Annotated in this window: 55 protein-coding genes (1 of these 55 running past the window's edge); 9 read left to right on the top strand and 46 right to left on the bottom strand. The window is 32.2% G+C overall.

The features are described from left to right. Positions 1-1,429: the 3' portion of a CocE/NonD family hydrolase gene (locus OF897_RS06650; RefSeq protein ID WP_267264908.1), read on the top strand. Its footprint begins 428 nt before the window's first position; only the last 1,429 of its 1,857 coding nucleotides appear in the window; its start codon lies beyond the left edge, outside the window; it ends in the stop codon at positions 1,427-1,429. Between the two features lie 75 nt (positions 1,430-1,504). Here the strand turns inward: OF897_RS06650 and OF897_RS06645 are convergent, their stop codons facing one another. From OF897_RS06645 to speB, 3 genes are all read right to left on the bottom strand, one after another. Further along, entirely contained in the window at positions 1,505-2,116 is a 612-nt protein-coding gene (locus OF897_RS06645; RefSeq protein WP_267264907.1) for an alpha-ketoglutarate-dependent dioxygenase AlkB family protein, read from the bottom strand. 156 nt (positions 2,117-2,272) lie between these two features. Next, positions 2,273-3,127, bottom strand: coding sequence for a bifunctional helix-turn-helix domain-containing protein/methylated-DNA--[protein]-cysteine S-methyltransferase (locus OF897_RS06640; protein ID WP_267264906.1), 855 nt, complete (start codon positions 3,125-3,127; stop codon positions 2,273-2,275). A 270-nt stretch (positions 3,128-3,397) separates the two neighbouring features. Further along, on the bottom strand, positions 3,398-4,249 hold the full coding sequence (gene speB / locus OF897_RS06635) for an agmatinase (RefSeq protein ID WP_267264905.1): 852 nt from the start codon (positions 4,247-4,249) through the stop codon (positions 3,398-3,400). Between the two features lie 167 nt (positions 4,250-4,416). Here speB and OF897_RS06630 point away from each other — a divergent pair, with 167 nt between their 5' ends. Continuing rightward, the gene (locus tag OF897_RS06630; protein ID WP_267264904.1) at positions 4,417-5,079 is read left to right on the top strand and encodes an HAD family hydrolase; all 663 of its coding nucleotides are present in this window, start codon (positions 4,417-4,419) and stop codon (positions 5,077-5,079) included. Positions 5,080-5,135: 56 nt separating this feature from the next. On the opposite strand, the gene OF897_RS06625 is transcribed toward OF897_RS06630, so the two are convergent. The 5 genes from OF897_RS06625 to OF897_RS06605 all read right to left on the bottom strand — a co-directional run bounded on the left by OF897_RS06625 (position 5,136) and on the right by OF897_RS06605 (position 9,176). Continuing rightward, a complete protein-coding gene (locus OF897_RS06625; RefSeq protein ID WP_267264903.1) occupies positions 5,136-5,699 on the bottom strand; it encodes a hypothetical protein in 564 nt (187 codons plus the stop codon). Positions 5,700-5,803: 104 nt separating this feature from the next. Next, a complete protein-coding gene (locus OF897_RS06620; RefSeq protein WP_267264902.1) occupies positions 5,804-7,195 on the bottom strand; it encodes a type III PLP-dependent enzyme domain-containing protein in 1,392 nt (463 codons plus the stop codon). Positions 7,196-7,346: 151 nt separating this feature from the next. Beyond that, positions 7,347-7,973 (bottom strand): thiamine diphosphokinase, encoded by a 627-nt coding sequence (locus OF897_RS06615; protein ID WP_267264901.1) that lies wholly within the window; start codon positions 7,971-7,973, stop codon positions 7,347-7,349. Further along, positions 7,973-8,605 (bottom strand): tetratricopeptide repeat protein, encoded by a 633-nt coding sequence (locus tag OF897_RS06610; protein WP_267264900.1) that lies wholly within the window; start codon positions 8,603-8,605, stop codon positions 7,973-7,975. Before OF897_RS06610 ends, OF897_RS06615 begins: the two co-directional genes overlap by 1 nt. Before the next feature lies 1 nt (position 8,606). Then, a complete protein-coding gene (locus OF897_RS06605) occupies positions 8,607-9,176 on the bottom strand; it encodes a cob(I)yrinic acid a,c-diamide adenosyltransferase (RefSeq protein ID WP_267264899.1) in 570 nt (189 codons plus the stop codon). Positions 9,177-9,384: 208 nt separating this feature from the next. Here OF897_RS06605 and OF897_RS06600 point away from each other — a divergent pair, with 208 nt between their 5' ends. Continuing rightward, positions 9,385-10,113 carry a hypothetical protein gene (locus OF897_RS06600; RefSeq protein ID WP_267264898.1) on the top strand — a complete coding sequence of 243 codons (729 nt, stop codon included), beginning with the start codon at positions 9,385-9,387 and terminating at the stop codon, positions 10,111-10,113. Between the two features lie 102 nt (positions 10,114-10,215). Here OF897_RS06600 and hemB read toward each other — a convergent pair whose 3' ends face one another. Beyond that, on the bottom strand, positions 10,216-11,205 hold the full coding sequence (hemB, locus tag OF897_RS06595) for a porphobilinogen synthase (RefSeq protein WP_267264897.1): 990 nt from the start codon (positions 11,203-11,205) through the stop codon (positions 10,216-10,218). A gap of 119 nt (positions 11,206-11,324) precedes the next feature. Here hemB and OF897_RS06590 point away from each other — a divergent pair, with 119 nt between their 5' ends. The 3 genes from OF897_RS06590 to OF897_RS06580 all read left to right on the top strand — a co-directional run bounded on the left by OF897_RS06590 (position 11,325) and on the right by OF897_RS06580 (position 14,003). Beyond that, complete coding sequence (locus OF897_RS06590; protein WP_267264896.1) at positions 11,325-11,675, top strand: T9SS type A sorting domain-containing protein; 351 nt, start codon at positions 11,325-11,327, stop codon at positions 11,673-11,675. Positions 11,676-11,776: 101 nt separating this feature from the next. Further along, positions 11,777-12,688, top strand: a complete 912-nt coding sequence (locus OF897_RS06585; protein ID WP_267264895.1) for an ABC transporter ATP-binding protein — start codon at positions 11,777-11,779, stop codon at positions 12,686-12,688. Positions 12,689-12,692: 4 nt separating this feature from the next. Continuing rightward, positions 12,693-14,003 carry an ABC transporter permease gene (locus OF897_RS06580; protein WP_267264894.1) on the top strand — a complete coding sequence of 437 codons (1,311 nt, stop codon included), beginning with the start codon at positions 12,693-12,695 and terminating at the stop codon, positions 14,001-14,003. A gap of 609 nt (positions 14,004-14,612) precedes the next feature. On the opposite strand, the gene OF897_RS06575 is transcribed toward OF897_RS06580, so the two are convergent. From OF897_RS06575 to OF897_RS06535, 9 genes are all read right to left on the bottom strand, one after another. Further along, the gene (locus tag OF897_RS06575) at positions 14,613-15,257 is read right to left on the bottom strand and encodes a porin family protein (RefSeq protein WP_267264893.1); all 645 of its coding nucleotides are present in this window, start codon (positions 15,255-15,257) and stop codon (positions 14,613-14,615) included. An 18-nt stretch (positions 15,258-15,275) separates the two neighbouring features. Next, complete coding sequence (gene sucD, locus OF897_RS06570; protein ID WP_267264892.1) at positions 15,276-16,148, bottom strand: succinate--CoA ligase subunit alpha; 873 nt, start codon at positions 16,146-16,148, stop codon at positions 15,276-15,278. A 92-nt stretch (positions 16,149-16,240) separates the two neighbouring features. Further along, entirely contained in the window at positions 16,241-17,143 is a 903-nt protein-coding gene (locus tag OF897_RS06565; RefSeq protein WP_267264891.1) for a UDP-3-O-(3-hydroxymyristoyl)glucosamine N-acyltransferase, read from the bottom strand. A gap of 278 nt (positions 17,144-17,421) precedes the next feature. Further along, positions 17,422-17,988 (bottom strand): elongation factor P, encoded by a 567-nt coding sequence (efp, locus tag OF897_RS06560; protein ID WP_267264890.1) that lies wholly within the window; start codon positions 17,986-17,988, stop codon positions 17,422-17,424. A gap of 21 nt (positions 17,989-18,009) precedes the next feature. After that, a complete protein-coding gene (locus OF897_RS06555) occupies positions 18,010-18,357 on the bottom strand; it encodes a hypothetical protein (protein ID WP_267264889.1) in 348 nt (115 codons plus the stop codon). Positions 18,358-18,372: 15 nt separating this feature from the next. Further along, entirely contained in the window at positions 18,373-19,161 is a 789-nt protein-coding gene (gene lpxA, locus OF897_RS06550) for an acyl-ACP--UDP-N-acetylglucosamine O-acyltransferase (RefSeq protein WP_267264888.1), read from the bottom strand. Further along, positions 19,162-20,559, bottom strand: a complete 1,398-nt coding sequence (locus OF897_RS06545; RefSeq protein ID WP_267264887.1) for a bifunctional UDP-3-O-[3-hydroxymyristoyl] N-acetylglucosamine deacetylase/3-hydroxyacyl-ACP dehydratase — start codon at positions 20,557-20,559, stop codon at positions 19,162-19,164. Further along, a complete protein-coding gene (gene lpxD / locus OF897_RS06540) occupies positions 20,552-21,583 on the bottom strand; it encodes a UDP-3-O-(3-hydroxymyristoyl)glucosamine N-acyltransferase (RefSeq protein WP_267264886.1) in 1,032 nt (343 codons plus the stop codon). Before lpxD ends, OF897_RS06545 begins: the two co-directional genes overlap by 8 nt. An 88-nt stretch (positions 21,584-21,671) precedes the next feature. Next, positions 21,672-22,877 (bottom strand): HD domain-containing protein, encoded by a 1,206-nt coding sequence (locus tag OF897_RS06535; protein ID WP_267264885.1) that lies wholly within the window; start codon positions 22,875-22,877, stop codon positions 21,672-21,674. A gap of 257 nt (positions 22,878-23,134) precedes the next feature. Here OF897_RS06535 and porX point away from each other — a divergent pair, with 257 nt between their 5' ends. After that, complete coding sequence (gene porX, locus OF897_RS06530) at positions 23,135-24,679, top strand: T9SS response regulator signal transducer PorX (protein ID WP_267264884.1); 1,545 nt, start codon at positions 23,135-23,137, stop codon at positions 24,677-24,679. Positions 24,680-24,759: 80 nt separating this feature from the next. Further along, entirely contained in the window at positions 24,760-25,524 is a 765-nt protein-coding gene (locus OF897_RS06525) for an exodeoxyribonuclease III (protein ID WP_267264883.1), read from the top strand. Between the two features lie 60 nt (positions 25,525-25,584). On the opposite strand, the gene OF897_RS06520 is transcribed toward OF897_RS06525, so the two are convergent. The 21 genes from OF897_RS06520 to OF897_RS06420 all read right to left on the bottom strand — a co-directional run bounded on the left by OF897_RS06520 (position 25,585) and on the right by OF897_RS06420 (position 50,167). After that, entirely contained in the window at positions 25,585-25,956 is a 372-nt protein-coding gene (locus OF897_RS06520; protein ID WP_267264882.1) for a septal ring lytic transglycosylase RlpA family protein, read from the bottom strand. Between the two features lie 514 nt (positions 25,957-26,470). Next, a complete protein-coding gene (rimO, locus tag OF897_RS06515) occupies positions 26,471-27,772 on the bottom strand; it encodes a 30S ribosomal protein S12 methylthiotransferase RimO (protein ID WP_267264881.1) in 1,302 nt (433 codons plus the stop codon). A 129-nt stretch (positions 27,773-27,901) separates the two neighbouring features. Continuing rightward, positions 27,902-29,290 (bottom strand): exopolysaccharide biosynthesis polyprenyl glycosylphosphotransferase, encoded by a 1,389-nt coding sequence (locus OF897_RS06510; RefSeq protein ID WP_267264880.1) that lies wholly within the window; start codon positions 29,288-29,290, stop codon positions 27,902-27,904. 84 nt (positions 29,291-29,374) lie between these two features. Further along, positions 29,375-29,920, bottom strand: a complete 546-nt coding sequence (rfbC, locus tag OF897_RS06505) for a dTDP-4-dehydrorhamnose 3,5-epimerase (protein ID WP_267264879.1) — start codon at positions 29,918-29,920, stop codon at positions 29,375-29,377. 76 nt (positions 29,921-29,996) lie between these two features. Next, entirely contained in the window at positions 29,997-31,094 is a 1,098-nt protein-coding gene (locus tag OF897_RS06500; protein ID WP_267264878.1) for a glycosyltransferase, read from the bottom strand. A 64-nt stretch (positions 31,095-31,158) separates the two neighbouring features. Next, entirely contained in the window at positions 31,159-32,400 is a 1,242-nt protein-coding gene (locus OF897_RS06495; protein WP_267264877.1) for a GH39 family glycosyl hydrolase, read from the bottom strand. Positions 32,401-32,475: 75 nt separating this feature from the next. Beyond that, the gene (locus tag OF897_RS06490; RefSeq protein WP_267264876.1) at positions 32,476-33,219 is read right to left on the bottom strand and encodes a glycosyltransferase family 2 protein; all 744 of its coding nucleotides are present in this window, start codon (positions 33,217-33,219) and stop codon (positions 32,476-32,478) included. Next, the gene (locus tag OF897_RS06485) at positions 33,219-34,370 is read right to left on the bottom strand and encodes a glycosyltransferase family 4 protein (protein WP_267264875.1); all 1,152 of its coding nucleotides are present in this window, start codon (positions 34,368-34,370) and stop codon (positions 33,219-33,221) included. The genes OF897_RS06490 and OF897_RS06485 overlap by 1 nt, the downstream gene beginning before the upstream one ends. A gap of 18 nt (positions 34,371-34,388) precedes the next feature. Continuing rightward, positions 34,389-35,609, bottom strand: coding sequence for an EpsG family protein (locus OF897_RS06480; protein WP_267264874.1), 1,221 nt, complete (start codon positions 35,607-35,609; stop codon positions 34,389-34,391). A 112-nt stretch (positions 35,610-35,721) separates the two neighbouring features. Next, the gene (locus tag OF897_RS06475) at positions 35,722-36,636 is read right to left on the bottom strand and encodes a glycosyltransferase family 2 protein (RefSeq protein ID WP_267264873.1); all 915 of its coding nucleotides are present in this window, start codon (positions 36,634-36,636) and stop codon (positions 35,722-35,724) included. After that, complete coding sequence (locus OF897_RS06470) at positions 36,633-37,769, bottom strand: NAD-dependent epimerase/dehydratase family protein (RefSeq protein WP_267264872.1); 1,137 nt, start codon at positions 37,767-37,769, stop codon at positions 36,633-36,635. The genes OF897_RS06475 and OF897_RS06470 overlap by 4 nt, the downstream gene beginning before the upstream one ends. Beyond that, positions 37,766-38,365 (bottom strand): acyltransferase, encoded by a 600-nt coding sequence (locus OF897_RS06465; protein WP_267264871.1) that lies wholly within the window; start codon positions 38,363-38,365, stop codon positions 37,766-37,768. Before OF897_RS06465 ends, OF897_RS06470 begins: the two co-directional genes overlap by 4 nt. Positions 38,366-38,377: 12 nt before the next feature. Then, positions 38,378-39,304: a class I SAM-dependent methyltransferase gene (locus OF897_RS06460; protein WP_267264870.1), complete on the bottom strand. Its 927-nt coding sequence runs from the start codon at positions 39,302-39,304 to the stop codon at positions 38,378-38,380. Further along, the gene (locus tag OF897_RS06455; protein WP_267264869.1) at positions 39,301-40,815 is read right to left on the bottom strand and encodes an oligosaccharide flippase family protein; all 1,515 of its coding nucleotides are present in this window, start codon (positions 40,813-40,815) and stop codon (positions 39,301-39,303) included. Before OF897_RS06455 ends, OF897_RS06460 begins: the two co-directional genes overlap by 4 nt. A 66-nt stretch (positions 40,816-40,881) precedes the next feature. After that, a complete protein-coding gene (locus OF897_RS06450) occupies positions 40,882-43,230 on the bottom strand; it encodes a GumC family protein (RefSeq protein ID WP_267264868.1) in 2,349 nt (782 codons plus the stop codon). Between the two features lie 231 nt (positions 43,231-43,461). Then, a complete protein-coding gene (locus OF897_RS06445) occupies positions 43,462-44,100 on the bottom strand; it encodes a DUF3575 domain-containing protein (protein WP_267264867.1) in 639 nt (212 codons plus the stop codon). Between the two features lie 18 nt (positions 44,101-44,118). Beyond that, on the bottom strand, positions 44,119-44,685 hold the full coding sequence (locus OF897_RS06440; protein WP_267264866.1) for a sugar transferase: 567 nt from the start codon (positions 44,683-44,685) through the stop codon (positions 44,119-44,121). 200 nt (positions 44,686-44,885) lie between these two features. Continuing rightward, positions 44,886-45,959: a GDP-mannose 4,6-dehydratase gene (gmd, locus tag OF897_RS06435; protein ID WP_267264865.1), complete on the bottom strand. Its 1,074-nt coding sequence runs from the start codon at positions 45,957-45,959 to the stop codon at positions 44,886-44,888. Positions 45,960-46,010: 51 nt separating this feature from the next. Then, positions 46,011-46,967, bottom strand: a complete 957-nt coding sequence (locus tag OF897_RS06430; RefSeq protein ID WP_407648285.1) for a GDP-L-fucose synthase family protein — start codon at positions 46,965-46,967, stop codon at positions 46,011-46,013. A 14-nt stretch (positions 46,968-46,981) separates the two neighbouring features. Then, positions 46,982-47,974 (bottom strand): mannose-1-phosphate guanylyltransferase, encoded by a 993-nt coding sequence (locus tag OF897_RS06425; RefSeq protein ID WP_267264864.1) that lies wholly within the window; start codon positions 47,972-47,974, stop codon positions 46,982-46,984. A gap of 561 nt (positions 47,975-48,535) precedes the next feature. Beyond that, positions 48,536-50,167, bottom strand: coding sequence for a hypothetical protein (locus OF897_RS06420; RefSeq protein WP_267264863.1), 1,632 nt, complete (start codon positions 50,165-50,167; stop codon positions 48,536-48,538). A gap of 664 nt (positions 50,168-50,831) precedes the next feature. Between OF897_RS06420 and OF897_RS06415 the strand changes: the two genes are divergently transcribed. Next, positions 50,832-51,221 (top strand): helix-turn-helix domain-containing protein, encoded by a 390-nt coding sequence (locus OF897_RS06415; protein ID WP_267264862.1) that lies wholly within the window; start codon positions 50,832-50,834, stop codon positions 51,219-51,221. Between the two features lie 68 nt (positions 51,222-51,289). On the opposite strand, the gene OF897_RS06410 is transcribed toward OF897_RS06415, so the two are convergent. The 7 genes from OF897_RS06410 to OF897_RS06380 all read right to left on the bottom strand — a co-directional run. Then, positions 51,290-52,423: an aminotransferase class I/II-fold pyridoxal phosphate-dependent enzyme gene (locus tag OF897_RS06410; protein WP_267264861.1), complete on the bottom strand. Its 1,134-nt coding sequence runs from the start codon at positions 52,421-52,423 to the stop codon at positions 51,290-51,292. Positions 52,424-52,475: 52 nt separating this feature from the next. Then, positions 52,476-53,027 (bottom strand): sugar transferase, encoded by a 552-nt coding sequence (locus OF897_RS06405; RefSeq protein WP_267264860.1) that lies wholly within the window; start codon positions 53,025-53,027, stop codon positions 52,476-52,478. A 45-nt stretch (positions 53,028-53,072) separates the two neighbouring features. Beyond that, positions 53,073-53,981, bottom strand: a complete 909-nt coding sequence (locus OF897_RS06400) for an NAD-dependent epimerase/dehydratase family protein (RefSeq protein WP_267264859.1) — start codon at positions 53,979-53,981, stop codon at positions 53,073-53,075. Between the two features lie 26 nt (positions 53,982-54,007). Then, a complete protein-coding gene (locus OF897_RS06395) occupies positions 54,008-55,219 on the bottom strand; it encodes a glycosyltransferase family 4 protein (RefSeq protein WP_267264858.1) in 1,212 nt (403 codons plus the stop codon). A 4-nt stretch (positions 55,220-55,223) separates the two neighbouring features. Continuing rightward, positions 55,224-56,363, bottom strand: coding sequence for a non-hydrolyzing UDP-N-acetylglucosamine 2-epimerase (gene wecB, locus OF897_RS06390; RefSeq protein WP_267264857.1), 1,140 nt, complete (start codon positions 56,361-56,363; stop codon positions 55,224-55,226). A 29-nt stretch (positions 56,364-56,392) separates the two neighbouring features. Beyond that, positions 56,393-57,259, bottom strand: coding sequence for a glucose-1-phosphate thymidylyltransferase RfbA (rfbA, locus tag OF897_RS06385; RefSeq protein WP_267264856.1), 867 nt, complete (start codon positions 57,257-57,259; stop codon positions 56,393-56,395). 9 nt (positions 57,260-57,268) lie between these two features. Further along, positions 57,269-57,671: GDP-mannose 4,6-dehydratase (locus OF897_RS06380; protein ID WP_267264855.1), on the bottom strand; the 403-nt coding region annotated here is incomplete at its 5' end.

Genomic DNA, 57,671 nt, shown 5'->3' with positions numbered 1-57,671 from the left:
AAACATCAAAGACAACAACGGAAAAGTTGGTCAATACGGAACTTCTTATCCCGGTTTTTATACGGCTGTAGGAACTTTGGCGCAACATCCTGCTTTGGTAGCTTCATCTCCACAAGCTCCGATTTCAGATTTCTGGAATGACGATTTCCTGCATAATGGAAGATTTATGTTGGGTTATTTTAAAACCTTCCCTGTATTCGGAGTTCAAAAAACAAAACCTGAAAATAAAGCATGGTATTCTGATTCTATGATTAAAGCAACTTCTGAAGACGGTTTAAAATTCTACCGAGACATGGGAACTTTGAAAGATGGTTACGAAAAATATTACAAAGATAATTTCTTCATGACCGAAATTATGAATCACCCCAATTATGATGAATTCTGGCAAAAAAGAGGTCTTTTACCACATCTTAAAAATATCAATCATGCAATAATGACAGTTGGAGGTTGGTTTGATGCAGAAGATTTATCCGGACCGCTAAATATTTATAAAACCATCGAAAAGACTAGTCCAAAAGCTAAGAACACAATAGTAATGGGACCTTTTTCTCATGGAGGTTGGGGACGTGAAGAAGGAAAGCATTTTCATAATCAAATCTATTTTGGAGACAGCATCGCAACGTATTACCAAAAAAATATTGAAACGAAATTTTTCAATCATTATTTAAAAGGAAATACCAAACAAGACGCAGGTTTACCGGAAGCTTTAATGTATGACACCGGAGCAAAAAAATGGCGTGAATTTGCAACCTATCCACCAAAAGAAGCAAAGAAAGTCAACTTTTATTTAGCCAACGGAACTTTAAAAAATTCTGCCGGACAAGGTTTTTCAGAATATTACAGTGATCCCAATAATCCTGTTTTAAGTTCTGATAATCTGAAAGATTTTAACGGATTTACGCCAAGAAATTATATGTCGGAAGATCAAAGATTCGCTGTTGGAAGACCTGATGTATTAACTTTCACAACTGAGGTTTTAACAGAAGACATGACTTTTTCGGGAGAAATTTTAGCAAAATTAAATATTGCCTCGACTTCTACCGATGCAGATTTTGCCGTTAAATTAATTGATGTTTATCCCGAAGATTTTAAACCAACCGAAAAGAAAGACGGCGTGATTTACGGAAATTACCATCAAATGGTAAGAAGCGAAATTATGCCTGCAAGATTCAGAAATTCGAGAGAAAAAGGAGAAGCTTTGGTTGCCAATCAGAAAACTGCTGTAAATTTCAGGTTGCAGGATGTAGTTCATACTTTTAAGAAAGGACACAAAATTCAGATTCAGATTTCTTCTACTTGGTTTCCTTTGTTTGCCATTAATCCGCAGAAGTTTATGGAAAATCCTAATTTTGCTACAAAGGAAGATTATACTAAAGCGTTTATCAAAGTTTTTGAAGACTCGGCGATTGAGGTTGAGGTTTTGGAATAAGTTAGAAGTTAGAAGTTAGAAGTTAGAACAAAATTAAGTTTGTAAAGAATAGCAGTGTAATTTACACTGCTATTTTTATTCCTCAATTGTTCTGAAAGTCAGATTTACTCTTGGAGTTTTTACTTTTGTGGTTGGTGGAAGTCTGTGAAGCCAGTTTTCCTGAGTTGTTCCTTTCATCACGAGTAAACTTCCGTTTTCCAGTGAAATATCAATTCTTTCTTTAGAAACTTTATGTTTGAAAGAGAATTTTCTTTCCGCTCCGAAAGTTAGAGAGGCAATTGCACCATGTTTTCTCAAATCTTTTTCTCCATCGCTGTGATATGCCATTCCTTCGCTTCCGTCGTGGTACAAATTGAGAAGACATGAATTATAGGTTTCGCCGGAAACTTCTTCACATTTTTGTTTTAACTGTAATAATTCAGGAGTCCAGAGTTTTGCATATTTTGTGCGATTAGAATAAGTGTATTCAAATTCTCTCTCACCAAACCACGCTACTTTTCTTTTGGTATAAATTAGCTTTCCGAAAATGACCGCCTCGTCATTTTCCCAAGGAATTTGGTTGAATAAATATTGATAATATTTTTCACATTCAGCATCAGAAAAAATCTTCCCGTAATATTCTGTGATTCCGTCTTTGGGAAGAATATTAATGGGAAAATCTTGTGGGCTATCAAATAAACTATTCATTGGTTTAAATATTTAATTCTGAACCATTAAGATTCTATTAAGGAATTAAGAATATTAAGTTGAGCTTCGCTTTAAGCAGCTTATTTACTAAAAATCTATTTGATTTTTTCTTAATTAAACTTAACCTCTTAAAAACAAATCTTAATGGTTCAAATTTTAGATAGAATTATCAGAATAAATTTTCGCACTTTCCCAGCCGATAATCATCTGTTTTCTGTCACTTCCCCACATATAACCACCAATTTTCCCTGAAGATTGTATCACACGGTGACAAGGAATGAGAAAAGCAACGGGATTACTTCCAATTGCTGTTCCCACTGCTCTTGAAGCTTTCGGATTTCCTATTTCATTTGCTAAATTTCCGTACGTGGACAGTTTTCCTAATGGAATTTTCAATAAACTTTCCCAGACTTTCAACTGAAAATCTGTTCCTTTTAAGTGAAGTTTAATCGTATTAAGTTTCGACCAGTCTTTATTAAAAATGGACAAAGCATTTTGTTGAAGTTCATCTTTCTTTTCAATAAAAAATGCATTGGGAAATCTACTATGTAAATCTCTCAATGCATGTTCTAAATTTTCCTCGAAAGCAATATAGCAAATCCCTTTTTCGGTAGATGCTGTGATAATTTTTCCAAAAGGGCTTTCGGAGAAACTGTAATTTATTCTCAGATTTTTTCCGCCGTTTTTATATTCTGCAGGAGACATTCCTTCAATATTCACAAACAAATCATGCAATCTGCTTGTACTTGAAAGTCCGGTTTCTAAAGCTGCATCAAACAAGCTTGCTTTTTTTTCTTTTAATAAACTTTTTGCATGTTCAAGACTGATGAACTGCAAAAATTTCTTCGGACTTGTTCCTGCCCAATCGGTAAATATCTTCTGAAAATGAGCCGGACTCAAATTTACTTTTTCAGCAACCTCATCCAAATTTGGCTGAAGCTTAAAATTGCTCTGAATATATTCTATCGCTTTGGCAATTCTCTGATAATCTATTTGATCTTGTCTGGACATTTCATTTTATTTTACCTCACAAATGTCAGAAGAAAAACTGAAAGAAAAAATCCGTTTCTTGCGGAATTTTGGAAACTCTGAGAACCATATATTTTTTTTAACACATAAGTCACATTAGTTTTTAGCTTACAACTTTGAAAATATTTAGAACACAGGAGAGAAAATCAAAGATTTTTAAAGCTTATGTGCTCTAAAATATACGCAGACAAATTAACTCTCTGTGACTTATGTGTTTAGTCTTTTACTATTAAATCAGTTTGCAAAGAATTTTTAATCTTTGTTGATATGATAATACGCCAACATTTTGTAATATAATTTTGCTGCTAAAAATGCACTTGGTTTTGAATACGCAGAATCCATCAATTCAACAATATCAAAAGCGACAACATTACATTTTTCGAAAACTTTTCTCAACAATTCCAAAGTTGGATACCATTGCAAACCTCCTGGTTCAGGAGTTCCGGTAGATGGAGCGATTGAAGGATCAAAAGCATCCAAATCGATGGTGATGTAAACGTTTCCTGAAACTTTTTCTAAAACATCATTTACCCAATTTTCGTTATTGGCAATTTCGTGAGCAAAAAACACTCTTCCTTCCGGTAAATATTCCACTTCTTCAACATCCATAGAACGAATTCCCACCTGTACCAAATTATGCTTCTGATTGGCTTCAAAAACCGCACAAGCATGATTAGAAGTAGAACCGTGAAAATCAGGACGCAAATCTGTGTGAGCGTCTAACTGAAGAACCGTCAAATTTTCAAATTTTTCTCCAACCGCACGAATCGAACCGATAGAAACAGAATGCTCTCCACCAAAAAGTGTGAATAATTTATCTGTTGCCAACAATTCTTTTGTTTTCTGATAAACCGCTTCCGTCATAGCTTCAGGAGTTGAATTTTCAGAAACTTCTCCAGCTAAGTAAACTCCTTCAAGATAAGGCTCTGTACCTGTTTCAATGTCGTACAATTCCATATTTTCAGAAGCATCTAAAAACAATTCCGGACCTTTGTCGGCACCTTTTCCCCAAGTTGAAGTTCCATCGTAAGGAACCGTTACCAAAACTACTTTTGAATTTTCTAATGAAGCATTTTCTTCAGGAATTCCTGCGTATGTTTTCATAATATGATTTAAAATTAAATGTTTTTAAAGATTGAAATATTTGCGGCAAAGATAAGAAGAAGATATTGTAAGTATTTAAAGTTATAAGTAACAAATTATGAGATTTAAAAATTAAAATCATTTACCCTTTAAATATTAAAACATTAATTTTGCACAAAATAAAATTTATGTCCTTAAAAGCTGTGCTGTTCGATATGGATGGCGTGATTGTAGATACAGAACCACTGCACAGGAAAGCTTATTTCAAAACATTTAATCAACTTGAAATTGAGGTTTCTGAAGAACTTTACACGTCTTTTACAGGAGCTTCCACAAAAAAAGTTTGTGAAACTTTAATTAGCCAATTTAATCTTTCTCACACGCACGAGGATATTACAGCTATTAAAAGAACCCATTTCAAAGATTATTTTTACAATGATGAAGAATTTGATTTAATTCCGGGAGTAAGAAAATTAATTGAGCATTATTATGAAAATGGAATCAAATTAATTGTTGCATCTTCAGCAAGTATGACGACTATTAATATGGTTTTTGAGAAATTCGGTTTAGAAAAATATTTCAGTGGAAAAATTAGTGGTGCAGATTTAAAGGAATCAAAACCTCATCCGGAAATTTTCCAGCTTGCCGCAAAAATGGCAAATGAACCTATTGAAAACTGTATGGTTATCGAAGATTCTACTAATGGAATTTTAGCAGCACACAAAGCGAGTATTTTTTGTGCAGCTTACAAGAGTTTCCATTCTCACAATCAAGATTACAGTTTGGCAAATATTGTTATAACAGATTATTCTGAGATAGAAAAAGATAAAATTTCACAATATTTTAAATAAGCAAAACTCTCCTAATTGGAGAGTTTTAATTTTATCTTATTTTTTAATAAATATTTTTAACCTCTACAGTCTTGATATTCTATATTTTGAGTTGAAATTGCTACAGATATAATTGCTAGTAGTACAACAGTTAGAAAAATTCTTGATATATTTTTCAGTTGCTGGGTTTTCTTTTGAAACCTAAAATTGATCCATAGTATTGTCGCTGAATAAATACCAAGAAAAGTAATCAAAGGATTATATCTCATATAAAGATTATTTTGAGGAAGATCTGACCAGCCGCTTACTTTTGCCTCCAACACAATCGGGTCTTCAATAATTTGATATACTAAAAAAATTGAATTTATTAGAAGAAATACAAATATTACTTTGTAAAACTGCAAATGTTTTTTAAAACTTTCAAAAGATTCTAAGAAGATTGCATAGGAAATAAGAATGCAAATAATAAGAACTTCACAAAGTTCAATAGAAACAAAATTCGGAAGCTTACTGCTTGAACAATATCCTTCATACGAATAAAAAGATCTCATTCCAAAAAATGATATAATACCTACACTTAAATACCCTAAAATAAAAATAAGTATGATGAAGATTATTCCTATCGTTTTTCTCAATTTCATTTTTTTCAAACAAATATAAAAATACTTGCAAATTTTAAATGTAAAAAGCTCTCAAATATTTGAGAGCTTTTGTTATAAGTTTTGGCTAAATTCAATTGAATAAGTTAGTAACCTAAAATCTTCAAAATATCTTCCGGTTCCTGTCTTTCTCTGAAAATTTCATATTGAAATTCTCCATTTTCATCTTTCTGAATCAAAATATGTCTCGGTTGAGGCATTAAACAGTGATGAACTCCGCCATAACCTCCAATTGTTTCCTGATACGCTCCAGTGTGGAAAAAACCGATGTATAAAGGTTTCGTATCGCTGAAAACAGGTAAATAAATTGCGTTGGTATGTTGCTCAGAATTGTAATAATCATCAGAATCACAAGTCAAACCGCCCAAGAAAACTCTTTCATAAGTATCGTCCCAACGATTCAGCGGAAGCATGATAAAGTGTCTTGAAATCGCCCAAGTATCGGGAAGCGTTGTCATGAAAGATGAATCGATCATATTCCATTTTTCTCTGTCATTCTGACGTTTCTGAGAAATAATTTTATAAATATTCGCTCCACTCTCTCCAACAGTAAAACTTCCAAATTCTGTATAAATATTCGGTTCTTCTACCCCTTCTTCTTCACAGAATTTTTTGATTTGAGAAACAATTTCCTCAACCATGTATTGATAATCGTAATCAAACTGCAAAGATGTTTTGATTGGAAAACCTCCACCGATATTTAGTGAATTTACTTCCGGAGCAATTTTCTTTAAACGTGCATAAACACGAAGACATTTGTATAATTCATTCCAATAATACGCCGTGTCTTTGATTCCTGTATTAATGAAAAAGTGAAGCATTTTCAGTCTTGCATTCGGGTGCTCTGCAATTTTCTGACTGTAATAAGGGATAATATCTTTATACCCGATTCCTAATCTTGAGGTATAGAATTCGAATTTCGGCTCTTCCTCAGAAGCAATTCTGATTCCGATGTCAAAAGTGGTATCGATACTTTCAGTAAGCTTATCCAATTCACGGTAATTATCCAGAATCGGGGTGATGTTTTCAAAACCACTGTTGATCATATCTGAAATTTTTGCCAGATAATCATCGGTTTTAAAACCGTTACAGATTACTTCTATATTTTTATCTACTTTACCTTCATTATAAAGAGACTTTACAATATCCATATCGTAAGCTGAAGACGTTTCAATCGAAATATCGTTCTTCAAAGCTTCTTCAATTACAAATTTGAAATGACTGGATTTTGTACAGTAACAATATCTGTAGTTTTTTTTGTAATCGATTTTCTCAAAAGCTTCCTTAAACCAGCCTTTTGCTTTCTGAATATTTTGAGAAATCTTCGGGAGGTAACTTACCTTAAGAGGCGTTCCAAACTTCTCAACAACATCCATTAAAGGAATATCGTGAAAAGACAAATTGTTCTCAGAAACATTGAATTCTTCCGTTGGAAAATACAATGTCTGATCAATAAGTTCCGAGTATTTTATTTTCATTTTTTAACAAGTGAATTAAGAATGCAAAATTGCTAAAAAAGTTTGATTTTTTAATTTAAATTTTTCTTAAAGTTTGATATAATCGCAGTTTTAAGAATTAGAACTAAATCTTACTTAATTAAATTAACAATACTACATAACAATTACCATTTTACTTCTTTTTTCCTGCAAAAAATAACAAATCACCTTTCAAATACTCAATCGAAACTTCATTTTCTATTGCTAAATTTCTCGTTAACATATCTGTCGTCATATTCGCATCCATATTTTCCAAATTCCACTTCAAACCTCTCGTAGTAATATTTTCAGTGACAGGAAAAGGATAAAGCGAAATAATTTTATCTTTCACACCATTGATTGAAAAACTTTTAGGAATAAAATAATATTCTGAAAATTCATCAAAAAACTGAATAGACATTTGATTTTTAAAGCCAAACGCAACGGTAAGATTTCCTAAAAAATGGTCCTGTTCACCTCCGCTTCCGCCGAATACATCAACATTTTTAAAACCTTTTTCAAAAATAATATCTAAAGCTTTATGAAAATCTGTTCGATTCTGATCCGGAGTGTGAATAAATTTTTCATGATAAATATTTTCATCAAAACCTGAATGAGAATCAAAATCACCGGAAATAAAATCAAGTTTATCCCAATGAAACTGTAGTTCTTTCAAATAATGAAAAGCGCCATCTGTACAGGCAATTAAGCTGTATTTTTCTAATTTTGGAAGTGATTTTGGAGCATCACCGTTGATAAATAGTAAAACTTTGTCTGTCATTATTCTTTCTTCTTTAGCAAATCTCCAACATTCTGATCAGAAGTAATAATCCATTTTCCTACATTTTTGCCGGGTCTTTTTTCTTCTACTTTTTTCACAAAACTTTTTGCGTCAATGATATCTTCGGCATTAGGCTGCAATTCAATACATTTTTTGTAGGTTTCAAGCATTCTGTCGACTTCATTATAAGTAAGACCTTCTCTGTACAAAAGTTTTCTGTAAGACCTTCCGATATAATAATTTACTCCGAAAAACTGTCCGGAATTTGTATCAATTAGATTATAAGCTTTTTCAAAATAAGCGATTGCTTTCCTGTAATCCGGTTGATGACTGTTGAAATTATTAATTCCACCATACCAAAGTGCGGCAGTGAAATCAGGATGAATATTTAAAATTTCTGTGATAACCGTTTCTGCTTCCTCATTTTTCTCTTGACTGATTAACGCTAAAGTCAATTGAGATTTTAAAATCAAATCATTTGGAGTTTCCAGTAAGCCTTTTCTAAAAACTTTTTCAGCTTCAGAAAATTTATTCTTTGAAATCAGTTCATTGCCTTCATCAAGAAGCGCCGCACTGTTCTGAGAAAACGCAAAATTTGAAAATAATATAAGAAACAAAAAGATTTTTTTCATTTTATCTCTCATTCGGATTCCAATATTCTTCCGGTTCGTTATTGATTTTTGAAATGTATCTTGCCAAAACAAAAAGGTAATCTGAAAGTCTGTTTAAATATTTAATTAATTCAGGGCGCACTTCTTCAGATTCATTCAAAAAAACTAAAGAACGCTCTGCTCTTCTGCAAATCGTTCTCGCAGCATGTAAAAAAGTTGCAGATTTTCCACCACCGGGAAGAATGAAGTATTGAAGCGGTTCTAGTTTTTCTTCAAATGCGTCCATCCAATTCTCCAATTCTTCAATTTCCGTTTCAGAAATAATCAGAGGAAGACGAGATTTTCCGTTTGCCAACATCAATTTATCAACAGGTGTTGCTGCCTCAGAACCAACAGTGAATAAATCAAACTGAATTTTTTTAAGCTGTTTTAAAACTTCCTCATCATTGATATGACTTTTTGAAATTCCTATAAAAGAATTTAATTCATCGATATTTCCATAGCTTTCTACTCTTGCACTGGCTTTTGAAACTCTCGTTCCGCCGTATAAAGCGGTTTGACCTTTGTCTCCTGTTTTGGTGTAAATTTTCATGATACTAAATTAATGTTTTTTAGAATTATGTTAACTAATGTTTTTTTTAACTGTGATTTAAACTAAGATTTTTTGAATTAATTTAAAATAATTCATATCGTTGATTTCGTAGATAAAGCAGATTTGTTTTTATTTAAATTTAAAATTTTTATGCTTTAAAATCTCAATAATTTCATAATTTTAAAACACCAATCATAAATAAAGAAATATGGCAACAAATCAACAACTGAGCGAATTATTGGCGCTCGATTTAGGAATAAATCTTGTCAACAGAAGACCTTACGCAAAGGAAGTTTTTAAATGGCAAGATATTGATCTTCTTCCACATTCTTCCGCAGATACTTTATTATGCGAAATCTACGAATGGAACGGTAGGAATTGGAGAACAACCAACAATAACCTAATCGGTTATCTTTTTTCGGGACAACAACTTACCGATGTAAAAAATCAATTGATAAATGTCACCAAACATTCTGCATTGATTCCTGATTTTGAATTTACCAAAGACAGTATGATTGAATATGGTTTGACTTTACCATCTTTATTTAACATCGGAATTAACGGAAATATCAATCAGGCTAAAAACTTCTCAGTACGAGTAAATGGCGTTACAAAATCGAGAATTACTAATATCGATTCTCCCGGAATTGAAATTTTAAAAAGTTATTCAGAATTTACAGATTCACAATCGAAAACGTATCGAAAGAATATTAAATTCAATTATTTAAGCACCTCATTATTCTATGCTGAAAGTGTTGAGATTTTCCTTGAAAAAGAATCTGGAGTTGGCTTAGATGTAAGTTTTCAGACCACAAATGTAGACGTAGAAGCAAAAATTGATACTGATACTAAAAAACATTTTGTCTTAAAATATTCAGGAAATCAGTCACCTTTCGCTGCAAAATTCACAAAAGGGAAAGACTTTGATGTGGAATGATTTTTTTTGAATTATAAGTTAAAAATTATGAATTATGAGTTGATTGAAACCGAAGATTTACTCGAAGTTAACTCATAATTCATAACTTATAATTTAAACTTTCTACTTATTTAAAAGGATCGCAGCTTCTTTTGCGGCGTAGGTGAAAATCATATCTGCTCCTGCTCTTTTGAAACATGTTAAACTTTCAATAATTGCTTTATCATTGTCTAACCAACCGTTTTGAGCTGCAGCTTTCAACATTGCATATTCTCCGCTCACATTATAGACGGCAATCGGTAAATCAATAGCTTCACGAACTTTTGCTACAATATCCAAATACGGAAGTCCCGGTTTTATCATAATAATATCTGCACCTTCTTCCACATCTTTAAAAACTTCATTCAAAGCTTCACGGGAATTATGAAAATCCATCTGATATGTTTTTTTATCTTTTGGAATTTCCATGTCATCTTTTGGAGCGCTGTCTAAAGCACTTCTGAAAGGTCCGTAAAATGAGCTTGCATATTTTGCAGCATAGCTTAAAATTCCGACATCATGAAAGCCACTTTCTTCCAACGCTTCACGAATTGTCAAAACTCTGCCATCCATCATATCACTTGGCGCCACAATGTCAGCTCCAGCTTCCGCATGAGAAACTGCCATTTTTGCCAAAGCATCGTTGGTTGCATCGTTGATGATTTTTCCGTTTTCTATAACTCCGTCGTGACCGTAAATTGAATAAGGATCTAAAGCAACATCGGGCATAATCACCATTTCAGGAATAGCATCTTTGATTGCTTTAATCGTGTTTTGCATTAATCCATCTTTATTCCACGCTTCTTTTCCGGTGTTGTCTTTTAAATGATCTGAAACTTTCATGTAAAGGTTGACCGCTTTTACACCTAATGAAAATAATTCTTTACATTCTTTTACCGTTAAATCGATGCTTCGTCTGAAAATTCCGGGCATTGAAGCGATGGCTTCTTCCTTATTTTCACCTTCCATCACGAAAATCGGCATTACAAAATCATTGACTGAAAGACTGCATTCTCTCACCAAACCTCTCATCGATTCATTCACTCTTAGTCTTCTGTTTCTAGAATATATCATCTTTGGAATACTTTTTGAATAATTTATTGCAAATTTAATATAAGTTATATAAAAAACTATTGCAGAGAATTATATAATTTATTATTTTTGTTAGTAATATTTATGCAAATTTATCGTTGATGAAAAAACTTTTACTTTTATTTATCTTTATTACAGCTTCTATCGGGTTTTCTGATAATTTGAAAGCGCAAATAAAAGAACCAAATTCTACTTTTCAAAAGTCAGATGATGGCGTGCTTACTGCATATCCTAATCCTGCAAAAGACTTTTTGATGGTGAAAGCTAAAGATACTTCGTTAAAAATAAAGAATGTTACGTTCTATTCTATATTAGGAACTCAGGTTGCTACTTATAATGTAAACAGTAACAGTTCTGAAATAAATATTCAAAGATTGAAGCCAGGAAAATATTTAATTAGATATATTCTAAGCGACAATACGCAAAAAGTTACTCAAATAGTAAAACAATAATACTGAAATCCTGATCAACATCAGGATTTTTTCTTTTAGCAGAATTCTCTTTAATTCCGTAACTTTCGGAATATTTTTATACTAACTATAAAAACAATTTAATGCTAAAAGCTGAACATATTACTAAAACCTACAATGCAGGAAAAAAAACAGCATTGGATGATTTTAGCATAAACGTCCCGACAGGAAGTATTTACGGTCTTCTAGGACCAAACGGAGCAGGAAAAACATCATTCATCAGAATTATCAATCAGATTACACAAGCCGATTCGGGAGAAGTTTTAATCAATGGCGAAAAGCTTAATTCTAATCATATTAAAGACATCGGTTATATGCCGGAAGAACGTGGTCTTTATAAAAATATGAGTGTGGGTGACCAAATTCTTTATTTTGGGGAACTGAAAGGGATGAAAAAAAGTGACGCTTTAAATGAAGCAAAAAAGTGGTTTGACAAACTGAATATCGATCAATGGTGGAAGAAAAAACTGTCTGAACTTTCCAAAGGAATGGCTCAGAAAATACAGTTCGTTGTAACCGTTCTTCATAGACCTCAACTTTTGATTTTGGACGAACCGTTTTCAGGTTTTGATCCTGTGAATGCTAATTTAATTAAGGATCAAATCATCGAACTTAAAAATAATGGAACCACAATTATCCTTTCCACTCACAGAATGGAAAGTGTGGAAGAAATGTGTGATTATGTGGCTTTGATTAATAATTCTAAGAAAATTATTGACGGAAAAGTTTTTGATGTTCGTGAGAAATTCAAGAAAAATATTTTTGGAGTTACTTTGTCTGAAGTAAATGACAACCAATTTGATCATTTTAAAGACAAATATGGAATTTTCAATATGACCAATGAAAATAATCTTATTTCTTTTGATCTGAAAAATGAAGCAGACCAAAACAGCATCCTTTTAGATTTGGTTAATGTAGGAAAAGTAAGGTCTTTTGACGAAAGAATTCCGAGCATGAATGAAGTATTTATTAATGCGGTAAGCAATCACTCTTAATCTTATGAACAATATTTTTTTAATTACAAAAAGAGAATTTCTTACTCAGGTTAAGAAAAAATCTTTCATCATACTTACTTTATTGGCTCCGTTAATGATTATTGCTTTCGGAGCAGTGATTGGATTTATGTTTAAAGCCAATGAATCTCACAATGTGATTGAAGTTGTCGACAACAGCGGATTGTTTAAAGGACAATTAAAGTCTGATGAAAAAATCAACTATGTTTTTATTCCTTCAGCTGAAGAAAAAGCTAAAGTTAAAAATTTAAAAGGCAACGAAAACCTTGACGGAATTTTGATTCTTCCAACTTTATCGGGAAACAATCTTGATGATATTGAAAAAAGTACAAGATTGGTTGTAAATACCAAAATTGGTCTTGATACGAAACAGCAAATTATTTCAGACATTACGAATGTCATCAAGAAAGAGAAAATAAAGCAGCTTGGAATTCAGGAAGCACAACTTGAAAATTTAGATAAGAGTTTTACTTTAAAAACCATTAATGTTTCTGAGGATAATAAGGAAGATTCTGATTTGGTATTTGGGGTAAAAAGTGTTCTTAGTATGGTTTTGATGTATGTAACGTTCATGTTTATCTTAATCTATGGCGTTCGAGTAATGCGAAGTGTTTTAGAGGAAAAAAACAACCGAGTTGTTGAAATCATCATTTCATCTGTAAAACCATTTGAGTTGATGATGGGCAAAATTTTGGGTGTAACATTGGTTGCTTTAACTCAATTTATCGTTTGGATTACGATGTCTGTTATTGGTGCATTGGTATTAAATACAGGCTTCGCTTCGCTTCAAAAGACCATTCCTGGTGGAAATGAGGAAATGATGAGTAAGCTCGATATTGCTCAGATTGCCACACAAGCTTCTCATAGTTTATTGGAAATGAATTTCCCGCTGATTATTTTTGTATTCATTGTATTTTTCCTTTTGGGATATATGTTTTACAGCTCGGTTTACGCGGCAATTGGTTCTGCAGTTGATAATGAAACGGAAACTCAACAATTCACTTTATTTGCCATTCTTCCGCTAACTTTAGGAATGTATGGAAGTATTTCTGTGATTAATAATCCTGATGGACCTGTTGGATTCTGGATGTCAATCATTCCGTTTACTTCCCCTGTTGCAATGGTGGCGAGAATTCCGTTTGGAGTCCCGGCTTGGCAAATTGCTTTGTCTATTGGATTACTTTTAGGAACAACAATTTTCATGATTTTCTTAGCTGGAAAAATATACAGAGTAGGAATTTTGATGTATGGAAATAAAGCGACTTTGAAAGAAATCTGGAAGTGGATAAGACACTAATTAATGAAATTCACAAAATTTTATAACGAATAAAATGTTTACGCAAAAAAGTATTTTTATAGCTATAACACTCATCTTCGCAATAATTTCATGCAGTTGTTTAAACATTTTTTTGTATTTCAGAACAATAATTGGATTTAAACCTGTGATATTTCTTTTTGTGTTGGGTTCATCAATCTTTTTGATTTGACTAAGACAATACGAATATTTACTATTGATAATAAGTTGATAAGATTTTTTTACTGCATATTTTTCGGAACTTTTTTAACAACAATTATTCTATCCACAAATTATTTTTTTTCCGAAAACAATACTTTTTCTAAGACTTATAATATTGATGAAACCTCTAATATTTCGAATCCATTCATTATAAATAATCAGAATCTAAGAATAGTTTATATAGAAATCGATCCTAGAAATTATAAAACCTTTATATTTAAAGTTGACAAGAATATTGAAATTTTAGACAAAACGAAGTCGTTACAGCTAAAGTTATGCAAAGGTCTTTTTGGTTTCAATATCGTTAAAGATTATATATTCATTTTATAATAAACAAAACTCCCGAAACTTAGTAGCTTCGGGAGTTTTTATGTTTTGATTTGAAAAAATTTATTCAAAAATATAGCTTAAGCTTAAGCTTATAACCTGCTCAGATTTCTTTTTTGCTGAGTTTGCATCAATCTTAGTCTCATCCAAAATCGGATAAGTATTTGACAATCCAAAATCATATTTCAAAGCTAATTCAAGCTGTCTTTTATAACTATATCCTATTCCTGCACCAATGGCGAAGTTAAAAGATTTTGCTTTACCCAGTTGATCTGTTCTGTAGATTTCACGGGATTCGTTTTTCACTTTTTGATCAATCAAAAAGTTGAATCTCGGACCAATCAATCCAAAGAATTCTGATTCTGCTTCAGAAAAATATCCTTTGAAAGAAACAGGTACACTGATGTAATTGTTAGCATAAACTGCATCATATCCTTTTACACCTTTAGCATCTTTAGATTTACCAGATTCTCCGGCTCCGTAATAAACAACTTCAGGCTGTAAATAGAACTGATCTGCATTTCCTAAAGGAATTAGTGCTAAAACACCACCTTGAAAAGCAAATCTCGCTCCTGAAGGATTGTGAGCATTTTTAACTCTGGAATAGTTTCCACCTGCAGTAAGACCAAATCTTGTGTTGCGTAAATCAATCTGGGCGAATGATAAAACAGAAAAAGCCAGTGCAGATATTAATAAAATTTTTTTCATATCGTATTTGTATTTATATTATCCTAAGATTTTTGCTACAGTAGCACCAATATCAGCAGGAGAATCTACTACAGTGATACCGTTTTCTCTCATGATTTCCATTTTAGCCTGAGCTGTATCTTCATCACCTCCAACGATTGCACCAGCGTGCCCCATTGTTCTTCCTTTAGGAGCAGTTTGACCAGCGATGAAACCTACAACTGGTTTTGTAGAACCACTAGCTTTATACCATCTTGCAGCTTCAGCTTCAAGACCTCCACCGATTTCTCCGATCATTACAACCGCTTCAGTTTCAGGATCGTTGATGAATAATTCTAAAGCTTCTTTAGTTGTAGTACCAATGATTGGATCACCACCAATTCCGATTGCAGTAGAAATTCCGTAACCAGCTCTTACAACTTGGTCAGCTGCTTCATAAGTTAAAGTTCCAGATTTTGAAACGATACCTACTTTACCTGCTTTGAAAACGAAACCTGGCATAATACCAATTTTAGCTTCATCAGAAGTGATGATTCCAGGGCAGTTTGGCCCAATCAATCTGCAGTCTTTGTCAGCGATATAAGATTTTACTTTTACCATATCTGCAACAGGAATACCTTCTGTAATACAAACGATTACTTTGATACCTGCTTCAGCAGCTTCCATGATAGCATCTGCAGCAAATGCAGGTGGTACGAAAATGATACTTACGTTTGCTCCAGCTTTTGCAACAGCATCAGCTACAGTATTGAAAACAGGCTTACCTAAGTGCTCGCTTCCTCCTTTTCCTGGAGTAACACCACCTACTACGTTCGTTCCGTATTCAATCATCTGACCTGCGTGGAAAGTACCTTCGTTACCAGTAAATCCTTGTACAATTACTTTAGAATCTTTGTTTACTAAAATTGACATTTTATTGTTTTTTTAAATTTATTTTCTTAATTTATTAATGCTCACAAATTTACTTATTTTTCTTTAATTTTAAATAAATTCGAGGCATTTGTTTACTCAAGATTTCTCAATTTCACCTCTTTTTTAAGGTAAGTTTTGTAATCTTCGGCAAACATTCCGATGTAGGTTCCTTTTTTAAGATCTCTATTGACTCCGGTTTTACCTAAAATAACTGAGCCGCTTTCAATATGATTTCCTGAAGCGATACCAACCTGTCCCCATAAAGTTACCTCATCACCGATGATACAGCATCCTGCAACACCAACTTGAGATGCAATAAGACATTTTCTTCCAATTACCGTATCATGCCCGATTTGAATTTGATTATCTAAAACTGAACCTTCACCAATGATTGTAGAGTCTGTAACACCTCTGTCAATTGTACAACCGTTTCCGATTTCTACATTATTTTCGATGATGACATTTCCTACAGAAATTAAACGGTCAAAATTTCCATTTAATTTTCTGTAATAAAAAGCGTCACCTCCTAAAACGGTGTTGGATTGAATAATCACATTATCACCAATCACTGTACGATCTCCAATAACAACATTTGGGAAAATAATTGTGTTTTTTCCAATGGTGATATTGTTTCCAAGAACTGCGGAAGGATGTATTTTTGTACCTTCTCCTATTTCCACATCATGAAGTGTTTCTGTGAAATTATAGATTTTGGTAAAATGGGTATTGATTTTATTGAAATCTCTGAAAGGATCGTCAGAAACCAAAAGTGCTTTTCCTTCCGGACATTCTACTTCTTTATCAATGAGGATAATTGTAGCAGCAGAATTTAAAGCTTTTTCGTAATATTTTGGATGATTAACGAAAACGATTTCTCCTGCTTTTACTCTGTGAATTTCGTTGGTACCAAAAACCTGAAAATCTTCGGAACCAAGAAATTTTGCTCCGATGAGGTCTGCAATAGTTTTTAGTTTTTGTGGCTGATGAAACGTCATACTGTTTAAATGATGTTTTGTTTTAAATCAACCTTGTCAGGGTTTAAAACCTTGATAAGGTTTTTGTGATACTTTTTTTATTTTAAATCAGCTTTGTCAAATTTTGAAATGATGACAAGGTTTGTTTTTCTGTCTAAATTGCAGCCCGGCTTGAACGGAGCTCTTTTTGCGAAACGAAGTGTAGCAAAAAAGCGGGAGTGGAAGACGGAAAAAGCTGCCATAAAAAAATGAAAGCTGAAAGTGATTATCTTCCAGCTTCCTAATATTGTTTAGTATTACTACTCTTTTACTCTTTCTAAGTAAGAACCGTCTTCTGTGCTTACTTTGATTTTGTCTCCAGCTTCGATGAATAAAGGAACCATTACTCTTGCACCTGTTTCAACGATTGCGTTTTTCAAAGCATTTGTCGCTGTATTTCCTTTTACACCCGGATCAGCTTCAATAACTTCCAAATAAACAGACTGAGGTAATTCTGCAGAAAGTGGCGTTTCATCAGCATCTTTTAAAATAATAGTAACTTCTTCACCTGCTTTCATTAGGTTTGAGTTTTCAATCATTTCTTTTCCTAAATACAATTGAGAAAAATCTTCGTTATTCATAAAATGAAATCCGTTTTCATCATCATACAAATACTGAAATTTTCTGGTGATTACTTTTACTTCATCGATTTTATGACCTGCAGAAAAAGTATTATCCAAAACTTTTCCGTTGGTTACTGATTTCATTTTTGTTCTTACGAAAGCTGGCCCTTTACCTGGTTTAACGTGCATAAATTCAACAATTTTGAAAATATCGTTGCTGAATTCGATACACATTCCCTTCTTAATATCGTTACTTGTTGCCATTGAATTTTATATATTATTTTTTTATTTTGATTTGTAGACCTGAAGACTCAAAACTTTTCTTCCAAGCATATCCATCGCATCAACTCTCGGTCTGTAAAACGTTCCTGCATCTGTAGGAGTTACAGCACGATTGTTAATTACTGTATTGAAATTGATGGTATTGATTAAAAGTTGGTCTAAATTTTTGTTCATTGCTGATGAACTTTTTAGGTCTGAATTTAAATTTGAGAAAGATTTTTTTGAATAATCCAAAATTGAATTTACATTTTTAACTGCCAAAGAATCTTTAAAATTCAATGAAGCGTCTTTTTTCTGCTGCGCAAAAACAAAAGAAGAAAATACTGTAAAAATCAATACTAAATTTCTCATCTTAATTAAATTTAATTATTCTTTACCTGTTCCGTATCCTTTTACGATACCTCTTGGTGAATTTTGAATAAACTGAAGAATTTCATCTCTTTCTGCCGTTGGAAGCATTTCTTTTTCAATGTGTGAAACTGCCTGAGAAACATTCATTTTCATTTGAAAAATCGCTCTGTAAATTTTCTGAATTTCGAAGATTTTATCATTGCTGAAACCTCTTCTTCTTAAACCTACAGAATTAATTCCCGCATAAGACATCGGCTCTCTTGCTACTTTTACGTAAGGCGGAATATCTTTTCTCACCAAAGTACCTCCGGAAATCATTACGTGTTTCCCGATTTTACCAAACTGATGAACAGCAGACAAACCTCCCATTACCGTATAATCACCAATTTCTACGTGACCCGCAATTCCGCAACCGTTTACAATGATAACGTGATCACCAATTAAACAATCGTGCGCAATATGAGAAGTTGCCATAATCAGACAGTTGGCTCCGATTTTTGTATAACCTAAAGCTTTTGTACCTCTGTTTACCGTTACACATTCTCTGATTGTAGTATCATCACCGATGATGGTTTGTGTATCTTCACCGTCGAATTTTAAATCCTGAGGAATCGCAGAAATTACTGTTCCTGGAAAAATCCTGCAGTTTTTACCGATTCTTGCTCCATCCATGATGGTTACGTTAGAACCAATCCATGTTCCCTCTCCTATTTCTACATCACCTGCAATGGTAGTAAACGGTTCTACAACAACGTTTTTGCTGATTTTTGCACGCTTGTCAACGGCCGCTAATTGATGAATCATTTAATCAATTTTATTTTTTGCAACTTGAGCCATTAGTTCAGCTTCTACAGCGATTGTATCTCCTACATATCCGTAACCCTGCATATGAACAATACCTCTTCTAATAGGTGTAATCAATTCAATTTTAAAAACCAAAGTATCACCCGGAATTACTTTTCTTTTGAATTTCACCTTATCTATTTTAATAAAATAAGTTGAATAATTTTCAGGATCTGGTACACTTGCTAAAACTAAAATCCCACCAGTTTGTGCTAAAGCTTCAACCTGTAAAACTCCCGGCATAACCGGTTCTTTAGGAAAATGCCCTACAAAATATGGTTCGTTGAATGTTACATTTTTTAGTCCTACAACGTGCTTATCGGAAAGTTCAAGTACTTTATCAATTAACAAAAAAGGATAACGATGAGGCATTAATCGCATAATACCATTGATGTCGAAAACCGGCTCTTTTGTTAAGTCGATATCTGGAACATTTTTTTTCTTTTGTAATTTCCACTGACGGTTCAGTTTTTTAGCAAACTGAGTATTTACAAAATGTCCTGGTTTATTAGCAATAATTTTCCCTTTAATTTTAACCCCACATAAAGCCAAATCACCGATCACGTCAAGCAATTTGTGTCTTGCAGCTTCGTTTGGATAGTTTAAAGTTAAATTGTCTAAAATTCCGTTTGGTCTGATGGATACATGATCTTTACCAAAAGCAGTTTTTAGTTTTTCAGTTGTTTCCGGAGTTAAATCTTTATCAACATAAACAATTGCATTTGAAATATCTCCACCTTTGATCAAACCGTGGTCAAGAAGCATTTCTAATTCGTGCAAAAAGCTGAATGTTCTCGCAGAAGAAATTTCTTCTTTAAACTCTGAAATATTTTTTAAAGTAGCATTTTGAGTTCCTAAAACTTTAGTTCCAAAATCTACCATTGTTGTCACTTCGTATGTATCTGAAGGAATGATTGTAATTTCTGAACCAGTTGCAGGATCGCTGTAACTCAAAACTTCTTTTATAACAAGATATTCTCTTACAACAGCTTGTTCTACAACGCCAACACTTTCGATAGCTTCAACAAAAAACTTAGAAGAACCATCTAAAATTGGAGGTTCTGAAGCATCCATTTCCAAAATAGCGTTATCAACATCGCAACCTACCAAAGCAGCCAAAAGATGCTCACAAGTATTGATTTTCACGCCTAATTTCTCCAAAGTAGTTCCCCTTTCTGTAGCAACTACATAGTTTACGTCTGCTTCTACATGAGGACGTCCCTCAAGATCTGTTCTTACGAAAACAAAACCTGTATTTTCTTTTGCAGGTTTAATGGTTAATTTTACTTCTCTACCAGTATGAAGACCTATTCCAGAAAGAGTAACCTCTTCCTGAAGGGTTTTTTGCATATCACTCATTAGTATGATCTTTTGAGTTATTCTCAAGATTATTTATTTTTTTCGCAAGCTCAGGAAGGTTCCTGAAATGCACGTAGCTTCTAAGATAGTCATTATAACTAATTGCAGGTGAACCGTAAACAGTTTCTTTATCATCAACGCTGGAATTCACTCCACTTTGCGCTTGAATTTTCACCTGATTTCCGATTTTTATATGACCTACGATTCCTACCTGACCTCCAATTTGATTCCAGTCACCAACAATTGTAGAACCGGCAATCCCCGTTTGTGAAGCGATTACGTTATTCTGACCAATTTTTACGTTGTGTGCAATTTGGATTAAATTATCGATTTTAGTACCTTTTCCGATCGTTGTAGAACCAATTGTTGCTCTATCGATGCTGCAGTTTGAACCTATTTCCACGTTATCTTCAATGATAACGTTTCCTAACTGAGGAATTTTTTGGAAACCTTCCGCAGTCGGCTGAAAACCAAATCCATCACCGCCAATTACAGTATTTGAATGAATCACACAATTATCACCAATAATGCAGTAATCATAGATTCTTGCACCACTGTCGATTTTACAGTTTTTACCGATTTTTACACCTTTACCAATATAAACCTGCGGATAAATCTGTGTACCTTCACCAATTTTTGCTTTTTCGGAAACATAAGTAAATGCTCCGATATACACTTTTTCTCCAATTACAGCAGTTTCATGGATTGAAGAACCATCTTCAACCCCTTCTTTTCTGCCCTGCATTTCCTGATACAGATTCATTAAAACCTGAAAGGAAAGATAGGCATCTTTTACCGCTATTAGTGTAGGATTATATTTATTTTTATCGATAAGTGTCTCGGTAACAATAAGTACCGAACATTTTGAAGTATCTAAATGATGCGCAAAACGATCTTGAGCAATAAATGACAGATGCCCGGATTCTCCGCTTTCAATCGGTGAAACTCCGGTAATAAGTGCGTCTCCGTCACCTATAATTTTTCCGTCAATAAAACTTGCAATTTGCGAAGCTGTAAATTCCATATTCTGCAAAGATAAGAAATTCTCTTATTCGCAAACATTTTTTAGTTTATGGAATATCGATTTTAATATTATTTAAGAAAATTCACCATCACAATCTTGGAAAAGCAAGGATGTATCTTTGAGTTTTATGAACAATTAAACCCGATAAAAGCTGATCTTCGGACTCGTCTAATTTTAAAACTTCGCCATTTTTCTGCAGGAGATAAATTGGCTGTTTTTCTGTATCATAAGGAAGTAAACTTCTGTTTATCTGATGTACCAATTCATTTCCGTTGTCAATTCCAAAAAAATCGTTAGTGTTTTTTATCTTTTCTTCAATAAATTTCTCATCAAAAGGGTGTGACGAAATAATTGTCTTCGGAAGATTTCGCTGGATCACACACTTGCACCAATAAGAAAGAATAAAATCATCTGATTTCTGCCAAATTTTCATTGCCTGAATCACGTCATTATCATCCAACTGCGTAAAACGCTCTACATCTTCATCAGTTGCTGCACTTTTTCCTCGATTTAAAAAATATTTTAAATTTTCGGTTGCAGGTAAATCAACGCCTTCAGAAACCAAATATTTTGCTCTTTCGAGGATTTTCACCAAAATAAATTCCGCCAAAGCTGAAGTTTTATGGTAATAAACCTGCCAATACATAAACATTCTCGCCGTCAGGAAATTTTCAATCGAATAAACTCCTTTTGCATCAATCACCAATTCTTCTTTGCAGACGTTCATCATCGAAATGATCCTTTGTGTATTGATATTTCCTTCCGAAACTCCTGTGAAAAAACTGTCTCTGTTTAAATAATCCAATCGATCAACATCCAATTGTGAACTGATTAACTGATTAAAAAACTTTCTGTGGTATTTTCCCTGAAACATTTCGATTGCAGTTGATAATTGCCCACTAAATTCATCATTCAATCTATTCATTAATAATAAGGAAAGATTTTCGTGATGCCAATCATCCATCAACATACTTTCTAAAGCATGAGAAAACGGACCGTGACCAATATCGTGCATTAAAATCGCCAACATTGCACCTTTCTCTTCCTCAACAGAAATAGCGACTCCTTTTTGCTTTAAAGTTTCCAAAGCAGTAAACATCAAATGCATTGCACCAATTGCATGATGAAATCTTGTGTGCGTTGCACCCGGAAAAATTAAATTTAAAAGTCCGGTCTGCGAAATCCTTCTTAATCTTTGAAAATATGGATGTTCAATAACATCAAATAAGATTTCGTGAGGAATTTTTATGAAACCGTGAACCGGATCGTTGATGATTTTAAGCTTGTTCTGCATTGAAATAACTGTGATTAATGCAAAATTAAGGTATTAAACTCAATTTAACGAAAATTGGAAAATTTAATCAAATGAATTTTTATTAATAATACTTTTAAAACCGGAGATTTTAGATTATCTTCATACCACATATAATAAATCTTAAAAGTAAAAGTTCTTTAACTAAGATTTAACTTAATGACCAATCATTTTGGCTTTTATTAAAGGCTTTTGGTCGCAGTTTTGATACATTAACCATAGAAAAAAATCAAACTTTTATGTCAGAAAAAATATTATGGATCGATGATGAAATAGATTTACTCAAACCTCATATCGTATTTTTAGAAAAGAAGGGTTATCATGTAACTCCCGTAAATAATGTGAACGAGGCTTTAGAATTGATAGATTCAGAAAAATTTGCATTGACACTTATCGATGAAAATATGCCAGGAATTTCCGGTCTTGAAGCTATCCCTATGATTAAAGAAAGAGATAGTTCTTTAAAAATCGTGATGGTAACCAAAAGTGAAGAAGAACACATCATGGAAGAAGCAATCGGTTCTCAGATTGCCGATTATATTTTAAAACCTGTAAACCCGAATCAGATTTTACTTTCATTAAAGAAAAATCTTCAGGAAGACAATTTGGTTGAGCAAAAAACGATTCTTCAATACCAACAGGAATTCAGAAATCTTTCTATGGAGCTTTCTTACCTGAGAACCTATCAAGATTGGGCAGAATATTATAAAAAAATCGTGAATTGGGAACTAAAATTTGATAAAGTTGCCGATAACGAGTTTGCAGACCTACTTCAATCACAGAAAGAAGAAGCAAATATTCAGTTTGCTAAATTTATCGAAAACAATTACGAAGACTGGTTGAATGGTTCAGATAAACCGATGATGAGTCACACTTTATTTAAAGACAAAGTAAAAACTGAAGTTGAAAAAGATAAAGTACTCCTTTTGATGGTTGATAACCTGCGTTATGACCAATGGAAAGTAATTGAACCGCTTTTCACAAAATATTACAATAAAGTTTCTGAAGATTATTATTACAGTATTCTTCCTACAGCAACTCAATATGCGAGAAACTCTTTCTTTGCAGGACTTTTACCTTCTGAAATCGAAAAACGCTTTCCTGATAAATGGTTTAACGACAATGAAGATGGAAATAAAAATGAATTTGAGCGCGATTTCCTGGAAGATCAAATGAAAAGAGTTGGCTTAAGCTCAAAATCGATGAAATATCTTAAAGTTTTGAATGCTGATTTTGAAAGAAAAATTTATGACGACTTTAATCAACACAAAAACAATGATCTTTTGGTGATTGTGTACAACTTTATTGATATTCTTTCTCATGCAAAAACAGACAATCACATTGTTGATCAGTTGATCAGAGATGATAAAACGTTCAGATCTTTGACTTCAAACTGGTTTGAAAACTCATCTTTAATTAAGATTATTAAACTTGCTGCAGAAAGCGGTTTCAAATTAGTGATTACAACCGACCATGGAACCGTTTATGTAAAAAAACCAAGTCGTGTTGTTGGAGACAGAGAAACCTCAACCAACATTCGTTATAAAACAGGAAAAAGTTTGACGTATGATGATAAAGATGTTTGGGCAGTGAGTAATCCTGAAAAGCTATTTTTACCAAAAGGAAATTTAAGTTCGAAATATATTTTTGCCAAAAACAATACATTCTTAGCTTATCCTAAAAATTACAATCACTTTGTCAATTATTATAAAGAAACTTACCAACATGGTGGAATTTCGTTGGAGGAATGCATTATTCCGATCAGCGTTCTTGAGCCAAAATAAGTTTAATATATATTGAATACTTTTAATTCGGGCGGAAAAATCTAAGATTTTTTCCGCCCGAATTTTTATATTTTTGAGTTATGAAATTAATTACATACAACGTCAACGGAATCAGAGCAGCTTTTACCAAAGATTTTTTAGGTTGGCTGAAAACTGCCGATCCGGATATCATCTGCATTCAGGAAAGCAAAGCAGGAAACGATCAAATTGACATTGAAAGTCTTGAAAAAGCCGGTTATCATAGTTATTGGCATTCTGCGGTAAGAAAAGGCTACAGCGGAGTTGGAATTGCATCTAAAGTAAAGCCCAATCATATAGAATATGGTTGCGGAATTGAAAGTTATGATAACGAAGGAAGAGTTATTCGAGCTGATTTTGATGGATTTTCTGTGATTTCTGTTTACGTTCCGTCTGCTTCAAATATTGAAAGACTGGAATTTAAAATGCAGTTTTGCCATGATTTTTTAGATTATATAAAAAATTTAAAGAAAGAAATTCCGAATTTGATAATTTCGGGAGATTTTAATATTTGTCATCAAGCGATTGATATTCACAATCCGGTTGGTTTAAAAAACACTTCAGGCTTTTTACCAATGGAAAGAGAATGGATGACTAATTTCATCGAAGAATGCGAATTGATTGACAGTTTCAGGTATTTTAATAACCAACCCGATAATTATACTTGGTGGAGCTACAGACAAAATTCGAGAGCTAATAATAAAGGATGGAGACTGGATTATAATTTTGCTTCATATTCTTTAAAGGATAAACTCTCAAGAGCTGTTATTTTAAAAGAAGCGGTACATTCTGATCATTGCCCTGCTTTAATTGAATTTAACCTCTAAAAACATAAAAGCCAGCTAAATTTAGCTGGCTTTGTTAATTTTCTAAGAATCGTATTAAATTTAATCGACAATTTCGTACTCTACTGGGATAATACCTTTTTGTGTTCCCCCAATTTCATCGAACGCTGCTTTAGACATATCTAATGCTCTTGATGAATGGAAAGGCCCTCTATCATTAATCGTTACAATTACCTCTTCTCCATTGTTCAGATTGGTTACCTTAATTTCGGTTCCAAAAGGAAGCGTTCTGTGCGCTGCGGTTAATTTTGAGTTATTAAAAACTTCTCCGCTTGCTGTTTTTCTACCATTAAATTTGTCGTGGTAGTACGACGCATAACTTGTTTTCTTCGCATCTTCGGCATCGTTCTTGAAAGAATAAATACCTAGTGTTGAAATCATCATTATGATTACGAGAATGAATCTTTTCATCATGTTGAACTTTTACTTGTTTGACGAGGCAAAAGTATATTGAAACTTTTTAGCTACCTATTTTAAAAGTTAACAAACGTTAAATAAAACTTAAATAAAACTTAATTAATCATGTAACTGCCTATAAATAGGGATTTTAAAGCATGGTGTTAAAAAACGTTAAAAAAATACCTTAAAAGTTAACATAATTAACTAAATCAGCCAAAATTTGAATTTCACAAAAACATAATCAACTTATAATCAACAATTTAATCAAATCCAGATATTTACAAATTCTTCTGTAACTTCTCTAAAACAATGAATACTTATTAACAAAACAAAAGATATTATGGAAAAACTAAAAAGCAACAAAATTCTGCTTATCCTTGTTTTGGCGGTACTTTTCATTTCGATTTTTTCGGCGGGAAAAGAATTTGGTCAATATTTTTATCAAAGATTTAACTAAATATTAAAATGGAATTTTAACGAAAATAGAAAAACCAATGAAAAATCATTGGTTTTTACTTTTATATTTTGCTTAAACAAGTTCTCCGTACAAATCAAATTCTTCTGCGGAAGTAATTTTTACGTTGGCAAAATCTCCAATCGAAATGTAAGTATTCTCTGCAGAAACCAAAACCGTGTTATCAACATCCGGAGAATCGTATTCTGTACGACCTACGAAATAGTTTCCTTCTTTTCGGTCGAAAACACATTTGTAAATCTCTCCGATTTTCGCTTGATTTTTATCCCAAGAAATTTGAGACTGTAATTCCATGATCTCTTCCACTCTCGCCTCTTTCACTTCTTGCGGAATATCGTCTTCTAAAACATAAGCTCCCGTATTTTCTTCATGAGAATAAGTGAAACATCCCAATCGATCGAATTTCTGCTCTCTTACCCATTCTTTTAATTCTTGGAATCTTTCTTCAGTTTCTCCAGGATAACCAACAATTAAAGTTGTTCTGATTGCCATATCTGGAACTTTCTCTCTGAATTTGTCTAAAAGTGCATTCGTTTTTTCATGAGTTGTTCCTCTTTTCATTGATTTCAATAAATCAGAATTAATATGCTGAAGCGGAATATCAATATAATTACAAACTTTCGGTTCTTCACGGATAATATCTAAAACATCTTCCGGGAAACCACTTGGAAAAGCATAATGAAGACGAATCCATTCAATTCCTTCAACTTTCACCAATTCTTTCAATAATTCGCCTAAAGCTCTCTTCTTATATATATCTAAACCGTAATACGTTAAATCCTGAGCAATAAGAATTAATTCCTTAACTCCGACTTTAGCTAATTTCTGAGCTTCATTTACTAATTTTTCAATCGGTGTAGAAACGTGACCTCCCCTCATTAAAGGAATTGCACAAAACGAACAAGGTCTGTCGCAACCTTCAGAAATTTTAAGATAAGCGTAATGTTTTGGAGTCGTTGTTAATCTTTCGCCAACCAATTCATGCTTGTAATCTGCCCCTAAATGCTTCAACAATATAGGAAGATCTCTCGTTCCGAAATATTGATCGACATCAGGAATTTCTTTTATCAAATCTGGTTTATACCTTTCAGAAAGACAACCTGTAACGAAAACCTTCTCTACTTCTCCCCTATTTTTTGCCTCAACATAATCAAGAATAGTATTAATTGATTCTTCTTTTGCATTGTCGATAAAACCGCAAGTATTTATTACTACGATATCACCTCTGTCTTCGTGCACAACTTCTTTTCCGTTGGCTTTCAGTTGGCTCATCAACACTTCAGAATCGTAAACGTTTTTGGAGCAACCCAACGTTACAATGTTTATCTTCTTTTTACCTACAGATTTTGTGCGCATTTTATATTGAATAATAAGTAATTAGTAATCAGTAATTTTTGTGGCTGCAAATTTACGCATAAAAAAAGAACCGAAAGATTCGGCTCTCTATTTAGATTTATTATAAACAATATTGACGTAAAATTTCATTTAATAAGCTTGATCGTCACCTTTCACAATATTATATAACGTTAAAAAGATAATTTTGATATCTAAAAAGAAAGACCAATTCTGAATATACCAAACATCTTTTTCAATTCTTTTTTCCATATCTCTATGAGAAAATATCTCTCCTCTTGAACCCATCACTTGTGCCCAACCTGTAATTCCCGGCCTCACAATATGTCTTGTCATGTATTTTTTTGTGATTTTGGAATACATTTCTGTCTGAGATAACATATGTGGTCTTGGACCAACAACCGACATATCACCAAGAAAGACATTAATAAACTGAGGTAGCTCATCAATACTTGTTTTTCGTATAAAAGCACCAAATTTGGTAATTCTTGAATCGTTTTTTATTGCAGTCTGAAGATCCGCATTTTTATTGCTCTTCATACTTCTAAATTTAATACAATTGAATGGCTCATTATTAAGACCAGATCTTTTTTGAAGAAAAAATGGTGATTCGTTGCTTTCAATTTTTACAATTAGTGCAACAATAGGTATTATCCAAGAGAGTAGAAATATAATAACAAAAATTGAAAAACCAATATCAAAAACTCTTTTTAGAATTTGTTTTTTAGGATTTGAAAGAGGTTCTCTTATAAGTCTAAGAAATGGTACTTCATGAATAATATCAAAATAATTAGGACCTAAATTAGCATATTTAAAATCAGGAACCATATATATTCTTATCATTTTGTGTTCCGCTACCTCTACAATCTCTTTATAAACATCAACTTCAATATTGTCGTCACAGAATATTATACTGCTTATTTTTGTATTTTCTATGTCTTGGAACAATTTATTGACATTACCCAGATACTGGTTTTTTGTCTCCTTATTTTCGTAATTATATGTTCCTCTAATTCCTAAAGATCTTCTTAAATATTTATTTGCTAAAAGTGATGTTGAAAGCTTATTTTCCCCTACAAGTACGGTATTGAATGAATAAAACTTTCGCCCTAATTTTACTCTGTTTTTTTTTCTGTACAAAAATAAAACAAACCTTGTAAGGGTCATAAAAAAACCGATTAAAAGAAAATATAAAATAATATTTCTGTAATTAATTTTCACAGAAAATATAAGACTTAGATAAACTGCTGTTGAGAGAACAAGCAAAATGAAAGATTTTGCCAGTGCATTAAAATTTAATGACGATTCTCTTATTTTTAAAATTTTGTATGGTTTTGTAATAATTGTAATTACAAGCCAAGATAAATTGAGAAGAATAAGTTGTGTACGAAAATTTTGCTCAAAATCGCTTTCGGTAAATTCAAAAAAATATAATTTCCCAAAAATAAAAAGCATATTGATAGTAATATAATCTACTATCAAAAAAATGCTCTGTAAATGTTTAAAAAAATAAACTGACATATTTCACAATCCTAACTTCTACTTTATAATCTTTTGTGCAAAAATTATAAAGTGAAATTTAATTCTTTATAGACTTCTAATATATTAAAAATTTTTTAAAGAAAATGATGGCAAAATTTTGTCTTTATCGGAAAGAATAATATCATCTTGAGGAAGCTGCCAATCTATATTCAAGTCTGTATCATTCCAAAGTACTCCGCCTTCAGATGCTTTATCGTAAAAGTTATCGCATTTATAAGAAAAAACAGCAGTTTCACTTAAAACCGAAAAACCGTGACCAAAACCTCTAGGTACGTATAATTGTAATTTATTCTCATCTGTGAGCTCAAGGGAAAACCATTGACCAAAAGTAGGAGAATCTTCTCTAAGATCAACCACCACATCTAGAACTTTTCCATCAAGGCAAGAAACTAATTTTGCCTGAGCTTTATCTCCTTTCTGCAAATGTAATCCTCTAAGAACACCATAACTTGATTTAGAAATATTGTCCTGAACAAAATGTCCATTCATTCCTGTCAATTCTTCAAATTTTTGCTCATTAAATTTTTCGTAAAAATAACCTCTGTCATCCTCGAAAATAGTAGGTTCGATAATATAGCAGTCTTTAAGTGGTGTTTCTTTTATTTTCATTATTTTTTTAGTTCTTTATTAAAAACTATCCATTTTATGGGCACAAATATAAAAAATTAGTTTATTAAATAAAATCTCAGACTTTCACTTGTTTATAAATGTCAATCAACTTTAAGAAATTATTATTTTTATTATATTCGTTAAAGACTTTTTCATAAGAATTATTTCCCATGGCATTTCTTTGTTCTTCATTAAGAAAATACCGGATTTTTTCTATTGCTTCCTCTGTTGTATTATAAACAAAACCATTATAATTATCATCTACAGTATCTTTATTACCTATAACATTACTTACTACAAGAGGCTTCCGCATTGCCATAGCTTCCAAAATTGCAATTGGAAGACCTTCCCACAAAGATACTTGTATGTATAAATCGAGAGAATTAATTGTTTGTAATAATTCTTCTCGTGTTCTTATCCACCCTGTAACTTTAATATTTTTTGATGTTATGTCATCTATAAGTTCTCCATTTCCAATCCAAATAAAATCAACATCCGGCAATAAAGATGCTATTTTATTGAAAGTTTTTGGGTTTTTTTGTGGAGTCAGTCGTCCTACTGTACCTACTGTAAAACGTTTATTAATTACTGGAGAGTAAAGTTTATTGGGTAATTCAAAGTCAACACCATTTCTTATGAGAGTTGTTTTACCAATTTTTTTTGCCAGTTCAAACTCTGTATTTCCAGAAGCGATAATCGTCCCTCCAAATATAGAAGGCATAGCATATTCAATAATTTTAAAAAATAAAATTTTAATTTTTGAAATATTTTGCTGTACAAAAGAAAATCCGTGAGGTGAATAGTAAACATTTTTTTGTGACACAATGCCTAAACACGCCAATCTACCAATAACACCTGCTTTTGCTGAATGAAGATGTATAATATCTGGTTTTATTTTCTTAAGTAATTTTCGGGTCTCTGTAAATACTATTTTATCTTTTTTTAAATTGATAGGTCTTTGCATATCTACTTCATAAAGAAAAATATCCTGATGAATTTCTTTATGAAATAATTCTTTATCTAATTCTACACGATTTGGACTATAGATTAAATGAATTTCACAATTAATATAAGATTGGTTTGTAGCCAAAAAATTGCTCAAATCTTTAACATAAGTATAAACTCCTCCTCCAAATGCTTCTACAAATTGAACTATTTTAATTTTTTTTTCCAAATCAAAGTGTATATTATTAATAAATGAAAATTTGATATTATTATAAAATCTTAACTCACAATTTTCATCTTGAAATCGATATATAATAAACTGTTTTGGGGCTTATTTCCGGTATTGTGACAGTTATTGAATTTTTTCTAACAGAAATCTTTTGTTTATTCTTAAAAACCATATTTTCTAAGAAACCTTCTTGAGTGTAAGGAATTTCGTAAATATTTAAATCTACATTTTGTTCTTTTTTGTAAAGATTATATAAATTTTTCAGATTAACTTGAACATTTACAACCTTATTACCGCTGTTATTATTCAGAATAATATATTGTCCCTTTTGATCATAAGACGAAAAAGCTGATACTTGGTTATAATTTGAAATAGATTTAGTTCTGTTTTTTATACTTTGACTGTAAACTTTGTAAGCCCACCAAACAGATCTCGGCTTTCCATTTTTGTCAAGCAAACCGTTGATTGAGTTGTTACAATTAAATACTCCGTCACTTTCTGCCCAACAACCTTTACAAGCCCCATCTATACCGTTATCTTCCAGCATTTTAAAAACCTGTAGGACTTCTGATGGAGAAAACTGTGAATATTGGTTGATAATTTCGTTAAGAACAATCTTTTTCACACCCACTTTTGGATATTTTGGAAGTATTGTATTTCTAAGCTTTTTTACATCTTTAGAAAAACTCTCTTCAGAAACACCATCTCTCCACTCATGCCAACATAACATATCTACCCTTATATTATTTTTATTGCAAAATCGGAGAAAATCTTCTATTTCATTCTCATCATAATGATCGAAAGAGGGACCAGTGATAATTGCATCTTTTCCTCCAGGTAAAGATCTGATAATATTATGAGCCTTTTTAAAAATCTGGTAATATTCTTCTTTGTCAAAATCTCCAAAACCTCCTTGGTGAAAAGGCTCATTCCAAATATCATAAATTACCGTATTTTTAAACTTTTTGTATTCAGCAGTAATTACAGTTTTCAATCTATCGGTCTCTAATGGATGAGGCCATTCTTTATTATTTTTTTTTCCAGGATAACCATACATATCTGATATCACCAGAATCGGAGTAATCCCAAAGCTTCTTAAGTACTCAACATCTTTAGTTGATTTGTAAGACCACCCTATTCTCCAATATTTCGGTTTTAATTCTAAAATACTATTCTCAAGTGCTCTAATATCATCAAAATGTAAAAATCCGGACATAGATTTTACATTGTTGACTTTTTTATTAAAGTCAATTTCTACTTTTACAGAATCTTTTATTTTTTGACTTTTTACGAGTGCAAAAGACAAAAATGTAATGACTAAAAAAACAAATTTGAAATATGTAAAAACTATTTTCATATACTAAAGAAAAGGAGCCTAAAGTTAATTTTCTTTTACTAAATTAAGCTTATATTTAATCGTCAATTTCAAAACGGAAATCAACGTAATCATTCTTTTATAAATTTTCATGTGTAAAGGTCTATTGCTTCGGGTAAGTAAACTTCCTAATTGGGTAACATTATTTCCTGATCTTCTGTACAACAGATAAGGTTTTTCAATAAATTTCACTTTACCAACCACTTCGCCCACCAATCCCATCCAAAGATCAATTGCAACTTCTTTGTTATTTGGAAATGGCATAGAATAATTTAAAACTTTCCTATTAAAAGCCATACAGCAACCATAATAAGTACTGCATGTAAGGTTTTTAAACAAACCAGTCCCAGAATTATAGATACTAAAAAAAGACTCATTAGTTACATTTAATGCCTCATCAGTCACCATAGAATTGGTTACTACCAAATCATTTGTTTGTAAATTTTCTACTACTGCAATATATTTACCGGGAAGCCAAACATCATCTTGATCAGAAATAAAAATAATGTCGCCAATTGATTCCTTTAAAGCATTTTGAAAATTAGCGGTATAGCCTCGTTCACCAGTATTAAAAATTATTTTAATTCTTTTATCATTTATATTTCTGATAATATTTAATGTTTGATCCGTTGAACCGTCATCGGAAATAATAACTTCATCATTTGATGCAATTTGCTCCAAAATTGAGGCAAGTTGTTCTAAAATAAATTTCTCACCATTATAAGTAGCCAAACATACACTTGCTTTCATTACTTCTTTATTTTTTCAAATGCATTCATAAATTGCTTTGCTGAATTCTTCCAGCTTTTATCGCCAGAAAAATAGGCATTTTCTATGTTTTGAGACATCTTTTTCAATAAATCTCTCTTCGTGTAAAGTTCAATTAACGCATTATAAATTGCCAATGAACTTTTAGGCTCTATAATCAACCCTGTTTTTTGATCTTCCACCATTTCAGGTAATCCACCTACGTTAGTTGCAATTACAGGTTTTTGAAATGCAAATGCAGACATCACAACACCACTTTGAGTAGCATCTGTGTATGGACAAACAACCACAGATGATTGCGAAATAAGATCTGCTAAATATGACGGTGTGATAAACCCATTAAGAATATTAATCTGAGAATAGTTTTTGTAAGGCTGAATATCAAAATCGAAATCACCACTTCCTGCTATCGTTAAATGTATATCATCATATTTTTTATCATCAATTATTTTGACAAATGCATCCAATAAATATTTAATCCCTTTATATGGAGATATTCTTCCAAAAAATAAAATATTAAAACCTGTAGATTTTGTATTTTCATTTGAGTTTGAAGTATAATATCTCAGATAATCATAAACACTTAAAAATGATGTAGAAATTTTGGAAGGATTTTCTCCATAATACTCTATAAAATCATTTTTCTGATTACTGTTTAATAATATTTTATGATCAATAAGCTTAAAATGAATTTTCCTCAAATAACGATCTATGAGAAAGTTTTCACCTGAATGTAAAAACGGATCGTGAACAATCATCAACATCTTTTTTCTGTACTGTAATGTCGTCAGAAAATAAGTCAACATATAATTATCAATAACAATTACATCAGGATTTATTTTTTTAATTTGTTGATGAATTTTATACGAAATAGAGAGTTTTTTAAAAACATCAGCATTTCGGGTACCCTTTATTACAAATGTTTTATTTAGAGAAATCAAACTACTGAAACGTTGTAATTCTTCAACTTCTTCTCCACCAGTAATTGTTTTTTTTAGCTTTGAGGGATCTATAAAATTATAAATTTCATAAAGTGCTTCCGTAAAAAAATACACTTCGCAATTTTCACTAAGTGCATTAATTAAAGATATATTTGCATCGAGCGCAAAAGTTGAAAGGAAAGCAATTTTCATTATTAAATTTTCAAGTAATTACTTTTTGGGATTAAGGATTTTATCCATATGCTTATTGAATATATAATAGGCCCGTGTAATTGATGGTTTATCCCAAAGGATGTTTTGATAATTTCTTATAATAAAATTATTGGATTTATACATTTTTAAAATTCCAAACAATAACAATACAAAAGTGAATATTACTTTCATAAATCGGTTAAGAACTGCATATAAATATGCAAATAAAATCCAGTAAGCGGCAGCAAAAAGTGTGGTTATTCTATCAATTAAAATAGAATACTCATTTAAAAACAAATATGTTGCTGTAAAAATAAAAAGTAAATTGTAGAAAATATTGAGTAAATAATCGTCTTTAATATATTCACTCACTTTATCATAAAGTTTATAAAAAATAATGAATGTGATAACTTTTTCAAGATATCCTATTGTTATACCATACCCACCGCTATAAACACTATTTTCTGAATAAAATTCAGTCATTAAAGAATACACTCCTCCTAATAAATTTCCTATTGCAATGATTAATGGAGTGATAAATTTAATCTGACCTAAGTACAAGACATTTCCTAAAATAAAAGTTCCCCAGACAAAGGCTGGATTTATTTTTTTATGTAAGAAAAAATAAAGTGGGAAAAAGAAAATGGCAGATGTATGAAAAAGGAGACCAATCCCATTAAAAATAAAATATTTCGCTGCATTTCTTTCTTTAATAAATTGCAGTGAATACAAAAAAAGAAATATTGCTTTGGAGTTTCTCAATAAATTGATCTCTATTACCAACCCTGAGAAAATAAAAAACATGATAAAGGATAGTACATACTGTGGAGAATATTTATTAAAGAAATAATTCAGGAACAATACATTTACTAAAGAAGAAAAAATCTGAAGACAAAAATAACTTGGTGAAATCGTTTTGAGAATTATAAGCAGAACTTTAAAACCGGGCTCTATCTTCAAAAGATAATCCTCATTCATCTCAGAGAAAAATTGTGCAATTCCTTTTAAATCAAATAATGTTGGCGCTACTTCGTACAACGGATAATAAACGGCAAAATCACTATCAATATACCCTCTAAATCCAAAGAAAACAAAAAAAACAAGCATTCCCAAATATCTGACAACCTTGATATCATTTTCGTTTCTTCTTAGTTTATTTTCCCATAAAAATAGAATGAAAAATATCAAAAAAAGAATAATATATGGTGTGGAATAGGTACCGCTAAAAGTAGGCTGCATTAATTATTGTATTTTTTGGATTTAATTTTCCATTTGCAAATATAAGTAAATGAGTAAATCATTTAAATTTTACATTGATTAGATTATTTCAATTTAGAACAAGCTTTATTATTTATAAATATTCAGGTTTTACTGGTTTATTTTTTAAATACAAATTTAATCCTTCCTTATACGCTTTCAGAGCAATTAACCACTGCTTACGTGAGTATCTAAAATAAAGTATTATAAAAATGTACAAAAAGTTATAAAGCACAACATATCTTGAATATAAAAAACTGTAATTTTTAAGCGAAAAGTACACTAAATTTCGCCAAAGAAACTTCACTGAAAAATCACTCATTTTACCTGTAGATGTAGATTCATTATGATGAATTACAGAATCTGAAATATACCACAAAGTCTTTTTCTTTTCATTTAAAGCTCTGTGAACAAAATCTGTATCATCGTAATAAACAAAGTAATTTTCATCCATTAATCCTACACTTGTAAAAATTTCCCTTTTTACCAGCATAAAACATGTTGGCGCATAATCAACCTTTTCGTCTTTATTGAATTGTCCGTGATCTTGTTCTTCCTGACCGTATTGTATAGTAAGTCCGTTTCGTTTTTTGTAACCGCCACCTGCAGCCCAAATTTTATTTGTTCCGTAAAAATAAATTTTAGGAACTACCAAATCTGCATTATGCTTATCTAATCCGAATAACAATTTTTCAAGAGCATCACTTTCAAGAGCAATATCATTGTTAGATAACAGTATAAAATCACAATGGTCTTCTACAGCTTTTCTGATGCCAATATTATTTCCTTTTGCTACACCATAATTGTCATCATTCTCGATAATTATCGTTTTAAAAGAATATTGAATACTTAATTTTGTGCTAAGTTCCAATGAACTATCGGGAGACAAATTATCTACCACATACAAAACAAAGTTGGTATATGTTTGTTTGCTTAAGGTTTCAAAAAACTCATTAAGTACAGATTCACTATTATATAAAACGGTTACAATACCAATCTTCCCATTCATTTGTACAGACCTTTATTCTTCATCTCCTCAATAGATAATTCGTATTTATCTACAGGAATTTCCTGTTCGTTCACCCAGCCTGTAAAAGCCTGTATTCCTTTATCAAAATCCCATTGAGGTTCAAAACCTAAATCTGATTTTATCTTTGAAATGTCTGCAAAATTATGTCTGATATCTCCTAATCTATAATTTCCGGAGACTTGAATAGGTACTTCTAATTCATAATATTTTGCTAATGTATTGGCTACAGTTATTACATCAGTCGCAACACCTGTTCCTACATTATAAACCTTACCGTTTGCTTCCTCTTTTTCTAATCCTAAAATTGTCGCCTGAGCAATATCTTCTATAAAAACGAAATCTCTTGTTTCTTTTCCGTCTTCAAAAATATTTATTTCGTTCCCGTTTTTAATACGGGTTGAAAATATTGATAATATTCCGGTATATGGATTTGATAAAGATTGCCCGGGACCATAAACATTTTGATATCTATAACTTACAGCGGCAATATTCAAAGATTTACAAACTGTTAGAACAAGCTGTTCTTGATTTTGTTTGGTAATACCATATACTGAAGTTGGATGAATTTTGCTATCTTCTGATGTTGGAAGCAATTCTACATTCTTTTTGCATAAGGGACATTTGCATGAAAAATCTCCGCTTTCCATATCTTTATCTTCCCTTTCTACAGGATATACAATTCCATGCTTGGTACAATTATATTTCCCTTCCCCATAAATAGCTCTGGATGATGCGATAATAACTTTTTTTACCTGATGAGCATTATTTGCCAAAAAATCCAACATCATAGCTGTTCCTCCGATATTTACATCAATATATTTTTTTATTTCGTACATTGATTGTCCTGTTCCTGTTTCTGCTGCTAGATGTATAATTGCATCTTGGTTTTCCAGTGCATTTATCCAATCTTCTTTGCTGGTGACAGAACCTTCAATAAATTTAACTTTATTAATAATATTTCTGTAAAGTGGTGAAGTATTTTCTGGATTATCTCCGTGAATTTGTGGTGATAAATTATCTAAAACTGTCACCTTAAATCCTTTATCTATAAGTTTAAGGGCAATATTAGAACCTATAAAACCAGCTCCTCCCGTAATCAGTATATTTTTCATATCTCAATAAAATTACCTTTAGCATCGGTCTTTAACCAAGCTTGTTTTTCAAATGAGTAGCGTTTTATAATTTTCGCTGGCGCTCCAACAATCACACAATAATCCGGAAAACTCCCATAAACTACGGAGTTGGTGCCTACAATACATTGTTTTCCTAAAACGGTTCCTGCTTGGATTGCTGCACCATATCCTATGAAACAATTTTCCCCAATCAATGTTTTTTTTACAAAATGTTTTTGTTCTAGAATATGTTTATTTATTTCTTTATAATCATGATCAAGATTAGTAATAAATACATTACCGGAAATTGTAGTATTTTTTCCAATGCGCAGTTCTTGTTCACCACTTATAATATGAAAATTTTGTCCAATATTGGTATTTTCTTCAATTACAATTGAGCCACCATTATGGGTTTCCATACGACATTTCGGATAAATTGCCACTCCTTTTTCTATTCTCACATTTTTTCCGTTAAATATAAAAATTGGAGAAAGAAATGTAGATTTGAAATGTATTTTTCCGATTTTAAAACGAACCGGAATAGTGCGTAAAATACGCTCTAAAATAGCCAACTTTCCTCTATCAAAAAAATTCATGATTTACTTTGTTTATTGCTTTTGTAAAACAAAACGTACTACGTCACCATCTTTCATTTTGTTAAGAATTTTTGCTTGCTTATGACATTCTTTTTCGAATTCTGATGAAAACGGGAAACTTCCACTATATTTTATATTTCTAATATATTTTTCACTTTCAATAAATTGGTAAGCTCCTGATTCGTAATGTTCATCTTTTATTACAAATCCTGTATTTTTTGCCAAATAGTTCATACTTTTCACACTGTGTATGTAAAAATGACGGGGAGCGTCTAACTGAAACCAATTAACATCATATTTACGCCATGCAAAACTATCTACAACGGGAATCTGTATCAATAAAATACCATCCGGTTTTAAAAGTCTGTGTAATTCCTGCATTACATCTGTTTGATGATCCATGTGCTCTAATACACCACTCATCATGATTAATGAATAACTTCCTGTATGCTCAAAAACCGTTTGTTTTAAAACTTTACCCGAGTTTTTATCTAATGTAATATCTTTATCGATGAATGGATCAATCCCTGTTAAATTTCTATATCCCCAAGTTGCCATTTGTTGTAGAAAATTACCATTTCCGCAGCCAACATCCAAGATAGGAGACTGAAAATCCATATCTCTTAAAACAGATAGTAAATTAGACTCTTTCTGATAAAAAAAGTTATAAGGTAATATTCGTCTATAATATAACTGAAACAGAATATTTTTCACAGTCGTTTTCCAATTTTTCTTGGGCTGACTTTGAAAAGAATAATACTGATCAATAGGATAATATTTTGCCAAATCTGCAGGAGGCTGATTAATCTGTAAGCAACCGCATAATGAACACTTAAAATATATGAATTCATCGTGAAAACCAAACATCATTTCACGACCAATCAATTCTTTATTATTTTTTGAATTATCACATATTTTACATTTATATTCTGTCATCATCTTTTTCGTTTGATAATTGTTTTTGTGCTAAAGTCTAACTTTTTCATTAGACGTTTTATTATTTCATTCTTTAGCAATAGTGGAATATATAACAAAATTATTAAAACCAAAATGATTGCACTAATTTCATTTTTTGGTATATAAACAGAAAGAAATACAGCAACACAAATTAAACTAATCAATAAAAAAAGTAAAAATTGAAGCCTATAATTTATACTGAAAATATTAAAATAATTTAAACGTATTTTTTTTCCGTAGCTGTAAATTAATATCACCGAAGCAATTGAGACAGAAATACCCCACGCAAATGCCACTCCATAGCCTTCGAAAAACAACCCTAGTAAATAACCTAAAATTAAATTAAGAATTGCCATTATACTGTGTACAAATACTAAAATCGTCAATCGACCTTCTGCCAAACAGCTAAAATAAGCTGGACTACATAAAATGTTTATAACTGATGACATACTCAAAATCAACATAGAAACAGCAAATTCTATATTAAAACTTCCAACCCAAAATATAGAAATAAACGGTATTCCCAATATCAGCAGAGAAGACAGAGGTAATGTAAAAATCGCTAAAACCCGATTCATCATTTGATAAAATTTTTGCGATTCTCCTTCTGTTTTTATTTTAGCATTTTCTACAATTACCGGAATTACTATTTGATTGGCATTTACCAGCAAAGCACGAAATTGGTTGACTGCCTTGCTTGCCATTTCATAATGTCCTACAAATGCCAAACCTCCAAATTTACTCAAAAGTACTTTTGTTGTCGGTTCACACAAGAGTTGAGCGACCGAAACCATTTGAAACTTGTAACCGTAATTGAAAAGTTCTTTAAATGATTGTGAACTCCATTTCCAGTAACGGATTTTATTATCGGGATTAATTCTAATGGTAAATACCAAAGCTGTTACAAAAATAAAGACAGATTGTAAAAGTTGTGCTATAGCAACACCTTTTAGATGATATACGGGTGTTAACAAAGCTGTTGCAGCAAACATTATAATACCCGAAATAATATAGATGAAATTTCTAATGTAATTTTTTTGATGACCTTCCAAAACAGACGTAAAAACACCACCAACTGCATTAATACAGAGAGAAGCCAAAGAATAAGGAAGTATTTCTAATGCGGTATCAAGAAAATTTTCGTCAATTATATACTCTAAAAAAAACTGAGCGCCGAAAAGTATAATTAAACTTAAAACAACAAATAAAACTACCATCGATAGTGTAGATGTAAAAATAAGTTTGCCAAGTTTAGTATTATCATTTTCTGTAAGATACTCTGCTACAAACTTTACCAAGCCCGAAGTTAATCCAAGATTAGCCAAATTTGCAATCGATGAAAAAGATAAAATGAGTGACCAAACTCCCAATTGCTCAATACCAATTGATTTCAACAAATATTTATACAGAAAAAAGTACAATAAAGCAGTAAAGACAACCTGAACGACTGCCGAAACTGCATTAATTGTTAGTTTTTTTGAAGAAAAATTCATTACATCATTTGGTATAAATTAGAGCAACTTACATTGAATTTTAATTTCAGATTGATAATGGTGAAGTTAAAAATATTTTTGCCACCATTTTTTTTCTTCCGCATTATAGCCATATCCATACTTATTTCCGTATCCGAAATTAGATTCTTTTACTCCGTTTAGAACAATTCCTACGTTTTTAAGTTTATCATCTTCAATAGAGTTATTCAAAAACTCAATGTAGCTATTTTCTGTAACTTCAGATCTGGTAACATATACAATCGCATCACTCTTATCAGCAATAAGGAAAGAATCTGTTACAAGAAGTAAAGGTGCAGTATCTAAAACAATATACTTGTATTTATTCTCTGCCTTGATTAATTCTAAAAGCTCATCTAATCTACCATTTTGCAAAAGATCTGTAGGATTTGGAGGTATAGAACCAGAATAAATAAAATCACAATTTTCATTATAACCACTTGGATGAGTTATTTCGTTAATAGAAATTTCTTCTCCACTTAAGAATTCTGTTAAACCTTTTGCATTTTTCATAGCAGGGTTATATCTCTGCAACTGCGGATTTCTTACATCGGCACCTACTACTAATACTTTACTACGTGCAGAAGCTAATATAATTGATAAATTTGTTGATATAAAAGTTTTACCTTCCCCTTTTACTGAAGATGTTACCAAAATAATATGTGGAGCATCTTTAGCAGGTAATAAGAATCTTAAGTTAGTTACAAAAATCCTGAATGACTCCGCCATTGGAGTAACATCATTAAAAGAAACAAGAGGATTTTCTTTAATTTTAAGTTTCGGGATTTCCGCAATAACCGGAATTTTTGTAAGCTTAGCAATATCAGCTCTTGTAATAATTGTGCTCTGCAATAATTGTTTTAAATAAATAAACACAAAGGGAATTAATGCTCCTGCCAAAAGAAAAACGCCTAGAGTAAACATTTTCTTCGGTGCAACTGGCTTTCTATATACAAATGCCTTATCAATAACTCTTGCTTTTTCTGCAGTGATTTCCATGCTTATTGCTGCTTCTTCTCTCTTTTGCAAAAGCAATAAATACAGACTCTCTTTTATTTGCTGCTGTCTTTCAATACTTCTGAAAAGTTTCTCCTGCGTAGGAATTTTACTAATCATTTGCTCAGAACTTCCTAACTGACCTTCAACCTTTCTTTTCGCCAACTCTAGTGAAATGGCATTTTTTTGAAGCGTTTCAGATAAAGAAGATTTCATTTCTTCAATTTGCTTGTTAACGGTCTTTACTAATGGGTTGTCTGGTGTAGCTTCTTCAAGATATTTATTTCTTTGTAAAACCAATGCGTTATATTCTTGAATTGCTTTTCCAGCAGCATCGTTATCCAAACCAATATTCAGAGGCAATACATCTCCCGATCCTTTTTTGTTTAATGTACTTTGAAGAATCCTGTTAAGCTCCACTTGCGTTCCCAACTCAAGAATATGAGATTTGCTCTGTTCTTTCATCTGAAGATTAATTCTTGCCTCAGAAGCCAAATCAACTATTCTATTATCTGACTTATAACCTTCTTTTTGAGTCTCAACATCACCTAATTCTCTAGATATTAAAGTAATTCTTTTATCTATAAAATCTTTTGTTCTTTTTGACTCAATATTCTTGTCATTTACTGCATAAACATTGTACTGTCTTACTAAACCATTTAATAAATCCTTAGCTTTATCTTTATTTTCAAAATCAACAGACAGACTGATAATCGTTCCGTCTTTATCTAGCAAATCTACCATTAAAGCTTCCTGAAGATCATTAACAGTACTCTCAAAATCGCTATAATAAAAACAAACATCAGACATATCCATCTTCTTTAAGGGCTTAAATGTTTGATTTTTACTAATAATGATATTTGCATAAGGCAAACTTATCGTTTTATTGTAGGTAGTCGTGATATCTTTTTTCCATTCTTCCGAAGATAAGACAATTTCGTTACCTTTAGATTTAATAGAAATAGGTTTTTTGGGTAAATCTACATTCTTTTTATCCTGAATAACATTAATTATGTATGGATTTGTAACTCCGTAAAGTTCTACTTGATTAAATGTTTGCTTTGCATAAACCGGTGTTTGAAAATTGTGTTCTCTTACAACATCTTCAACAATACTTTTTGACTCAAAAACTCCAACTTCGTTTTCGATACTGTTTGTACCCATTCCGCTAAATCCACCTATACTTTGCAATATGCCTATATCTCCTGAGGCAGCAGACATTTTCTTTGCATCTTTTATAAGTACAGAAGTTTGAACCTTATAAATAGAAACTTTTGATTTAAGATAAAAAATTGCCAATACTCCCATCAGAAAAACCATTCCTACGAAATACTTCCAATTTTTCACATATGGACTAATAAACTCTTTAATATTAACTTCTTTATTGTTTTTGTTATCCATTTTGTTGGATTATATTGAGAATTAAGATTTATTTTTAATTATTCTATTTTAAACGCTGCAAATATATCTATATTTTATAAATTGAAGGCATTGATATTTCATTATAATAGACTTTATCAGTATTTTTCAGTTATCACAAGACCTTTAATTATTATCATTTAAAAAATTTACAAACAATTTTATAATACTACAAAAAATATGTAATATAAGAAAACATGTAAAGATAATATTTTATTGAAATTTATATGTAAGCATTAAACCTCCTCTTGTAGGAATAATTTCCCCACTTTTATTCCAGCCATTTGCACCATCGTAGCGCTCATTGTTATCTTTCAAATATCCTTTGTAAATGGACTGCGTTGCTCCAATGCCTGCATAAATATCTAATCCAAGTTTTTCGTTTATCACAAAATGATAACCACCACTTATCCCGAATATAAAAGCAAGACCTTTTTGGTATCTTTCTGTTATCCTAATATTTCCGTCCGGCAAAATCTCAGGATTACCACTAGAATCATAAACAGGAGATGCTCTTAAATAATTCCATTTTTGAATATTAAAAGCCGTGATTGATCCGTATGCTCCGACGTACCATTTTTTCATTACTTCATCAAAATAATATCTACCTTCTAAAGTTCCCATATAAAACTGCAAATTTTTGCCATGAAATGATTTCCACGGAGAAATAAAGCCTTCAGCCTGTATTGAAAATTTTTTATTCAAAGGTTTTTCTACAGCTAAATTAATCATCGCCAAAGGCAAGAATACGGTATTTGCTTTCAATTCTACTTTCTGTGCCTCAATTTTCATGAAAACCAAAAATAAAAAAATGAAAGATATTTTTGAAAAGAATTTGATTTTATACTTCATAACTATATTTCAACATCATTATCTTAAAACAGAAAAAGTTTTAAGCAATATTTTTAAATCATTTTTAAATGTAAGGTGATTGTAATAATACAAGTTCATTTTTATTTTCTCAGGGAAAAGAACTTCATCATTATATTTTAAAGGGTTTTCTTGTCGGTTTAATATTTCTTCTTCATTTCTATATTTAATTCCTGCTTCACTCGTTAAGCCTGGTTTTAATCCAAGAACTAATCTGTCATTTCCCTTTAATACATCATAATATCCCGAAATATCCGGTCGAGGTCCCACTAAAGACATATCTCCTTTAAGAATATTAAACAACTGTGGCAGTTCATCCAGCTTGGTTTTTCTCATCCATTTCCCTACTGCTGATTTTGTATGAGTGATGGAATGGTAGGTTCTGAATTTATAGATTATAAAAACTTTTCCAAATCTGCCGATTCTTTTCTGCCGGAAAATACCCGGAAACCCCGTATCAAAAGACGAGATAATAAAAAGAATAAAAAAAACAGGGAGTAAAATGACGGTTGCCAAGAAACCTATTCCATAATCCATCATTGCTTTCCACCAAGGATATTTTTTCACTTCCACAAAATTGGTCTGTAAATATAAGGAAAGATGTTGACTCTCTATTTAAGGATTTAAATTTAAAACAGAATATTAAACATAAAAAACAGCTTACTTCATGAAAAGCAAACTGTTATATTCGTATATTAAATTTAATTAAAACAAATTATTTTATTACTCTCTGTGTTCTGAGTAAAGCAAACCAACTTTTATACAATTTAATCTAACTTCAAATCACCTTCCACCATCTCTTTCACCAAAGCCTGAAGATCATATTGCGGTTCCCATCCTAATTGTGTTTTAGATTTCGTAGGATCACCAATTAAAAGATCTACTTCTGTAGGTCTATAATATTCCGGATCGACAGAAACTACTGTTTTACCTATTTCTAATTGATATAACGGATTATTACATGCTACAACTTTCGCAACTTCAGATTCATTTTCGCCTTCAAAAGATAGTTCTACCCCAATTTCATTAAATGCCATACGCACAAAATCTCTTACAGATGTTGTAACACCTGTTGCAATTACGAAATCTTCAGGTTTATCCTGCTGAAGAATTCTCCACATTGCCTCAACATAATCTTTAGCATGTCCCCAGTCACGAAGCGCATTTAAATTTCCTAAATAAAGACATTCCTGTTTTCCCTTTGCAATTGCTGCGGTTGCCATTGTAATTTTACGGGTAACAAAAGTTTCTCCTCTTCTTGGAGATTCATGATTGAATAAAATACCATTACAAGCAAACATTCCGTAAGCTTCACGATAGTTTTTTGTAATCCAAAAACCATAGATTTTTGCAGCACCATAAGGTGAACGAGGATAAAATGGAGAGTTTTCATCATAAAAACCTGCTGAATTTTTATTTTCAGGCAAGCCTCCATACAATTCAGATGTTGATGCCTGATAAATTCTGGTTTTCTTTTCTAAACCAAGAATACGAACCGCTTCAAGAATTCTTAAAGTTCCGATTCCGTCAACATTAGCAACATATTCCGGAGAGTCGAACGATACTTTTACATGAGACATTGCCCCTAAGTTATAAATCTCATCAGGCTGAACTTCCTGAATAATTCTTATAATATTCATAGAGTCTGTCAAATCACCATAATGCAATGTAAAATGTACATTTTGCTCATGCTGATCCTGATACAAATGATCGATTCTCTGCGTATTGAACGAAGATGCTCTTCTTTTAATACCATGAACTCTATATCCTTTTTCCAATAAAAGCTCTGCTAAATATGAACCGTCCTGCCCGGTAACTCCTGTGATTAATGCTGTTTTCATCTTCGTGATGTATTCGTTTTATAATATGTAAATGATGAATCAAAAATTCATCTATGACATTTTAACTTCTTTAAAATTATTTATGTTTTCTAAGAACCAATGATATGTTTTTGTGATTCCAGCCTCAAGATCTACCTTATGTTTCCAACCTAATTCATGCATTTTTGATACATCCATCAATTTTCTTGGAGTTCCATCCGGTTTTTCTGCATCCCAAAGAATTTCTCCGGTATGCCCTGTCACTTTCTGAATTAATTCTGCTAAATCTCTGATCGTTAAATCAACTCCAGTTCCTACATTATATAAATGCTCAGGAAGCCTGTTTTCTAAAGCAAAAATTACAGAAGCAGCCATATCATCTACAAAAAGAAATTCTCTCATAGGAGTTCCTGATCCCCATAATGTTACGGGTGCATTATCATTTTCTTTTGCTTCATGAAATTTTCTAATCATTGCCGGTAAGACATGAGAGGTATTCAAATCGAAATTATCATGCGTACCATACAGATTAGTAGGCATTAAAGAAACATAATCTTTATCAAATTGTTTTCTGATTGCTTCACAAGTTTTAATCCCTGTAATTTTAGCAACTGCATACCATTCGTTAGTTGGTTCCAAAGAATCTGTTAATAAGTATTCTTCTTTTAACGGTTGCGGCGCTAATTTAGGATAAATACAAGATGAGCCAAGAAAAATAAACTTTTCGACATCATTTTTCAATGAAGCATCAATCAGATTATTCTGAATCTGCATATTTTCCATCAAAAACTGATAAGGATAAGAATTGTTAGCTAAAATACCCCCAACTTTTGCTGCTGCATCAATTACCACATCCGGTTTTTTAGTTTCAAAAAACTCAGCTACCGCTTTTTGATCTTTTAGATCAAGCTCACTACTGGTTAACCCAATCAAATTGGTATATCCTTTTTCTGATAACTGTCTCCAAATTGCAGAACCTACCATACCACGGTGACCTGCTATATATATTACTGACTCTTTTGAAATCATTTTTATCGATTTAATTATCTTAAAGTTGATTTATATTTTTCAAGTTGATTGTACACTTTCTTTACATCCTGTGATTTTTCTTTGTGAAGAATCAACAATGCATCCGGAGTATGAACCAAAATAGAATCTTTAAGTCCTACAAAAGCTGTGAAAATTTCCGTTCCGATGACCATATTGCCATTTTCATCGACAGGATGACCTGTAGAACGTAAATAGTCATATAAAGATTCAAAAGATCCCAAATCATTCCATCTGAAATGTGCCGGAACCACTTTTATTTTTTTCGATCTCTCCATCACCGCATAATCAATACTGATGGAAGGAATCTGTAGTGATGCATCAATATTCAAACATTGATTTTCTGATGTTTGCCAAGCTTCATTGCATTTATCAAATACTTCAGACTGATAATTTTTTAATTCTTCTAAAAGCACCCCTGCTTTAAAGCAAAACATTCCGGAATTCCAAAGAAAAGTTCCTCTTTCTAAAAATTCCTGAGCAGTTTCCGTATTTGGTTTTTCTCTGAATGAGAGTACATCTTTACCTTCATATTCAATATAACCATATCCGGTTTCCGGTTTTGAAGGAACTACTCCGAAAGTTACAAGAAAATCCTTTTTAGCTAATTCAACAGCCTCTTTTATAGCTTTTTCGTAAGCATCTTGGTTTTGAATTAAATGATCTGAAGGTGTGATAATCAATATATCATCAGGATCTACTGCCAAAGCAGAAAATGCAATAGCGGCAGCTGTATTTCGAGCAGCAGTTTCTGTGATAAAAGTTTTAGGAAGAGAAATATCACTTAGAAGCTGTTTGCTCCATTCAATATGATCTGTATTTCCCACAACCATAATCTGATCTACAACTTTCTGATTACGTTCGGCTGTTAATTCAAACAATGCTTTACCAGAAAATAATTTTAGAAACTGTTTAGGATGTTGCTTACGTGAAAGAGGCCAAAGTCTGCTTCCTACACCTCCTGATAAAATTACGTTGTATATTTTCATGCTCTATTTTAATCACCAATTTATAAAAATCATCGACTGCGAAATTAAGTCCGACAATTTCATCCGCTTTTTATTAGCCTGTAAATATACGAGTATTTCTATTTTAAGACAATAATTACTATTTTTGAATCAATCTCTTCTTAAAAATAAAAAAAACAGATGCAACCTCAGCTTTAACTATTTAATTTAGACCTTGACCGATCATTATCACTTTAGTTCAGACACTGTGTGATACGATATTATTCTAACGCTTTATTCTGTTTATGCATGATAATGTTTTTTCAAAATATTTTTTAAAGCCTGACATTGTTGTTCCATTGAATTCCAAGATATCATGGTTGTGGGAACCTAATTGTCAATACACCATTTATCTATCCTTTCAGAGTATTAAAGTATATTTAATCCCTTTTTTAATCTTTTGTAAAGAAAGCATTGGTGAAATATAAAAACTCAGGCAACAATAACTTTTTTCTCTATACTTACAGTCATTACAGTGGCATTAAAGTGGGCTTTGAGTGGGAGTAACACTTCTTTAATTTGCACCTTCTTTTCTTCACCATTTTACTCATTCCTTCTGAGATTACTGCCCTTGATCAGTTTTTCTAATTTTCCCAAGAGGGTGTTGAGGATTTCATCCATTACCGGCAATTCATTATTTTGAAAGCAGTATGAGCGGTCTGTGTACTTTAAGAACGAATTTGTCAACCTGAAAAATTCCGGAGAAATTTTTTCGAAGAGAAATTCAATTTTCTCCAAAGACGGATCGGCGTACAGACATAAATTCCAAGTATCATCCATTTTGCTGAAGTTGGGGAAATAATTGCTCAGTGAACAGTATAAATAAAAACGCAGAATTCTCATTAAAGCATGTGAGAACAGCAGAAAAAATAATTCGTCATTTTCTGCATCAGCCTTTTCCCTAACAACAAAATACTGCTTTACGGTTTTTATCATTCTGTTATAATAGATGCATACATCTCCATGCTCATCTGAAGACAAATATTCCCAATGTATCGGAGGATGATACCGGTGTGATGCATACACCCTATTTTCATCTGTCATTATTTTGTGCATAAACTCCTGAGACTGAAAAAGGCGATCCTGTATTGAAAACCGGCGGTGTCCGAGAATAATAACATTCACTTTTCCTCGTGATTTGTCTCTAACAGACTGCTGAGTATCATATAAAGAATTGTCTCCCAAGCCCTCACCAATTAAGAGTAGATAGTAATATACTACCTTTTCCGTTCCGTTTTGCGAGTAGCTTTCTTTTTTATGGAACATATAAATTTCTTCAGGGCTCAATCTTTCCACTATCGTTTCAACAGCTTTTTCCAATCTGACATCAGACAGAACAGCAGTATCTTCGGCGGCAGTGGCCCAATGTTCTGTTTTTTTGAAAGCGGTCATTTTGCCGAGTTCCGAAAAACGGTCGACCACCATTCTGTATACCTGCTCTTCTGCAGCTTTAACCGCCCCAAAAGACTCTGAACTTACAAAGGATTCGTCATCTTCTTCCGCTGCTTTTATTGACTCTTCTATTTTGCCGATGAGGTAAAAAGAATGCTCGTCTTTCATTACGAATACCTTCTTAAGTTCGGGAATATATCGCATCAAATGCTTCAGTCTATGATGGATATTTTTCCCATAAGAGATCCATCCCATGAAAAGGTTTTCTAAATATTCAATATTATGCTCAAATACTGTAAGGTAGCTTTGAAAAGCACTTGCATACATCCGACGGGAGCGAAATTTTTCAACTTCGGTCATGAGTATATCATGGTCATGGTAAAATTTTTCCTTAAAAACATTGCGCTTTTTCTTAAACTCTTTTTTTGTACCATATGTCTGCAAAAGTTCGTCCACATTATCTCCTTTCCAAAATATTGCCGACGGATCAGCATAGTACTGATAAAAAGGGTTGCCGTGCTTCAGCTGATATTCCGCTTTGTGATAGTAAGAAATATATATGTGTACCTTATATGCTTCTGCTGCCTTCCCTATCCAAGGTCTTATGCGCAGTGTTTCTGCTTCCTTAGTCTCTTTCATCAGGATCAATATCTCAGTGTATTCTGAATTTTCAGTTTTGAAAAAATGAAGCTGAAGCACCGAGAATTCCTTGATGGTCTGTGAGATCTGATTTCTGATGATTTCATTATGTAAAGGAATGTCGATTTTGTTTTTTGTTTCCATTGTGCTGTATTTTAAATGTTACATCACAAATTTCTTTAACGAAGAGAAGGTATTCAAGTTTGTAAATGGATATTGTATTCCTGATTTTGAATATTTTATTTTTTGTTGAGAGATCTTTATAATTATGAGAAATAATTATACCAGCCTTAGTTTGAAATGTTCAATGTAAAAAGGGAGCAGGAGGATTTTTTGTTGGGTTGTACCTTTGAGGTATGATTCTCGATACAATTTTCTGCCATGCAGAAAATCACTCGAATTGACGGGAGTTATTAATGGATTACAGGACGATTTTTATTTCCCAGATTTTCTAATGACTTATTTTATCTTCTCCTGTTACGCTTCACAGATGGATTGTTTTGCGTCGAGCACTGTTGTGTGACAGATGAGAGGTGTCATCTAATCTTTTAAAAAAAGGTGTTGATCTTATCCAACGAATCCTTTCGTTTTGTATTGCGCCCAAAACTCAACTTCGAAATTTATTTTCTTTTTTCCAGCGATTACTATTTCCTGCATTACGAAGTAAAGGAATTATGGAAAGATATTTTATTCTGAAATTGAATAATATAGTCACTGCATTAGGATATTTACCGTATATTTTTTAACTTTACTATTCAATAATTTTAACCGAATGGCTGTATCTTCACGGCATAGAAAATAAAGACCCATGGAACAAAAAATACATCAGGGACGCAACGTCAAACGCTTCAGAGAAATGCTGGGCATTAAGCAGGAAGCTTTGGCTTTTGATTTAGGAAAAGAGTGGAACCAAAAGAAAATCTCGTTGCTTGAACAAAAGGATGTGATAGAAGATCCACTGCTTCAAAAAATATCTGAAGTACTTAAAATTCCTGTGGAGGCTTTTCAGAATTTTGATGAGGAGCAGGCTATTAATATCATTGCTAACACTTTTCATGAGGGAGCAGTTGCAAATAATTCCGGATATATTAATTGCTCTTTTAATCCTTTGGATAAGATGGTTGATTTATATGAGAGAATGCTTCAACAGCAGAAAGAAATGATTGATAAGCTTGAAAAATTAATACAAAATAAATAAACAAATCCTGAGATTACTCTCAGGATTTGTGGTTTACATTTTATATTGACTGTATTAGAGAAGATCTTTTAAGAAAAGAACTTTGCAATTACCTCCTTAATTCTTGCTCTATCCTCATCAGAAAGATTAGAGCCGGAAGGCAAGCATAAACCATTATCAAATAAGTTTTCAGCTACATCTGTTCCATAATAAGGTGCATCAGCAAAAACCGGCTGTAAGTGCATTGGCTTCCATAAAGGTCTAGATTCTATATTGTCTTCTAAAAAAGCCAATCTTAACTCTTCACGATTTCTCCCGGTAATCTTTTCATTAATTACCATTGCTGATAACCAATGATTTGAATAATATTCTTCCGTAGGTTCAGAAAAAACCTCAACCCCATCAATATCTTTGAAAAGTTCAACATAGAAATCGTGCATTTTTCTCCGTGCTTCCACTCTATCGTCTAAAACTTCCATTTGTCCGCGTCCAATTCCTGCTACAATATTACTCATTCTGTAGTTATACCCTATATGAGAATGCTGATAATGAGGTGCGTTATCTCTTGCCTGAGTCGACAAAAACACCGCATTATCTTTATCTTCCTGATTGTGGCAAACTAAAGCTCCGCCTCCAGAAGTTGTGATAATTTTATTTCCATTAAAAGACAAAATCCCGAAACGACCGAAAGTTCCACAAGATTTCCCTTTGTACGTTGAACCTAAAGCTTCTGCAGCATCTTCAATCACAGGAATCTCGTATTTATCCGCAATTTCAAGAATTTCATCCATCTTTGCAGGCATTCCATACAAATGAACAACGATGATCGCTTTTGGCTTTTTACCATTTGAAATTCTATCCTGAATTGCTTCTTCCAAAGCAACCGGACACATGTTCCAGGTATCTCTTTCTGAGTCTATGAAAACTGGAGTTGCCCCGCAGTAAGCGATTGGGTTTGCTGAAGCCACAAAAGAAAATGTAGGTGTAATTACTTCATCTCCAACTGAAACATTTAACATCATTAACGCTAAATGTATTGCCGAAGTCGCCGAATTCAAAACGCAAACCTCAACATCGTCTCTGAGAACTGACTGAAGACTTTTTTCAAATTCATTTATATTTTCACCGATTGAAGTTACCCAATTCTTATCAAATGCATCTTTAACAAATTCTATTTCTTTGCCTGAAAGATGTGGTGGTGAAAGCCATATTTTGTCTTTCATTCTGCTTAATTCTAAAAAGTAAATTTAATTGATTAAAAAACAACCTGAAAAATCACTTTTGAATTCTGTCGCCCTGACCTTTTCCGCCAACAGTAGCAAATATGTATGTAAAATAATCCGATAATGTTAAATTTTGAATCATTTCAGCATCCTTTTCTGCCAATTTTACAGGAGTTGACATATCAATTTCATTAATTTGAGCCAAGCCTGTAATCCCAGGAACAGCATTGTAAACCCCTCTTTTATCACGTTCTTCAATAAGTTCTTTTTGATTATATAAGTTAGGCCGTGGTCCCACCAAACTCATATCTCCCATTAAAACATTAATCAGCTGAGGTAGTTCATCCAGCTTAGATTTTCGCAAAAAGCTTCCGAATTTTGTTATTGAAACATTTTGAGAAAGATGCGTTGCCACAGATTTTGTATTCATCGGCATTGTACGGAATTTTATCAACTTAAACGGTTTTTTAAAACGTCCTACTCTTTCCTGAATAAAAATGGGAGATCCTGTATCAAATAATCCGATAACGTAAACTATCAAACCAATAGGCCAAAGAAAAAGAAGCCCGAAAAATGAAAATAAGAAATCGAATATACGGATCATAGCTTTGAATTTTAAATGAAGTTATTTTTACTGTTAAATATTAAATTATTTGGTTCCTTTAAAACTTTTAATCGTTTTAATAAGACCTTCTTCTGCTGACAAAGGAAGTTTTTCTATTCCTAATGCTGATTTTATTTTTTGATTGGAAACTACGTAAGATTCGGTAAGCTTTTTTAATCTTTCAGAGTTTAAGGGTAATTTTAATTTATCTCCTAAATCAGCAGTTTTTTCTATCAAACCTTTCGAAATATTCCAAAGCTTAGCTTTTTTATCTAGCGCTTTATTTACGGTTTCTATTAATTCATTTGTCGAAAGAGCTTCGTCGTCTGAAAAATTATAAATTCCGGGCTGCAAATTTTCTTTTAACAGCATCTGATGGATAAGATAATTTAAATTGTCAATTCCTAGAAAAGATCTTTGATTATGAAATGCTGCAAGAGGCCAAGGCAAACCTTTTTCTACTATTTTATACAAAAGATTAAGATTTCCTTTATTACCCGGACCATGAATCATACAGGGACGAATGATATAAATTTTCTTCCCTTCAGGTAAATTTTGGCTTAAAATATATTCTTCAGCTGCAATTTTTGATTTTCCGTAATGAGTAATTGGCTTAGCCTCTACCTTTTCAATTAAAATATCGTCAACAGAATCTGCAGCAGCTTTAACTGAACTAAAATAAAAGAATGTTTTTATATCCGAATATAAAAATTCATTGAAAAGCTCTTTAGTCAAATCCCGATTTATTTTATAATATTCATCCGGATTTGAAGTGTTTTTTGTATCATGCGCCTTACCGGCAAGATGGATGATTGCATCAGCATTTCTTTGCAAATTATGCTTCCAATTCTGATTTCTGAGAGAAATAGGCGAGACTACATAATCTTTGCTGCGCAAGAAAATTGAAAGATTTTTTCCTACAAAACCTGATGCTCCAGTAATAATTATTTTCATTACAATTTAAATTACAGAAAAAAAGATCAGCTTTTCTTCGAGATTATTTTTTCTAAATTTGAAATACATGAAGACATTTTAAAGTTATCTTCATAATATTTTCTACTATTATTCCCCATTTGTTGTAATTCAATATTAGATAACTGTGATGCAGCCAATATCGTTTTTGCCAATGAGGAATAATCTCCGGCAGCAACGGTAAATCCGCAATCAGCATCAATGATGTTTTCTGCACCTTCACCGTTTAACATTGCTACAACAGGTTTTGAAGCACTCATATATGCCTGTAATTTGGCAGGAACCGTTAAATTAAAAATAGGATCATCTTTAAGTGTAACCAACATTACATCTGCTTTATCGAAAAAGCTTGACATCGCTTCAACAGGAAATCTTCCCATAATTGAAACAGTGTCATCAAGTTTATGATTTTGAACAAAATCCCTCACAAATGGCATTTTTCTTCCATCTCCCACTAAAATAAACTTAATATTCTTATTCTCTGTCAGCTGCAATGCTGCCATCATTATGTTATCTAAATCCTGAGCTTCTCCTATATTACCTGCAAACATCACTTTAAATCCGTCTGGCAGAGGTGGAATTGGAAAGTCTTTATTACCTTCTGAGATAGAATCTTCTGCCCAATTTGGAAAATATACTATCTTATTATTAAAATCTCCTTTTTTATTGATTGCTCCTCTAAAACCTTTGGAGGTTATTAATATCTTCTCTGAGTTTTTGTAGAAGCTTTTGATAACTTTAGTATAATAGTTCAGAACAAATTTATTTTTAACTCCTCCTGCAATAGATAAGCTTTCCGGCCATAAATCCATTACCCAAAAATACACAGGTGTTTTCCAAAGTTTATTGATTAATAAAGCCGGATAATACTGTGTTATTGGAGATGGTTCGTGAACAATTATTGAATCAAAACTATTATTTAACCCTAAGAAAAAAGCTTTTATTGAAGCAAAGAAAGCAAAGCTGTAATAATTAGCAAATAACCGCAAACCACCTCCTTTTCCTCTTGGCAATAATAATGATCTTATTACTTTTACACCATTTACAACTTGCTTTCTATTCTTAAAAAAACCATATCCTTCAAAAATTTCCCCTTCGGGATAATTGGGAATACCAGTTAAGACCGTAACATCATGTCCACGATTTTTTAATTCAAAAGCTAAATCATTACTTTTAAAGTTTTCAGGATAGAAATATTGGGTAATTATTAAGATATTCACTTTTTTAAATCTCTTCCGACCAAACAGTTCTTTTAATATAATCTGTATAAGAAATAATAATTCTTACCACCTTCTCTGAAACATTCGGCATTGAGTAATCTGAGACAGGTCTGAAGTTTCTTTCTTCGCCAACTTTTTGCTGTAAAACTTGTGTTAAAGCCTGCAAAATACGTTCTGGAGACAAACCGACCATCATTACGCTTGCTTCTTCCATTGCCTCCGGTCTTTCGTGTGCCTGACGAATATTTAATGCTCTGAAATTTAATATAGAAGACTCTTCCGAAATTGTTCCTGAATCTGATAAGACTGCATACGCTCTTTTCTGCAAAGCATTATAATCATGAAAACCTAAAGGTTTTAAAAACTGAATTTCAGGACGCATTTCAATCTGCATTTTATCAATCATATTTTTCGTACGAGGATGCGTAGAAACGATAATAGGATACTGATATTTTTCTGCAATTGCATTTAAAGAATCCATTAAACCTCTGAAATTCTTTTCAGAATTGATATTTTCTTCACGGTGAGAAGAAACTACGAAAAATTTGCCTTCTTCTAAATTTAGTTTTTCAAGAACCGGTGAAGCATTAATTTGAGGCAAATAATGATTCAAAACCTCAAACATTGGTGAACCTGTTTTAATGATTCTGTCTGCGGGAAGGCCTTCTCTTAAAAGATACTCTCTTGCAATATCCGAATAAGTCAAATTAATATCAGAAGTGTGATCTACAATTTTACGGTTGGTTTCTTCGGGAACCCTCTGATCAAAACATCTGTTTCCTGCCTCCATGTGGAAAATTGGAATATGTCTTTTCTTTGCCGGGATTGCACACAAACATGAGTTTGTATCTCCTAAAACCAAAAATGCATCAGGCTTTAGTTCCTCCAATAAAGGATCAATTTTAATTAAAATATTCCCTACTGTTTCAGTAGCTGTTTTTCCTGCAGCTTCAAGGAAATAATCAGGTTTACGAAGTCCTAAATCTTCAAAAAAGATTTGGTTCAGTTCGTAATCGTAATTTTGTCCTGTATGAACGATGATATGCTCTATAGCTTCAGAAGCATCCAAAGCATCTAATACTCTTGATAGTCTGATAATTTCCGGTCTTGTTCCAACGACCGTCATTACTTTTAATTTTTTCATATATTATTTCTTGCTTTCTGCTTCAAGCTTTATTTTTTTGTTACTAATTTCTTCAGGTATTCCCCATATCCGCTTTTGCCATATTTTACGGCAGTCTCAAGAAGTTTTTCTTCATTTATAAATCCGTTTCTAAAAGCGATTTCTTCAATACATCCTATTTTAAAGCCTTGCCTCTTTTCAATAACGCTTACAAATTCTGAGGCATCATTTAAAGAATCAAATGTTCCGGTATCTAGCCAAGCGGTACCTCTGTCTAAAACACCAACTTCTAGTTTCCCCTTGCTTAAATAAACATTGTTTACGTCCGTAATTTCAAGTTCACCTCTTGGAGAAGGCTGAATGTTTTTGGCGATTTCTACAACTTCATTATCATAAAAATACAATCCCGGAACTGCATAATTTGATTTTGGCTGCAATGGTTTTTCTTCAATAGAAACAGCTTTGAAGTTATCATCAAACTCTACAACGCCATATCTTTCAGGGTCTGAAACGTGATAAGCGAAAACAACACCGCCATTTGGATTGGTTTTATTTTTCAATAAAGTTCCCATTTCCGATCCGTAAAAAATATTGTCTCCTAAAACTAAAGCCGCGGAGTCATTTCCAATAAACTCATCTCCCAAAATAAAAGCCTGTGCTAATCCGTCCGGACTGGGTTGAACTACATATTCAATATTACAACCGATTTGTGAACCATCTCCTAAAAGCTTGATAAATCCTGCCTGATCATGTGGAGTGGTGATAATCAAAATATCTTTAATTCCCGCTAACAATAAGGTAGATAGAGGGTAATAAATCATCGGTTTATCGTAAACAGGCATTAATTGCTTGCTGACAGCAATTGTAAGAGGGTAAAGTCTGGTTCCGGAACCTCCGGCTAAAATAATACCTTTCATCTTGTGTTATTAGTTGTATTGTTTTTCGTAATATTTCTGGTAATCTCCGCTTGTTACATTTTCCAGCCATTCTTTATTTTCCAAAAACCAATCGATTGTTTTTCCTAATCCTTGTTCGAAAGTTACGGAAGGTTTCCAGCCTAATTCAGAATTTAATTTTGTTGCGTCAATTGCGTAACGTTTGTCGTGTCCTGGTCTGTCTTTTACGTAAGTAATTAACTTTTCAGAATGACCTGCAGGATTTCCTAATTTTTCATCCATTTGCTTGATCAATTCTTTTACCAAATCAATATTTTGCCATTCGTTGAAACCACCAATATTGTAAGTTTCTCCCGTTTTAGCATCGTTAAAAATTTGGTGAATTGCTTTTGCATGGTCAATTACAAATAACCAATCTCTTGTGTATTTTCCA

It is taken from the genome of Chryseobacterium formosum (assembly GCF_026460885.1).
GTDB classification, from domain to species: Bacteria; Bacteroidota; Bacteroidia; order Flavobacteriales; family Weeksellaceae; genus Chryseobacterium; species Chryseobacterium formosus.
This window is presented reverse-complemented; position numbering and strand designations above follow the sequence as displayed.

Coding starts and splice junctions, on each gene's coding strand:
- OF897_RS06510 (WP_267264880.1), bottom strand. CDS start 29,290: ATGTCAGTTTATTTTTTTAAACATTTACAGAGCATTTTTTTGATAGTA.
- OF897_RS06520 (WP_267264882.1), bottom strand. CDS start 25,956: ATGATGAAAAGATTCATTCTCGTAATCATAATGATGATTTCAACACTA.
- OF897_RS06630 (WP_267264904.1), top strand. CDS start 4,417: ATGTCCTTAAAAGCTGTGCTGTTCGATATGGATGGCGTGATTGTAGAT.
- OF897_RS06545 (WP_267264887.1), bottom strand. CDS start 20,559: ATGAGTGATATGCAAAAAACCCTTCAGGAAGAGGTTACTCTTTCTGGA.
- efp (WP_267264890.1), bottom strand. CDS start 17,988: ATGGCAACAAGTAACGATATTAAGAAGGGAATGTGTATCGAATTCAGC.
- speB (WP_267264905.1), bottom strand. CDS start 4,249: ATGAAAACATACGCAGGAATTCCTGAAGAAAATGCTTCATTAGAAAAT.
- lpxD (WP_267264886.1), bottom strand. CDS start 21,583: ATGGAATTTACAGCTTCGCAAATTGCAAGTTTTATTGACGGAAAAATT.
- OF897_RS06480 (WP_267264874.1), bottom strand. CDS start 35,609: ATGCAGCCTACTTTTAGCGGTACCTATTCCACACCATATATTATTCTT.
- porX (WP_267264884.1), top strand. CDS start 23,135: ATGTCAGAAAAAATATTATGGATCGATGATGAAATAGATTTACTCAAA.
- OF897_RS06490 (WP_267264876.1), bottom strand. CDS start 33,219: ATGAAAGCAAGTGTATGTTTGGCTACTTATAATGGTGAGAAATTTATT.
- OF897_RS06575 (WP_267264893.1), bottom strand. CDS start 15,257: ATGAAAAAAATTTTATTAATATCTGCACTGGCTTTTTCTGTTTTATCA.
- OF897_RS06470 (WP_267264872.1), bottom strand. CDS start 37,769: ATGAAAAATATACTGATTACGGGAGGAGCTGGTTTTATAGGTTCTAAT.
- rfbA (WP_267264856.1), bottom strand. CDS start 57,259: ATGAAAGGTATTATTTTAGCCGGAGGTTCCGGAACCAGACTTTACCCT.
- OF897_RS06415 (WP_267264862.1), top strand. CDS start 50,832: ATGGAACAAAAAATACATCAGGGACGCAACGTCAAACGCTTCAGAGAA.
- OF897_RS06430 (WP_407648285.1), bottom strand. CDS start 46,967: ATGATTTCAAAAGAGTCAGTAATATATATAGCAGGTCACCGTGGTATG.
- OF897_RS06580 (WP_267264894.1), top strand. CDS start 12,693: ATGAACAATATTTTTTTAATTACAAAAAGAGAATTTCTTACTCAGGTT.
- OF897_RS06615 (WP_267264901.1), bottom strand. CDS start 7,973: ATGACAGACAAAGTTTTACTATTTATCAACGGTGATGCTCCAAAATCA.
- gmd (WP_267264865.1), bottom strand. CDS start 45,959: ATGAAAACAGCATTAATCACAGGAGTTACCGGGCAGGACGGTTCATAT.
- OF897_RS06400 (WP_267264859.1), bottom strand. CDS start 53,981: ATGAAAATAATTATTACTGGAGCATCAGGTTTTGTAGGAAAAAATCTT.
- rimO (WP_267264881.1), bottom strand. CDS start 27,772: ATGCGCACAAAATCTGTAGGTAAAAAGAAGATAAACATTGTAACGTTG.
- OF897_RS06405 (WP_267264860.1), bottom strand. CDS start 53,027: ATGATCCGTATATTCGATTTCTTATTTTCATTTTTCGGGCTTCTTTTT.
- sucD (WP_267264892.1), bottom strand. CDS start 16,148: ATGTCAATTTTAGTAAACAAAGATTCTAAAGTAATTGTACAAGGATTT.
- OF897_RS06475 (WP_267264873.1), bottom strand. CDS start 36,636: ATGAATGGGAAGATTGGTATTGTAACCGTTTTATATAATAGTGAATCT.
- OF897_RS06525 (WP_267264883.1), top strand. CDS start 24,760: ATGAAATTAATTACATACAACGTCAACGGAATCAGAGCAGCTTTTACC.
- lpxA (WP_267264888.1), bottom strand. CDS start 19,161: ATGATTCATCAATTAGCGGCCGTTGACAAGCGTGCAAAAATCAGCAAA.
- OF897_RS06640 (WP_267264906.1), bottom strand. CDS start 3,127: ATGTCCAGACAAGATCAAATAGATTATCAGAGAATTGCCAAAGCGATA.
- OF897_RS06455 (WP_267264869.1), bottom strand. CDS start 40,815: ATGAATTTTTCTTCAAAAAAACTAACAATTAATGCAGTTTCGGCAGTC.
- OF897_RS06450 (WP_267264868.1), bottom strand. CDS start 43,230: ATGGATAACAAAAACAATAAAGAAGTTAATATTAAAGAGTTTATTAGT.
- hemB (WP_267264897.1), bottom strand. CDS start 11,205: ATGATATATTCTAGAAACAGAAGACTAAGAGTGAATGAATCGATGAGA.
- OF897_RS06605 (WP_267264899.1), bottom strand. CDS start 9,176: ATGAAAATTTACACCAAAACAGGAGACAAAGGTCAAACCGCTTTATAC.
- OF897_RS06465 (WP_267264871.1), bottom strand. CDS start 38,365: ATGAATTTTTTTGATAGAGGAAAGTTGGCTATTTTAGAGCGTATTTTA.
- OF897_RS06420 (WP_267264863.1), bottom strand. CDS start 50,167: ATGGAAACAAAAAACAAAATCGACATTCCTTTACATAATGAAATCATC.
- OF897_RS06555 (WP_267264889.1), bottom strand. CDS start 18,357: ATGAGAAATTTAGTATTGATTTTTACAGTATTTTCTTCTTTTGTTTTT.
- OF897_RS06445 (WP_267264867.1), bottom strand. CDS start 44,100: ATGAAGTATAAAATCAAATTCTTTTCAAAAATATCTTTCATTTTTTTA.
- OF897_RS06410 (WP_267264861.1), bottom strand. CDS start 52,423: ATGAAAGACAAAATATGGCTTTCACCACCACATCTTTCAGGCAAAGAA.
- OF897_RS06625 (WP_267264903.1), bottom strand. CDS start 5,699: ATGAAATTGAGAAAAACGATAGGAATAATCTTCATCATACTTATTTTT.
- OF897_RS06590 (WP_267264896.1), top strand. CDS start 11,325: ATGAAAAAACTTTTACTTTTATTTATCTTTATTACAGCTTCTATCGGG.
- rfbC (WP_267264879.1), bottom strand. CDS start 29,920: ATGAAAATAAAAGAAACACCACTTAAAGACTGCTATATTATCGAACCT.
- OF897_RS06645 (WP_267264907.1), bottom strand. CDS start 2,116: ATGAATAGTTTATTTGATAGCCCACAAGATTTTCCCATTAATATTCTT.
- wecB (WP_267264857.1), bottom strand. CDS start 56,363: ATGAAAAAATTAAAAGTAATGACGGTCGTTGGAACAAGACCGGAAATT.
- OF897_RS06585 (WP_267264895.1), top strand. CDS start 11,777: ATGCTAAAAGCTGAACATATTACTAAAACCTACAATGCAGGAAAAAAA.
- OF897_RS06610 (WP_267264900.1), bottom strand. CDS start 8,605: ATGAAAAAAATCTTTTTGTTTCTTATATTATTTTCAAATTTTGCGTTT.
- OF897_RS06535 (WP_267264885.1), bottom strand. CDS start 22,877: ATGCAGAACAAGCTTAAAATCATCAACGATCCGGTTCACGGTTTCATA.
- OF897_RS06460 (WP_267264870.1), bottom strand. CDS start 39,304: ATGATGACAGAATATAAATGTAAAATATGTGATAATTCAAAAAATAAT.
- OF897_RS06485 (WP_267264875.1), bottom strand. CDS start 34,370: ATGAAAATTGCTTTCCTTTCAACTTTTGCGCTCGATGCAAATATATCT.
- OF897_RS06565 (WP_267264891.1), bottom strand. CDS start 17,143: ATGACGTTTCATCAGCCACAAAAACTAAAAACTATTGCAGACCTCATC.
- OF897_RS06620 (WP_267264902.1), bottom strand. CDS start 7,195: ATGAAAATAAAATACTCGGAACTTATTGATCAGACATTGTATTTTCCA.
- OF897_RS06425 (WP_267264864.1), bottom strand. CDS start 47,974: ATGAAAATATACAACGTAATTTTATCAGGAGGTGTAGGAAGCAGACTT.
- OF897_RS06600 (WP_267264898.1), top strand. CDS start 9,385: ATGGCAACAAATCAACAACTGAGCGAATTATTGGCGCTCGATTTAGGA.